At 61.8% G+C, this 57671-nt stretch carries 27 protein-coding genes and 2 pseudogenes (1 of these 29 running past the window's edge); 18 read left to right on the forward strand and 11 right to left on the reverse strand.

Annotation, left to right across the window (positions count from 1 at the left end; all coding sequences use genetic code 11):
* Nucleotides 1-272: pseudogene (locus GIW28_RS09130) on the reverse strand (hypothetical protein); the annotation flags it as partial.
* Nucleotides 273-603: 331 nt separating this feature from the next.
* Between GIW28_RS09130 and GIW28_RS09135 the strand changes: the two are divergent.
* The 10 genes from GIW28_RS09135 (at nucleotide 604) to GIW28_RS09180 (ending at nucleotide 34438) form a co-directional block, all read left to right on the forward strand.
* Nucleotides 604-1410: an ABC transporter ATP-binding protein gene (locus GIW28_RS09135; RefSeq protein ID WP_236446801.1), complete on the forward strand. Its 807-nt coding sequence runs from the start codon at nucleotides 604-606 to the stop codon at nucleotides 1408-1410.
* Nucleotides 1407-2390 carry a FecCD family ABC transporter permease gene (locus GIW28_RS09140; protein ID WP_236446803.1) on the forward strand — a complete coding sequence of 328 codons (984 nt, stop codon included), beginning with the start codon at nucleotides 1407-1409 and terminating at the stop codon, nucleotides 2388-2390. Before GIW28_RS09135 ends, GIW28_RS09140 begins: the two co-directional genes overlap by 4 nt.
* Nucleotides 2387-3427 carry a FecCD family ABC transporter permease gene (locus GIW28_RS09145; protein WP_236446805.1) on the forward strand — a complete coding sequence of 347 codons (1041 nt, stop codon included), beginning with the start codon at nucleotides 2387-2389 and terminating at the stop codon, nucleotides 3425-3427. Before GIW28_RS09140 ends, GIW28_RS09145 begins: the two co-directional genes overlap by 4 nt.
* Before the next feature lie 28 nt (nucleotides 3428-3455).
* The gene (locus GIW28_RS09150; RefSeq protein ID WP_236446808.1) at nucleotides 3456-4394 is read left to right on the forward strand and encodes an ABC transporter substrate-binding protein; all 939 of its coding nucleotides are present in this window, start codon (nucleotides 3456-3458) and stop codon (nucleotides 4392-4394) included.
* Nucleotides 4395-4588: 194 nt separating this feature from the next.
* Nucleotides 4589-5581, forward strand: coding sequence for a TauD/TfdA family dioxygenase (locus GIW28_RS09155; RefSeq protein ID WP_236446810.1), 993 nt, complete (start codon nucleotides 4589-4591; stop codon nucleotides 5579-5581).
* 67 nt (nucleotides 5582-5648) lie between these two features.
* Nucleotides 5649-10454, forward strand: a complete 4806-nt coding sequence (locus GIW28_RS09160) for a non-ribosomal peptide synthetase (RefSeq protein ID WP_236446812.1) — start codon at nucleotides 5649-5651, stop codon at nucleotides 10452-10454.
* A gap of 50 nt (nucleotides 10455-10504) precedes the next feature.
* Complete coding sequence (locus GIW28_RS09165; protein ID WP_236458957.1) at nucleotides 10505-19984, forward strand: non-ribosomal peptide synthetase; 9480 nt, start codon at nucleotides 10505-10507, stop codon at nucleotides 19982-19984.
* A 2-nt stretch (nucleotides 19985-19986) separates the two neighbouring features.
* Entirely contained in the window at nucleotides 19987-29016 is a 9030-nt protein-coding gene (locus GIW28_RS09170; RefSeq protein WP_236446818.1) for a non-ribosomal peptide synthetase, read from the forward strand.
* Nucleotides 29013-32795, forward strand: a complete 3783-nt coding sequence (locus GIW28_RS09175; RefSeq protein WP_236458956.1) for a non-ribosomal peptide synthetase — start codon at nucleotides 29013-29015, stop codon at nucleotides 32793-32795. Before GIW28_RS09170 ends, GIW28_RS09175 begins: the two co-directional genes overlap by 4 nt.
* Entirely contained in the window at nucleotides 32795-34438 is a 1644-nt protein-coding gene (locus tag GIW28_RS09180) for a cyclic peptide export ABC transporter (RefSeq protein ID WP_236445983.1), read from the forward strand. Before GIW28_RS09175 ends, GIW28_RS09180 begins: the two co-directional genes overlap by 1 nt.
* A 14-nt stretch (nucleotides 34439-34452) precedes the next feature.
* Here GIW28_RS09180 and fhuF read toward each other — a convergent pair whose 3' ends face one another.
* Nucleotides 34453-35178: a siderophore-iron reductase FhuF gene (gene fhuF / locus GIW28_RS09185; protein ID WP_236445984.1), complete on the reverse strand. Its 726-nt coding sequence runs from the start codon at nucleotides 35176-35178 to the stop codon at nucleotides 34453-34455.
* 287 nt (nucleotides 35179-35465) lie between these two features.
* On the opposite strand from fhuF, the gene GIW28_RS09190 reads away from it, so the two are divergent.
* From GIW28_RS09190 to GIW28_RS09200, 3 genes and pseudogenes are all read left to right on the forward strand, one after another.
* Nucleotides 35466-35681, forward strand: a complete 216-nt coding sequence (locus GIW28_RS09190) for an MbtH family protein (RefSeq protein ID WP_231807570.1) — start codon at nucleotides 35466-35468, stop codon at nucleotides 35679-35681.
* Nucleotides 35682-35831: 150 nt separating this feature from the next.
* Nucleotides 35832-37250, forward strand: a complete 1419-nt coding sequence (locus tag GIW28_RS09195) for a diaminobutyrate--2-oxoglutarate transaminase (protein ID WP_442963224.1) — start codon at nucleotides 35832-35834, stop codon at nucleotides 37248-37250.
* Between the two features lie 181 nt (nucleotides 37251-37431).
* Nucleotides 37432-37533: pseudogene (locus GIW28_RS09200) on the forward strand (transposase domain-containing protein); the annotation flags it as partial.
* Nucleotides 37534-39626: 2093 nt separating this feature from the next.
* On the opposite strand, the gene GIW28_RS09215 reads toward GIW28_RS09200, so the two are convergent.
* From GIW28_RS09215 to GIW28_RS30650, 5 genes are all read right to left on the reverse strand, one after another.
* Nucleotides 39627-41714, reverse strand: a complete 2088-nt coding sequence (locus GIW28_RS09215) for a TniQ family protein (protein WP_236445991.1) — start codon at nucleotides 41712-41714, stop codon at nucleotides 39627-39629.
* Nucleotides 41711-42664: a TniB family NTP-binding protein gene (locus GIW28_RS09220; protein ID WP_065910961.1), complete on the reverse strand. Its 954-nt coding sequence runs from the start codon at nucleotides 42662-42664 to the stop codon at nucleotides 41711-41713. Before GIW28_RS09220 ends, GIW28_RS09215 begins: the two co-directional genes overlap by 4 nt.
* Complete coding sequence (locus tag GIW28_RS09225) at nucleotides 42654-44525, reverse strand: hypothetical protein (protein WP_236445993.1); 1872 nt, start codon at nucleotides 44523-44525, stop codon at nucleotides 42654-42656. Before GIW28_RS09225 ends, GIW28_RS09220 begins: the two co-directional genes overlap by 11 nt.
* Nucleotides 44515-45150 carry a hypothetical protein gene (locus GIW28_RS09230; protein ID WP_065873489.1) on the reverse strand — a complete coding sequence of 212 codons (636 nt, stop codon included), beginning with the start codon at nucleotides 45148-45150 and terminating at the stop codon, nucleotides 44515-44517. Before GIW28_RS09230 ends, GIW28_RS09225 begins: the two co-directional genes overlap by 11 nt.
* 206 nt (nucleotides 45151-45356) lie before the next feature.
* Nucleotides 45357-46199: a BPSL0761 family protein gene (locus GIW28_RS30650; protein ID WP_329606428.1), complete on the reverse strand. Its 843-nt coding sequence runs from the start codon at nucleotides 46197-46199 to the stop codon at nucleotides 45357-45359.
* 583 nt (nucleotides 46200-46782) lie between these two features.
* Between GIW28_RS30650 and GIW28_RS09240 the strand changes: the two genes are divergently transcribed.
* On the forward strand, nucleotides 46783-47661 hold the full coding sequence (locus GIW28_RS09240; RefSeq protein ID WP_065910963.1) for a hypothetical protein: 879 nt from the start codon (nucleotides 46783-46785) through the stop codon (nucleotides 47659-47661).
* Nucleotides 47662-48008: 347 nt separating this feature from the next.
* On the opposite strand, the gene GIW28_RS09245 is transcribed toward GIW28_RS09240, so the two are convergent.
* On the reverse strand, nucleotides 48009-48983 hold the full coding sequence (locus tag GIW28_RS09245; RefSeq protein ID WP_236445995.1) for a DNA-binding protein: 975 nt from the start codon (nucleotides 48981-48983) through the stop codon (nucleotides 48009-48011).
* A gap of 174 nt (nucleotides 48984-49157) precedes the next feature.
* Between GIW28_RS09245 and GIW28_RS09250 the strand changes: the two genes are divergently transcribed.
* Both GIW28_RS09250 and GIW28_RS09255 read left to right on the forward strand, forming a co-directional pair.
* Nucleotides 49158-50069, forward strand: a complete 912-nt coding sequence (locus GIW28_RS09250) for a site-specific integrase (protein WP_236445997.1) — start codon at nucleotides 49158-49160, stop codon at nucleotides 50067-50069.
* A gap of 1304 nt (nucleotides 50070-51373) precedes the next feature.
* On the forward strand, nucleotides 51374-51922 hold the full coding sequence (locus tag GIW28_RS09255) for a hypothetical protein (RefSeq protein WP_236445999.1): 549 nt from the start codon (nucleotides 51374-51376) through the stop codon (nucleotides 51920-51922).
* 406 nt (nucleotides 51923-52328) lie between these two features.
* Here GIW28_RS09255 and GIW28_RS09260 read toward each other — a convergent pair whose 3' ends face one another.
* Complete coding sequence (locus GIW28_RS09260) at nucleotides 52329-52580, reverse strand: hypothetical protein (protein ID WP_139114557.1); 252 nt, start codon at nucleotides 52578-52580, stop codon at nucleotides 52329-52331.
* Nucleotides 52581-53934: 1354 nt separating this feature from the next.
* Between GIW28_RS09260 and GIW28_RS09265 the strand changes: the two genes are divergently transcribed.
* Both GIW28_RS09265 and GIW28_RS09270 read left to right on the forward strand, forming a co-directional pair.
* A complete protein-coding gene (locus tag GIW28_RS09265; protein ID WP_236446001.1) occupies nucleotides 53935-55974 on the forward strand; it encodes an NADPH-dependent 2,4-dienoyl-CoA reductase in 2040 nt (679 codons plus the stop codon).
* A 56-nt stretch (nucleotides 55975-56030) separates the two neighbouring features.
* Nucleotides 56031-56921 carry a 1-aminocyclopropane-1-carboxylate deaminase/D-cysteine desulfhydrase gene (locus tag GIW28_RS09270; protein WP_176991383.1) on the forward strand — a complete coding sequence of 297 codons (891 nt, stop codon included), beginning with the start codon at nucleotides 56031-56033 and terminating at the stop codon, nucleotides 56919-56921.
* Here GIW28_RS09270 and GIW28_RS09275 read toward each other — a convergent pair.
* Together GIW28_RS09275 and phnX are read right to left on the reverse strand one after the other, a co-directional pair.
* Nucleotides 56918-57463, reverse strand: a complete 546-nt coding sequence (locus GIW28_RS09275; RefSeq protein WP_017136480.1) for a cytochrome b — start codon at nucleotides 57461-57463, stop codon at nucleotides 56918-56920. The genes GIW28_RS09270 and GIW28_RS09275 overlap by 4 nt on opposite strands.
* Before the next feature lie 114 nt (nucleotides 57464-57577).
* Nucleotides 57578-57671, reverse strand: the 3' portion of a protein-coding gene (gene phnX, locus GIW28_RS09280) for a phosphonoacetaldehyde hydrolase (protein WP_138453609.1). It continues 734 nt past the right edge of the window; only the last 94 of its 828 coding nucleotides appear in the window; the start codon falls outside the window, past its right edge; its stop codon occupies nucleotides 57578-57580.

Raw genomic sequence — 57671 nt, forward strand, 5'->3', positions numbered from 1 at the left:
TGCGGCGTCTCGGTGATCGGCGTGTCGGTCTTGGTAGCGCTCATGTTGCGTTTGGCTACATAGCCGACCACATGCTCGGTGGGCTGTTCAACGCTTTGCCCGGTAACGTTGATGGCATCAATCTCCAGGGGCGCAGCCGTGGGGGACTGGTTAGTCTCAGCGGCATGCAGGCTGCCCGAGCCCAGGCTGGCCATGGCCAGTGCTAGTGCGGTAAGGCTGAAGGCTGGGCGTCGGGCGAAACGTTCGGGGCTTAGGTGCGTAACCTGGCGCATGGCGAAGGAACATCCTCTGGTCTTCTGGTATGTGTGCGCAATGCGGAGGACTTTCTGTGATCCTTCACGCCAGTGCGCCGTGGCAGTCAGCAATAGCGGGCGAACTCTACATCTAAATGAGAAATATTTGTACTAGCTCACGCGTTATTGTCATCACCAAGATATTACTGCAAGCTAATGCGCATAAATGTTCAAGGCCTGGACGCTGCCTGATAGGCAATGTCCGCCCTGGGCTGGATGAAATTCGCGGTGAACCCGCATGCCCGGCAATCTGCGCTGGCTCTGAGCCAAGAGGGCGCTGGCGCGGTGGTTCGAATTCGAGTGTGTATGCATGTTGAAAGCGATGGGGCTTCAGCTTCAATTCGACGGATTGAAGGTGCTGGATGACATCAGTCTGACCATTCCCGAGGGCTGCTTTACCGCATTGATCGGGGCAAATGGTTGTGGCAAGACCACGTTGCTGAACGTGCTGGCGCGCATGCTACGCCCGGCCAGCGGCGACGTACTGCTGCAGGGTAAGCCCCATGTTCAGCTCTCGCGACGTGATCTGGCCAGGCAAATCGCGCTGTTGCCGCAACGCACCGCTTCGCCTGCCGGGATAACCGTGCGCGAACTGGTCATTCAGGGGCGCTATCCCTGGCAAAGCTGGTGGCAGCAGTGGAGTGACGCCGATCAGCAGGCGATCGACCGCGCCGTGGCACTGGCCGACGTCGGCATGCTGCTGGACCGCACCCTCACCAGCCTGTCTGGGGGGCAGTTACAGCGTTGCTGGATTGCCATGACTCTGGCGCAGGAGACCCCGGTCATCCTGCTCGACGAGCCCACCACCTTTCTCGACATCGCTCATCAAATCGCCTTGCTCGAATTGCTCGCCGAGCTGCGTGACCAGGGCCGCACTGTCGTCGCGGTTCTGCATGACCTCAACCAGGCTGCGCGCTATGCCGATCAACTGGTGATGTTGCGTCAGGGCAAGGTGCACGCCCAGGGCACGCCTGCCGAGGTCTTCACTCCGGCCAACCTCAAGGCTGTGTTCGATCTGGATGCGCATATTCTCATCGATCCACATTCCGGTGATCCTCTGTGCGTGCCGGCTTCGCCTGCTCGCCTGCGCGCGCTCGACAGCCAGGTAGCCCGATGACGGCTGGGTGGCGTTGGCCGATCTGGTTATCGATCGTGATCGGCATCGGCCTGGCGTCGACGCTGCACCTGGCAGTGGGGGCCAAGTCGATCCCCTGGAGCGATGTCTGGCAGGCGTTGCTGGCGTATGACCCGAGTAATTCTGATCACAGCGTCATCCGCGGTTCGCGCCTGCCGCGCCTGTGGGTGGCGATGACTGTGGGCGCCTGCCTGGGGCTGGCCGGCACGGTGATGCAGGCGGTGGGCGACAATCCGTTGGCCGACCCGGGCATCCTCGGCATCAACAGTGGTGCGGCCTTGTTCGTGGTCATTGGCTTGCTGGTGCTACCCGGCAATGACATGACCATGATTCCGCTGTTTGCCTTCAGCGGCGCTCTGGTGGCCGCCATCGGCGTCATGCTGCTGGCCGGGCGCACGCCCAATCCGGTGCGCCTGACGCTTTCCGGAGCGATGATGGCCGCGCTGTTCGGCGCCATCACCGCGATTCTGCTGCTGCTCGATCAGCAGGGGCTGGACAGCCTGCGTCGCTGGCTGACCGGCTCGCTGGGTATAAGCGGGGCAAACCTGCCAAGCTGGCTATGGCCCTACCTGATCGTCGGCATGTTGCTGTGCCTGATCAATGTGCGGGCGTTGAATGCCTATCGGCTAGGCGCGCAGGTGGCCTCCAGCATGGGCGTCAACCTGTTGCGTATGCGGCTGTTGAGTTTGGTGGCCGTGGTGCTACTGTCCGGTTGCGCGGTGGCGTTGGCTGGCCCCATAGGCTTTGTCGGGCTGGTAGTACCGCATGCGGCGCGGCTGCTGGTCGGCCACGACCTGCGACAGCTGCTGCTGGCCGCGCCGCTGCTGGGCGGCTTGCTGCTGGTGCTGGCCGATGTGGTGGCGCGCACCTTGGTGAGCCCGTACGAACTCAATACCGGCATCGTCACCGCGCTGATCGGCGGCCCGGTATTCGTCGCGCTGGTACTGAGGAAGCTCAAGTGAGTCGCTGGCTGACCACGCCAAGGCGTTGCCCCGGGTTGCCCTGGATCGGTCGACCCATCGATGTGTTGGCGGCGTCAGTGTTGCTCTTGTTGCTGACGGGCCTGACGCTGTACGCGGCGAGCGTAGGCAGCTACACGACGGGCATGGCTCAGCTCTGGCAGAACCTGTTCGCCGATGAGACGGCGCTGTCGGCCAACGTGCTATGGGAGTTGCGCCTGCCGCGCATCCTGCTGGCGATACTCGGGGGCGCGGCGATGGCTCTGGCGGGCGTGTTGATGCAGTCACTGACGCGCAACCCACTAGCTGCGCCGGGATTGGTCGGGGTGGAGGCGGGCGCGAGCGTCACCATGTTGCTGATCCTGGTGCTGTGGCCGGAGGCCTTGCCGCTGCCGCTCTATCCTCTGGCAGCGTTGCTCGGGGGGCTGGCGGTGGCGCTGTTTATCGTCGCGCTATCCTGGCGCGGTGGCATTGCCCCGCTGCGCCTGATTCTAGTTGGCGTGGGGCTGACGGCCATGCTCGGTGCCGTCGCCGATCTGTTGATCACCTACGGCAATATCGATCGGGTCGAATCGGCGCTGATGTGGCTTGGCGGCAGCCTGCATCGCAGTGGTTGGCCGCAGGTGCAGAGCCTGCTGATCTGGCTGCTGGTGGCGGGCATGCCCCTGTTGTTCTGTCATCGCCAGCTCAATCTCCTGCAGTTGGGCGAGAGCGTGGCGCTCAGTCGCGGCCTGAATGCACCGGTGATAATGCTCCTGCTGTTGCTGTGCAGCGTCACGTTGACTGCGGCAACGGTGGCCAATATCGGCGTGATGACCTTCGTTGGCCTGGTCGCGCCGCACCTGGCGCGGCAGTTGTGCGGTGACCGGCATGGCGCGTTGTTGCCGCTGTCGGCCCTCTTCGGGGCCGTACTGGTTCTGCTGGGTGACACTCTGGGGCGCGCCTTGCTGCCGCCGTTGCAACTGCCGGCCGGTCTGGTGGTGGCGATTATCGGTGCGCCTTATCTGTTGATTTTGCTGGCGCGGCAACGTAACCGTTGACGCGTCGTCACTGAAGGACATGACGAAGATGATGGTGAAGTTCAAAGCCCTTTCCCTGCTGGCCTGTGTACTGCTGGGCCTGAGTTCGATGCAGGCTGTCGCCGCGGACACCCGTGTGTTCGAGAACCGTTTCGGCCGTGTCGAAGTGCCAGTCGCACCGCGTTGCGTGGTATCCCTGCATGACCTCAGCCTGACCACCCAACTGCTCGAGCTGGGCATAACCCCTTGCGGGTCCACGGGGCGCAAGAAGCTGTTCTCGGACGTGTTGTTCCGTGGCGCTCAGCAGCGCTTCGATGTTTCCGGCATTCGCTATGTCGGTTCGCACCAGTCGCCCGATCTCGAGGCCATCGCGGCGCTCAAGCCTGACCTGATCATCGGGCTGTCCTATCACCAAGACCTGAAAGAGCGCCTCAGCCGCATCGCCCCGGTGGTGCTGCTGCCGGCGCGCGAGGCCGACATCAAGACTTACGCCAAGGAGCTGGCCGAACTGGTAGGCAAGCAGCAGCGCTACCAGAAGCTGCTGAACGAATACGAATGGATCGTCGGCGAATTCGCCAAGCGGGTGAAGGAGCCGGGGCGTATCACGGTAACCACTCTGGAGGTCTATCCGGACGGTTTCCAGCTGATCGGCCGTTCCGGCATGGATGACGTAATCGCCGACTTCGGCCTGGGACGCGTGTCGGCCTTCAAGGAGGCGCGTCAGAACGTGCCTTACAGCCTGGAGCGCATTGGCGACTTCGACAGTGATTTCATCATCGATACCTATGAGGAAATGCTCGGTTCTGAGGCTGGCACCGAGGCCTTCCGCCGTTCGCCGCAGTGGCAGAACCTCTTCGCGGTGAAGAACCACCAGTTCCTATATTTCAACCGCAGTCGTTTTGCCGACACCATGCAAGGCATGATCGGCTCGGCCTACCTGCTGCTGTCGCATATCGGCGAACGCGATTACAACCTGCAGGAAAAGTGAGCCAGCCCGCCTGAGTAAGCGGCTACAGCCGCCCAGATGATGGCTAAGTAATGCCTCGAGCTCTGCTGCTTCGCGGCTTGTGTGCAGCAGTAAGTGCCCGGAGCGCCAAGCTCAAGTAATATTAATTCCTGTTTGATAATGAGTCGGTTTTGCGATAATTTTGTGCTCTTCGTCAGTAGCACCAAGGAACGCAGATGCTTACCGATTTGCTCAACCGTGCAAACCATTCACTCGATGAGGTTCAGGCGGGTGTCGAGGGACCGCTGCCCTTCGTGTTGCGCGCCCCTGTGCCAGGCGACTCCTGGCGTGATCACGCAGAGCTCATCCGGCGTGCCGCCGACAGCGAGCTGCAGACCACCGGTGGCATCCTCTTTCGCGATTTCGCCTTTCGTGACGCCAACGACTTCGAGGATTTCGCCCGCAGTTTCGGTCACGATCTACTGACCTACGACTACGCCTCCACGCCACGCACCAAGCTCAACAGCCGCGTCTATACCTCGACCGAATACCCCGCTCACCAGGTCATTCCGCTGCACAACGAGCAGTCCTACTCGTTGAACTGGCCAATGAAAATCTGGTTTCACTGCATCCAGGCCGCGCCGGTCGGCGGTGAGACGCCCATCGCCGACAGTCGCCTGGTCTATCAGCGCATCGATCCCGCCATCCGCCAGCGTTTCACCGACAAGCGCCTGATGTACGTGCGCAACTACGGCAATGGTTTGGATCTCTCCTGGCAGCAGGCATTCAGCACCGAGGACCGCAGCGAGGTCGAGCGCTTCTGTCGGCTCAGCCACATCGACTTCGAGTGGAAGGACGACGGCGAGCTGCGTACGCGCCAGGTCTGCCAGGCCGTCGCGCAGCACCCGGTCACCGGGGAGTGGGTCTGGTTCAACCAGGCGCATCTGTTTCACATCTCCAATCTCCCGGCAGCGCTACGCGAAACGCTGGTGTCGATTGTCGGCGAGGAGGGCGTGCCGCGTAACGTCTTCTACGGTGATGGCTCGCCCATCGAACTGGAGGCGCTGGAGCATGTGCGCGATGTCCTGCAGCGCACCCAGATCAGCTTCTCCTGGCAGGCAGGCGATGCGCTGATGCTCGACAACATGCTGGTCGCCCATGGTCGCTCCACCTTCCAGGGGGCACGCAAGGTGGTGGTGGCCATGGCCGAGCCCGCCTCGGCCGTCTGACGCTGAATAATCCTCAAAGCCACTACCAGGGTGGCTGACCTTGAATCCGCACGATGAAGGACGACACATGCTCGATCGCTTGATGCATGACTGCTGGCTGCGCGGTATCCGCATGTCCGCGAGCGAAGGCCGCCTGATGATTTCCACTGGCTTGCCTGAGGCCCTGAGTACCGAGCTGGAGCGTGAGCTGCAAGCGCGCAGTGCTGAAATTCTGCCTTGGTTGGCGCGCCACCCCGACTACTTCCAGGCGCGCCCACTCAACGATAACGAGCAGGCCCTGTGGTTCCTGCAGCGTATGGAACCCGGCAGTTGCGCCTACAACATCGCCTTGGCCGGGCGTATCAGGCCGCAGTACCTCTGGGCGGATCTGCCGCATCGTTTGGAGCGGGCCTGGCAGGCGGTGCAGCAGCGTTATCCGCACCTGTGCAGTGCCTATGTCGAGCGTGATGGTGAGTTGCTGCAGTGGGACAGCCGCCCGCATCCCACCTCACTGCAATGCGAAATCTGGCAGGGCGCGGAGGCGGCCAGTGTGCAGCAACGTGTCATCGAGCTGGCCGACAAACCCTTCGACCTGGCTGCCGGTGAGATCAGCCGGCTGGTGCTGTTGAGCAACCAGTTGGGCGACCGTGTCGAGCACACGGTGCTGCTCGGCATCCACCATATCGCCTCCGACCTGACCACCTTCGACGTGCTGTTCAGTGAGCTGTTCGCCCTGGTCGATGGCGACGTGCTTGCCGATATCGATCCCGAGGCCTATCGCAACTGGTCCAGCGCGTTGTACCTGCGCAGCGAGGCGATCGAGGCCGAGGAACTCACCTGGTGGCAGGCGCAACTGGCCAATGCGCCGACGCTGGAGCTGCCCACCGACTTCGCCCATGGCAGCACCCAGGGCTTCGAGGGCGGAGAGCTGTCGTTCCATTTTGGCGCGGAAAACAGCGAGCGGCTGCTTTCGGTCGCTAAAAGCCTGGGAGTGACGCCCTACGTCTATTGGTTCTCACTGTTCCAGCAATTTCTCGGGGTGCTGTCCGGGCAGGAAGATTTCGTTCTCGGTACGCCCAGTGGCTGGCGCCTGAAGCGCGAGCAGGCCGAACTGCCGGGCTATCTGGTCAACCCGTTGCCGGTGCGCTGCCGTTTGCGTCGTGACCTGTCCAGCGCTGAGTGGGCCAAGCAAGTGGCTGCCACTGTCCGACAGACCTTGCGCCATCGTCACTATCCCTTCGCGCGCCTGGCCAAGCATCTGGATCTGCCGCGGCAGAAGGGCCGGGCACCGGTGTTCCAGCACATGTTCACGCTGAACAAGGAGCGTGACGTGCCGTTTGAGCGCTACATCGAGCGCATGATTGGCGAGCAGCGTGGTGCGGCCCACGAATTGAACCTGGTGATCATCGATGACCTGCCCGAGTTCGTCGGGCGCTGGCGTTACAGCAAGGCGCTGTATCGGCGCGAGAGCGTCGAGCGTTTTCAGGCGCAGTTCCTTGCCCTGGTCATGGCGGCCATGGAGCAGCCGGACGTGCCGTTTGCCGAATTGGACTGGCTGCCTCTGGAGCAGCGTTCGCAATTGTCTGGCGAGCGCCTGCCGGTACCGGAAGAGAGCGCCTGGAAGGCGTTTGCCAAGCACTGCATGGAGAAGCCCCAGGCCATTGCCCTGGAGGATCAGCAGGGGCAGCTGAGCTATGCCGAACTGGCCAGGGCCGTGGTCGCCCGTGGCGAGCGCCTGCACGGTTCGCTGAGTGCGAGCGGTGATAGGGTTGCCCTTTGCCTGCCGCGCAGCCGCGAACTGGTGATGCACATGCTCGCCGCGTGGCAGTGCGGCGCGACCTATCTGGCCCTCGACCCGCAGTGGCCCGAGTCGCGTCTGCAGGACATCTGCCTGGATGCAACGCCCAGGGTCTATGTGGGTGAGGGCGAACGGCCAAACTGGTTACCGACGCAGGTGCAGTGGCTGGCCGTGCCGGTCGAGGCGCTGTTCAGCGATGCGCCGCTGCGCACCAGCGTGCCGGCGGACTTGCCGGCCTACGTGGTCTACACCTCCGGCTCCAGCGGGCGGCCCAAGGGCGTGGAGGTGACCCAGGGCAACCTTGTTCACTATGTCAGCGCCTGCCTGGCACGCCTGCGCTTGAGCGCCGACGCCAGCCTGACGAGCCTCGCCAGTTGCGCCACGGATCTGGGCCACACCGCCTTGTTCGGCGCGCTGCTCAGCGGCCGGCGCTTGCGCCTGCTGGACGAAGCGCTGGCCTTCGATGCCGAGGAGCTGGCGGCGCTGCTCGGGCAGCAGCCCGTGGACATGCTGAAGATCGTGCCCTCACACCTCAACGCCCTGCTGGTGGCCAGCGAGCCGCAGCGCCTGTTGCCGCGCCAGTGCCTGGTACTCGGTGGCGAAGCCCTGGGCGCCGATCTGCTGGCGCGAGTGCGCGCCCTAAGCCCGCAGCTGCGCATCGTCAACCACTACGGGCCCAGCGAAACCACGGTGGGCGTGCTGACCCACGACGTCGAAGGTGAGGGTGATGCACCGCTCGGACGCCCCTTGGGCAACGTGCGAGTCAGCGTGCGCGGGCCGGATGGCGCAGTGCTGCCGGCTGGCGTCAGCGGCGAGTTGTATATCGAGGGCGCGACCGTGGCGCGTGGCTACCTGAGTGCCAGCGAGGCCGATCGGGCGCGCTTCGGTGCACAGGGTTACCGCACGGGTGACCGGGCACGCCTCGATCATCTGGGGCGGGTGCTGTTCCTCGGGCGCCTGGACGAGCAGGTGAAGATTCGCGGCTACCGCGTCGAGCCTTCGGAAGTGGCGGCGCAACTGCGTTCGCTGCCACAGGTTGATGACGTGCGCGTGCTCAACGCACCGACTCCATTGACCGGCAACCGCCTGGTGGCCTTCCTGGTCGCCGGGCCGAACGCACTGGCGGACATTCAGGCCGCGTTGCAGGCACGCCTGCCGGACTACATGCAACCGGCGCAGTGGCATTGCCTGGAGGCGATGCCACTGCTGGCCAATGGCAAGGTCGATCGTCAGGCGTTGTTGAACCTGGCCGAGCAAGCACCGGGCAATCTCAAGGCGCGTACCGAACAGCCGTTGAGTGCATTGGAAAGGTCCTTGCTGGCGATCTGGTGTGAACTGCTGGGTAACCCGAACATCGGCCCGGACGACAACTTCTTCGCCCATGGCGGCGATTCGATTCTCGGCCTGCAGATCATTGCCCGCGCACGCCAGGAACAGATTACCCTCACCCCCAAGCAGCTGTTCGCCGAGCCCAGTGTGCGTGCGCTGGCGCGGGTGGCGCAGACGCCACAGCGCGCCAAGGTCGAGCGGCTGCTGGTGATTGCCCGGGGGATTCTGGAAAAGCCCGAGCTGCAAGCCGACGACAACTTCTTCGCAGTCGGTGGCGACTCGATCCTCAGCCTGCAGATCATCGCCCGTGCCAAGCAGCAGGGCCTGCAGCTCAAGCCCAAGCAGATCTTCGAGTTCCCTTCGGTCAGCGGCTGGGCCGAGCAGGCCGTGGACCTCGCCAGTGTGGCCGAGCACGCCAAGGTCGATAGCGCCGAGCCGAGCGCCGCTTTCGCGCTGACGCCGATCCAGGCCTGGTTCTTCGACCAGCGGCAGACTTCGCCACAGTACTGGAACCAGTCCCTGTTGCTGGCCGTTCACCAGCCGCTGGAACCGGCGCGCTTGGCCCAGGCACTGGCGAGTTTGTTGCCGCGTCACAGCAGCCTGCGGTTGATCTTCGAGCAGAGCGTGCAGGGCTGGCAGCAACGCTATCAGCCGCTGTCGGCGGCGATGGCCGACACGCTGCTACAGGTGGTCGAACAGCCGCTGGACGACGCGCTGCTGCAGCAGTGGCAGCAGGGCTGGCAACTGGATCGAGCTCCGTTGATCCGCTGGGTATATTTCACCGGCAGCGGGCACCTGCTGTGCACGGCGCATCACCTGCTGGTCGATGCGGTGTCCTGGCAGGTGCTGCTCGAGGAGCTGGGAAGCCTGTACCACGACCCGCATGTTTCGTTGCCGGCGGTTTCCACCCGCTTCCATCTCTGGAGCGAGGCCTTGCAGCGTCATCGCCAGGCCCCCGAGGTGCTGGCCCAGCTCGACTACTGGCAGGCGCAGTTGGCCGAGGAGGGCGAGGTCGCCCGTGATGTCAGCCTGTATGGCGAAAGCCGCACGCTGGAAACGAAACTGTCCCTTGAGAAAACCGAATGGTTGCTGGGCGACTGCCATGGGGCCTACAGCACCCAGGTGCAGGATCTGCTGGTCGCGGCACTGGCTGGCGTGATCGGCCAATGGCTGGGGCGCGAGCAGGTCACCCTGGAGATGGAGAGCCACGGTCGCAGTGGCTGGGAGCAGGGCCCGGATCTGTCGCGCTCGGTGGGTTGGCACACCAGCCGCTACCCGTTGGCCGTTCGTGCCGCCGAACAGCCGGAGGAGGCGATCATCGCCGCCAAGGAGGCATTGCGCCGCGTACCGGAACAGGGCATCGGCTACGGCCTGCTGCGCCTCGATCCACAGCACGGGCTTGGTGCTGCTTCGCTGCTTACCTTCAACTACCTGGGCCGGGTCGACCAGTGGCTGGGTGGTTCGCGCCTGTGGCGCCTGGCGCAGCCGCTGTGCCCGGCGATGCGCGCCGCCGATACTCGCCGCACCCATCTGCTCGACGTGACCGCCCTGGTCGATCAGGGCCAGTTGCACATGGAATGGCGTTACGCCCCGCACGTGCATGACCAGGCCCTGATTGGCACACTGGCGCAGCAGTTCCAGCAGGGTATCGAAGCTCTGCTCGAACACTGTCTGGCCCCCGAGGCTGGTCGCGCAACCGCTGCCGACTTCGCCGACTCGGGGCTTTCCGACGACGAATTTCTCGGTCTGCTCGAGCAACTGCAATGAGCACCCCTGGCGCCCCTACATCCCCAGCCCATGGCAAGGAGACCCTCGGCATGAACGACAAGGTCAAAGCACTTTCCCGCAATATCGAGGCCATCTATCCCCTGGCTCCTATGCAGCAGGGGTTGCTGTTTCACAGCCTGATGCACCTGGGCAAGGGCATGTACCTGCTGCAGTACCGCCATGTGATGGTGCTGCCGCAACTCGATCTGCAGGCGTTCCGCCAGGCCTGGGCACAGGTGGTGGAGCGCCACGAGCTGCTGCGCACCTCCTTCGTCTGGAAGCAACAAAAGCGGCCGATGCAGGTGGTGCACAAGCAGGTCGAACTGCCGATCAGCTATGAGGACTGGTCGGATATCGACGAGGCCGAGCAGCAGGGGCGTCTGGAGCATATGCTGGCCGAGGAGCGTCGCGAGGGGCTGGATTTCACCCAGGCACCGCTGATGCGTGTGCGCCTGTTCAAGCTGGCCCCGGACACCTACCAGTTCGTGCGCAGCTATCACCACATCCTCATGGATGCCTGGTGCTTCTCCATCATCATGATGGACTTTCTCGACGGTTACCGCGCCGCGCGTGAGGGGCGGCGTCTGGAGCTGCCCAAGCCACGCCCGTACCGCGACTTCATCCGCTGGCTGGAGCAGCAAAAGCCTGAGGATCATCAGACTTTCTGGCAGCAGCGCCTGGCCGGTTTCGACACCCCCACCGAGTTCGGTTTCGGCCATCCTGGCCGCGTGATCGATGCGCCGGAGCCGGTGGAGGATTGCGTCGAGCACCTCAGCGCCGAGCAGACGCAGGGCCTGCAGCAGGCCGCCAGCGGTCTGGGCATCACCCTCAACACTCTGGTGCAGGGTGCCTGGGCCTTGGTGCTGGCGCGCTACAGCGGTAATCGTGACCTGCTGTTCGGCGTCACCGTGGCCGGGCGCCCGGTGCACATGCAGGGCATGGAGAGCATCGTCGGGCTGTTCATCAACAGCCTGCCGCTGCGCTGGAGCTGGCAACCGCAGCAGTCCCTCGGTGCCTGGCTCAAGGCCTTGCAGGCCGAGAACCTGAGCCTGCGCGAACATGAAAACGTGTCGTTGGCGCAGATTCAGAGCTGGAGCGAGGTTCAGCGCCAGGATCTGTTCCAGAGCCTGTTCGTCTTTGAGAACGCGCCGATCTCCGCCAGCCTGCGCCAGGGCCAGTTGGACTACCTGATCAGCGACATGGCCAACCGCACCCACACCAACTATCCGGTTACCGTAGTAATCGTGCCCGGCGAGCGCCTGCACCTGCAGTTGACCTACCAGACCGACTGGTTCCTGCGCGAGGAAGTCGAGCAGATGCTGCGCCACTTCCGCACGCTGCTGCTGAACATGGGCGACAGCCTGGCCAGCGAGGCGGATATCCCGTTGCAACGCATCGCCATGCTCGATGCGGCGGAGATCGCCCAACAGCACGCCTGGGCCAGTGGTGACCTGGCGGCGGACCCGGCGCAACTGCAGCCGCTGTACGTCGAGCGCCTGCAACAGCAGGTGCGTCGCACCCCCGAGCGAATCGCCGTGGTGCATGGCGAGCACAGCCTGAGCTTCGATCAGTTGAACCGGGCAGCCAACCGGCTGGCCCGTCATCTGCGCGCCAATGGCGTTCAGGACGGCGACCTGCTGGCGTTGCTCGATGAGCGTGGCCTCGACCTGGTGGTAATGATCCTCGCCACACTCAAGGCTGGCGCCGGCTGGCTGCCCCTGGACCCGCGCAATCCGCCGCAACGCCTGGCCCAAGTGCTCACCCAGAGCCGTTCGCCGCTGCTGCTGCATGGCGTGGAGCAGGGTGAGCTCGCACGGCAGGCGCTGCAGCAGATGGCGCAGCCGCCGGCGGCGATCCGCTACGAGCCAGCGGCTCTGAGCGGCTACAGCGATGCCGACCTGGACATCCCCGTGCATGGCCTTTCGCTTGCCTACTGCATCTTCACCTCGGGCTCCACCGGCACGCCCAAGGGGGCGATGGTGGCTCACGCCGGCATGCTCAACAACATGATTGGCAAGTTGCCGGGCCTGGGCCTGAATGAAGATGATGTGATCGCCCAGAGCGCGCCGCAGTGCTTCGACATCTCCGTCTGGCAGACCCTCGCCGGCCTGGTGCTGGGGGCGCGCACGGTGATTCTCGGCGACTGCGTGATTCAGAACCCCGAGGCGCTGGCCGAGGCCATCGCTCGCCATGGCGTGAGTATTCTCGAAGCGGTGCCGTCGCTGATGCAGAGCCTGCTCGAAGCGGGCTTGGAGCGCACCGCACTGCGCTGGGTATTGGCCACTGGCGAGGCGCTGCCACCGGCGCTGGCGCGGCGCTGGTTCGAGCGCTACCCCGGCATCCCGCTGATGAACGCCTACGGCCCGGCCGAATGCTCCGACGACGTGGCCTTCCATCCGCTCACCGAGCGCCTGGCTGAGTCTCGCAGCAGTGTGCCGATTGGTCGCGCCACCCTGAACAACCGTCTGTACCTGCTCGATACTGATTTGCAATCGGTGCCGCGCGGTGCGGTGGGAGAAATCTTCGTCGCCGGCGTGGGGGTTGGCCGTGGCTATATGGCCGACCCGGCACGCACGGCGGCGGTGTTTTTGCCCGACCCCATCGCCAACGACGGCAGCCGCCTGTATCGCACCGGCGATCTGGCGCGTTTCCTGGCCAATGGCGAGCTGGAGTACGTCGGTCGTACCGACCACCAGGTGAAGATTCGCGGCCACCGTATCGAGCTGGACGAGATCGAAGCCTGCCTGACCCGTTACCCCGGCGTGCGTGAAGCAGTGCTGCTGGCCCGTGACGACCAGCAGCGCGCCAAGGTGCTGGTCGCCTACCTGGTGGCCGAGCCACAGCCCTCCATCGAGGCGCTGCGCGAGTTCGTTACCTCCAACCTACCGCCCTACATGCTGCCCAGCGCTTTCATGCTGCTCGAACGCATGCCGCTCAACGCCAACGGCAAGATCGACCGCAAAGCCCTGCCGGCGCCCGACTTCGCCGCGCAGAGCGAGGCGCGCTACGTGGCGCCAAGCAGTGAGCTGCAAGCGCAGTTGGCCGAAGCCTGGCAGGGCGTGCTGGGGCTCGCGCGGGTCGGCATTCAGGATCACTTCTTCGAGCTGGGCGGGCATTCGCTGCTGGCCACGCAACTGATCGGCCAGATCGGCAAGCTTAGCGGCAAGGAACTGCCCCTGCGCGTGGTCTTCGAGCGCCCGACCATCGCCGCCATGGCCGAGTGGCTGGAACAACAGCAGCCCGGCGAGAAAACCACGCCGATGCGCCTGCCGCGTCCGCAGACACTACCGCTGTCATTTGCCCAGCAGCGCCTGTGGTTCCTCCAGCAACTGCAGCCGCAAAGCCCGGCCTACAACCTGGCCGGCGCGGTTCGCCTGAGCGGCGACCTGCATGTTGCTGACCTGCAGGCAGCTCTGCAGGCCCTGGTCGATCAGCACGAAGTCCTGCGTACCCGTTTTGTCAGCGACGGCGGTGAGCCGTCGCAGCTCATTCTCGCCATGGCCGAGCTGGCCTTGCCGCTGATCGAGGTGGTCAGCGAGGCGCAGTTGCACGACCTGCTACGCCAGGACGCGATGACTCCGTTTGCCCTGGACAGCGCGCCGCTGCTGCGTGCCTGCCTGTATCGCCTCGGGCCGCAGGCGCACGTACTGGCGCTCAATTGCCACCATATCGTCGCCGATGGCTGGTCGCTGCAACTGATCATCGACGGTCTTTGCAGCCATTACCGCGAGCTGCGCCAGGGGCGTAAACCGGCGTTGGCCGAGGCGCCGATGCAGTACGCCGACTATGCCCTGTGGCAACGCCAGTGGATGGACAGCGCCGCCTGCCAGGACGAGCTGGCCTACTGGCGCGAGCAGCTGTCTGGCGAATTGCCGGTGCTCGAGCTGGCCGCGGACTTCCCTCGGCCGGCCCATGCCAGCCAGGCCGGCGGGCGCGTCGAGCAACGCCTCCCGGATGCGCTGGCGGCGCGCCTGCGGGCATTCAGCGCGAGCCAGGGCTGGAGCAACTTCATCCCCATGCTCTGCGCCTTCCAGCTGCTGCTGCGCAGCCGCAGTGGCGAGCACGACATCCTCGTCGGGGTGCCGGCCGCCAACCGCCATCACGCGGCGTTGCAGCCGCTGGTGGGCTGCTTCGTCAATACTCTGGTCTATCGCCAGAAGCTTTCCGGCACGGCCAGCCTGCTGAAACTGATGCGCGAGTTGCAGGCGCTGTCCGTGGCGGTGCAGTCGCATCAGGACCTGCCCTTCGACTACCTGATCGAACAGCTCGGCGTGGCCCGCCAGGTCAGCTACAACCCGTTGTTCCAAGCGATGTTCAACTACTTCCCAGGCCATGCCCTGGAGCGTTTCGACCTGACCGAGCTGATCGCCGAGCCGCTCGACAACCGCCCGGACAGCGCCCTGTGCGACTTGCATCTGGACGTGCGCGACAGCGAACACGGCATCGCCCTGAGCCTGCAGTACAGCAGCGAGCTGTTCCGTGAGCAGACCGCGCAGGCGATGCTCGAGCAGTATCTGGCGCTGCTCGATGCCGTGCTCGAACAACCGCAGCAGGTACTGGGCGAACTCGCCTGGCCGCCCGAGCAGCGCGCGCTTGCGCGCTTGCACGGTGAGCCTGTGGAGGGCCGGGAAGACATCCTGCAGGCCTTTGCACGGCAGGTCGCCGGGCAGCCTGAAGCCATCGCCGTGCAGGCCGGCGAACGGCGCCTGAGCTATGCCGAACTGAACCAGGCGGCCGACCGCCTGGCCGCTGCCTTGCAGGCCCGTGGCGTCGGCGCCGAGGATCGTGTGGCCCTGCGCCTGCCGCGCGATGCGCGGCTGCCCATGGCCATGCTGGCCATTCTCAAGGCTGGCGCCGCCTACGTGCCGCTGGCCGAGGACACCCCTGCCGAACGCGGCCGTTACATCCTTGCTCATGCGCAGCCGCGGTTGTGCCTGACCAATGCCGAGGCCCTGGCGGAACTGGCAGAGTGGGGCAGCGCCGTCGAACTGCTGGATATCGATGCGCTGACCACCACCGAGCCCTACCGCGCGCCGAGCGTGCATCCTGCCCAGCTCGCCTACGTGCTCTATACCTCGGGTTCCACCGGCCAGCCCAAGGGCGTGGCCATCGCCCGTGGCAACCTGATGAACCTCATGCTCGGCGTACAGCAGGTGCTGCCATTGACGGCGCAGGACAGGGTGCTGGCGCTGACCACAGCGACCTTCGATATCGCCATCGTCGAGCTGCTGCTACCGCTGAGTCGCGGGGCCAACATCCTGCTCGCCGACCGTGAGCAGGCACGCGACCCGCAAGCCCTCGACCGCCTGATCGAGGCCGGCCAGCCGACGGTGATGCAGGCCACCCCTGCCACCTGGCGCATGTTGGTGGCGCACACCCAGCGCAGTTGGCAGGGCGTGCGCGCGATTTCCGGTGGCGAGGCCCTGCCGTGCGCGCTGGCCGAGGCCATGGAGCAGCGTGGTGCCCAGGTGATCAACGGTTATGGGCCGACCGAGGCCACCGTCTACAGCACCTTCGAGCCGCGTCAGGGCGAGAAGGGCGGGGTGGAGGTGCCGATCGGCCGGCCGGTGGTCAATACCGCCGCCTATGTGTTGGACGCCGACTTGCAACCCGTGGCTCCGGGCGTTTCCGGCGAGCTGTACCTGGCGGGTGCCAACCTGGGGCGTGGCTATTTCGCCGCACCTGCCCTGAGTGCGGTGAGCTTCCTGCCCGATCCTTTCGTGCCGGGGGCGCGCATGTACCGCACCGGCGACCGCGTGCGGCGCAACGCCAAAGGCAGCCTGGACTACCAGGGGCGCCTGGATTTCCAGGTCAAGCTGCGTGGCTTCCGTATCGAGCTGGGCGAGATCGAGGCCCTGCTGGCGCGGCTCACCGGGGTGCGGGAAGCGGCTGTGGTGCTGCTCGGCAGCGGCGACAGCGCGCGTCTGGTGGCTTACTACTCGGTCACGCAGGCGGCGGGTGCTGACTTGGGCGACGCCGCTCTACGCGTGCAACTGGCGCAGCACCTGCCGGATTACATGCTACCGAGCCAGTTCGTGCGTCTCGACAGCTTGCCGCTGAGCCCCAGTGGCAAAGTCGAACGCAAGGCGCTGCCGGCTCCACTCCAACATGAAGGTCAGCGCGACGGCGAGCTGAGCAAACCCTGGGAGGCGCAACTGGCCGAACTGTGGTGCGAGCTGCTCGGTTGCAACGCGGTTGGCGCAGGCGACAATTTCTTCGCCCTCGGCGGCCATTCGCTGCTGGCGGCAAGGGTGGTGGCGCGCATCGCCGAGCGCTACGAGCGGCAACTGCCGCTGCGCAGCGTGTTTGAGTGCCCGACCCTGGGTGAACTGGCGGCCATCCTGGCCACTGCCGAGGGCGCAGGCGAGAGCATCCTGCGGCCATTCGGCGAGGCGACGGCGCCGCTGCACTTCACCCAGCAGCGGCTGTGGTTCCTCGACCGCTTGCAGGGCGACACCCAGGCCTACCACCTGTCACTGGCTATGCACCTGCACGGTACTCTGCAAGCCGAAGTCCTGGAACGCGCGCTGGCACAACTGGTGGAGCGCCAGCACAGCCTGCGCAGCGTGTTCAGCGAGACGCAAGCAGGCGCGCGGCAGCAGGTCGTGCAGTTGCACGGCACGCTGCTGCGCGTCGAGCCCTTGCAGCAGGATGTGCATTCGCCGGCCTTCGCCCGCACCTTGAGCGAGGAAGCGCAGCGCGCCTTCGACCTGAGCGCAACGCCGCTGTGGCGGGTGCGGCTGTATCAGGGCGAAGGTCAGAGCGTGCTGCAGGCCACCTTGCACCACATCATCGCCGACGCCCGCTCGCTGGAGATCTTCTTTGATGAGCTGCAACGCCTTTACCAGGCCGAGCTGAGCGCAACCCACGCGGCGTTGGCGCCGCTGCAGCTGCAGTTCAGCGATGTCGCCGCCAGTTGGCAGACCCCTGCCGGGCAGGCATGCATTGAAGCGCAGCTGGACTACTGGCGGCAGGCCCTGGCCGGCGAACCGCCGGTGCTGGACCTGCCCACCGACCTGCCACGTCCTGCCGAGCAGGGCTACCACGGGCGGCGCCTGCGTTTCGAGTTGCCCGTCGAGTTAGTCGAGCGCCTGCGTGGCACCGCGCAGCGCCATGGCCTGACCGCCTTCGCGCCTCTGCTGGCAGCATGGAAAGTGCTGCTGGCCAGGCATTCGGGGCAGCGCGAGCTGTGGATCGGCCTGCCGGTGGCGCAGCGTCAGCAGGCGCACACCGACAACCTCATCGGCTATTTCGCCAGCACCCAGGTGCTGCGTAGCCAGATCGACCCACTGCAATCTGTGGCGTCGTTCTGGCAGGCGTTGCAAGCCACCCACCTGAACGCGCAGCAGCACGGCGACGTGCCCTTCGAGCGGCTGGTGGAGGCTTTGCAGGTACGCCGCGATCTCAGCCATACGCCGCTGTTCCAGGCGCTGTTCAACCTGATCCAGCGCGATGACGTGGCGGCGGTCGGCCAGGGTTTTGCCGGCCTGCCGGCGCAGCGCCTGGATGTCGAGAGCGACAGCGCCCTGGTGGACATCGGCCTGCATATCGAGCAGCACGGCAGCGCCTGGCACTGCGTGCTGGAGTACAACACCGAGCTGTTCGTCGCCAGCACCATGCAACGCTACGCCGACGAGTACCGTCACCTGCTCGACGGCATGCTGGCGCGGCCCGAGGCGCGGCTGTGGGATATCGACCTGGCGAATGCCGATCATGCCCTGACACGCCGCACGTGGAACCTGCCGGCGCATGCGCTGAGCGAGACGCAGGATCTGATCGCGCGCTTCGAGCGCCAGGCCCTGCGTACCCCGGATGCACTGGCCGTGGTTTGCCAGGAGCAACGCTACAGCTATGCCCAGCTCAATGCCCTGAGCAACCGCCTGGCCCACTGGCTGCGCGCCCAGGGTGTCGGCTGCGACGATCTGGTCGCGCTGTGCCTGACCCGTGGCCCCTGGCTGCTGCCCAGCATCCTGGCGATCCACAAGGCGGGCGCGGCCTACTTGCCGCTGGATCCGCAGCAACCGGGCGAACGGCTGCGCTTCATCATCGAACATGCGCGGCCGCAACTGGTGCTCAGCGAGCAGGCCTGCGCCGACGTGCTCGGCAGTGTCGACAGCCTGGCCGTCGACCACCTGCCGCTGGACGAACAGCCAGCGCACGACCTGGCATTACCGGTGGCGCTGCTGCAGCGGGCCTACGTGATCTACACCTCGGGCTCCACCGGCACGCCGAAGGGCGTACAGGTCACCCGTGGCAACCTGAGCAACCTGCTTGCCGGCCTCGACCGCCAGTTGCCGCTGACGGCCGAGGACATCTGGCTGGCCAGCACCACCTACGCCTTCGATATGTGCAAGCCGGAGCTGTTCCTGCCGCTGCTCAAGGGCGCGAGCATCCTCCTGGCGCGTCGCGAGCAGGTGGTCGATGGTCACCGCCTGTTCGATCTGCTGCGCCGTGCCACGGTGTTCCAGGCCACCCCAGCCGGCTGGCAGATCCTGCTGGAAACCGGGCGTGACGACTGGCCGGTCCTGCGCGGCCTGATCGGCGGCGAAGCGGTGCCGGCCGAACTGGTGAGTGTGCTGCAGGCCAAGGGGGTGAGGCTGATCAACGCCTATGGCCCGACGGAAACCACCGTCTGGTCGACCACCCAGGCGCTGCGGGAAGTACCGGCCGGCGTCGCTGATATTGGCATGCCGCTGCTCAACACCCGTTGCTACGTGCTCGACGAATGCCTGCGGCCAGTGCCGCTGGGCAGCACCGGCGAGCTGTATATCGCCGGCAGCGGGGTGACCCGTGGTTACCAGCGGGCGCCGGCGATCACCGCAGCGGCGTACCTGCCCGATCCGTTCGCCAGCGAGCCTGGCAGCCGCATGTACCGCACCGGCGACTGGGTGCGTCGACGCAGCGATGGGCGCCTGGCCTATGTCGGCCGCGCCGATTTCCAGGTCAAGGTGCGTGGTTTCCGCATCGAGCCGGGTGAGATCGAATCGCTGCTGCGCCGTTACCCCGGGGTGGAAGAGGCGGTGGTCATGCTCGATGCGCGCAGCCACAGCCTGTTCGCCTGGCTGCAGGCCGCGAGCCCGGTCGACGAGGTGGCGCTGCGCCGTCATCTGGAGGGCCTGCTGCCAGCCTACATGGTGCCGGCCGGCTTCATCCAGGTGCAGCATTTCGCCCTTAATGCCAACGGCAAGATCGACCGCAAGGCCCTGCCGGCGCCGCAAGCGCAGGCCGAGCAAGGCGTGGCCCCGCGTACGGCGCTGGAGCGCGAACTGGCCGAGCTGTGGCAGGAGCTACTCGACCTGCCGCAGGTCGGCGTGCTCACCAGCTTCTTCGAACTCGGTGGCCATTCGCTGCTGGCGATGCGCCTGATGACCCGGGTGGAGAGCCGCTTCGGCGTCAAGGTCGAACTGCGCAGCCTGTTCCACAACCCGACCATTGCCGGCCTGGCCGAACAGATCGAAAACCCGCAGCGGCCTTCGACCGACCAGGCACTGGATGAGATGCAGCGTTTGCTGGCAGAGATGGAAGACTGAAGATGAATGTGACCAACCAACAGGCCTTTGTCGAGATCGCCCAGCGCCTGGCCTCACTGCCGGCGGACAAGAAGCAACTGTTCCGTCAGCGCCTGGCCGAGAAGGGCATCGATAGCTGGCGCCTGCCCATCGTCCCGGCCGCTGGCAGGGAGGGTGCAGCGGTGCCGCTGGCCCATGCGCAACTGCGTTTTCTCTCGGCCGAGGCCCTGAGCAGCCGTGCGCTGTACAACCTCTGCTCGGTGCTGCGCTTCGATGGCCGTCTGGATCTGGCGTGCCTGCAGCAGGCCATGCAGCAACTGGTGGAGCGGCACACGATCCTGCGCACTCGCTACGTGGCCGATGCCGGAGGCCATTTGCAGGCGCACTGCGAGCCCTGGACGGCGGGCCTGCCGGTGGTCGAGCCGTTACCCCGCGAGGCGCTTGCCGACCCGCAGCAATGGTGCGCCGACGAGTACGCCCGACAACTGGCCGAGCCCTTCGACCTGAGCCGCGAGGTGCCATGGCGCTGGCGCGTGTTCAGCGATGCCGAGCAGGGCAGCACCTGGCTGTTCTTCACCATCCACCACGTCGCCTACGACGCATGGTCGGCCCAGCAACTGACCCGCGAGCTGGCCGAGGGCTACCGTGCCCTGAGCCTGGGCGTGCCAGCCCAGTTGCCGCCGCTCGACATCCAGTACGCCGACTATGCCGCCTGGGAGCACGAGTGGCTGGCCAGCGACGCCTGCCGCCAGCAGCTCGATTACTGGCGCAGCCAGTTGGCTGATGCGCCCGGGCCGCTGGCCTTGCCCTGCGATCATCCGCGTCCGCCCGCCAACCAGCGCCGCCATAGCGGCGCGGTACGAGTGCGCGAATTGCCGGCTGACTTGTCGGCTCAGGTGGATGGGGCCATCCGCGAGCAGGGCGTGACCCTGTATATCTTTGGCCTGACCGCCTTTGCCTGCCTGCTGGCGCGCTACAGCGGCGAGCGTGACCTGTGCCTGGGTACGTCGGTGGCGCAACGCGATCGCCCCGAGCTGGCGCCGCTGATCGGGCCGCTGCTCAACACCCTGGTGATTCGCCAGCGCCTGGAGGACGACCCGGACTTTCGCAGTGCCCTGCTGCGCACCCGCGACAGCGTGGCGGCAGCGTTCGACCAGCAGACCCTGCCGTATGAAAAGATCCTCGAAGCCCTCGACCGGCCGCGTTCCAGCCCGTTGTTCCAGGCCATGTTCGTGCAGGTCGAATTACCAGAAAGCCGCACCCTGAGCCTTCCGGGGGTAAGCGTCGAGGTGCTCGACCCGCCGCAGCGCCATGCCCGTTTCGATCTCACCCTGCGTCTGCTGCGTTGCGCCGACCAGCACCTGCGCTGCGAGCTGGAATACAGCGACGAGTTGTTCGAGGCGGCCACCATCGAGCAACTACTCGACGATCTGCAGGCCATCTTGCAGGAGGCATCAGCCAATCCCGGGCAGCGCTTGTCGGCACTGCGCCTCGCCTCGCCGGGCAGCGAATTGCATGGCCCCGCGCTGGGCGCCAGCCCTGAGCCGCTGGATCGACAGGTGCAGCAGTGGGCCGCGCGCACGCCGCAAGCGCCCGCGCTGTGCGATACACGGCAGTCGCTGGCCTACGGCGATCTGGCCAATGCCGTGCAGACACTGGCGCTGCGCCTGGCCGAGCAGAGCGTCGGCCCCGGCCAGGTCGTAGCCCTGTGTATGCCGCGCAGCGCCGAGCAGGTGTTGGCGATGTTGGCCTGCTGGCAACGGGGTGCGACCTGCCTGTTCCTCGACCCGGCGCAGCCCGTGCAGCGCTTGCAGCAACTGCTTGAAAGCAGCGCGGCGAGCCTGCTGCTGACCCTGGCCGAGGCGCCAGCGCTGAACGGCGCGGTCGCGCGTCTGCAACTGAGCGCCGCCGATCTCGCCGCCCCCGCACCGTGCCAACCCGTGCCCAGTCTTAGCCAGCCCGAACAGGCCGCGTACCTGATCTACACCTCGGGCTCGACCGGCCAGCCCAAGGGCGTGCTGGTCAGCCATGCCAACCTGGCGCATTACGCCGCTGCCGTCAGCCAGCGCCTGCAGGCCAGCGCCAGCAGCCGTTGGGCGACCCTGGCCACGGTCGCCGCCGACCTCGGCCTGACCTGCGTCTTCGCCGCCTTGCACTCAGGTGATCCGCTGATCCTGCCGGAGGCCGCGCTGGCCTTCGATCCACCAGGCTGGGCCGATTTCCTGGCTCAACATCCCGTGGACTGCCTGAAGATCGCCCCTTCGCATTTGCGTGGCATGCTGGCGCTGGACGATGCCCGGCGGGTACTGCCACGGCAGTTGCTGATCCTGGGCGGTGAAGGCTTCGATGCGGCGCTGTTCGCCTGCATCCGCGAACTGGCGCCGCAGCTGCGCGTGTTCAACCACTACGGCCCGTCGGAAACCACCGTCGGCGTGGTCTGTGGCGAGGTGACGGAGGCCGGGCAGGCCGCTTACCTGCCGCTGGGCCAGCCATTGGCCGGTGCCGAGCTGCGGATCGTCGATGCGGCGGGCCAGCCCGTGCCGCGCGGCGTGGCGGGCGAGTTGCTGATCGGCGGCCCCCAGGTCGCGCTGGGCTACCTGGGCCAGCCGCAAGTCACTGCCGCTGCCTTCATCGATGACGCAGGGCGGCGTTTCTACCGCAGCGGTGATCGGGTACGCCTGGATCACCATGGGCGTCTGGCGTTCCTCGGGCGCCAGGACGATCAGGTGAAGATTCGCGGTTTTCGCGTCGAGCCTGGTGAGGTCAGTGCCTGGCTGAGCCGGCAACCGCTGGTACGCGAAGCCGCCGTGCTGGCCCGCGAGATTCAGGGGCGCATGCAACTGGTGGCCTATGTCGCGCCGCGCCTGACCCCGGACGAACTGAGCGCCATCCAGGCGCAGGCCCGGGCGCAACTGCCCGAACCGCTGCAGCCGGCGTACTGGTCGAGCCTGGATGCCTTGCCGCTGACCGCCAATGGCAAGCTGGATCGCCGCGCCTTGCCTGAGCCTGAAACTAACGTGGCGGTGAACGCGGGCGGGCAGGCGCCCCAGGGCGTCAGCGAGCAATTGCTGGCCCGGCTGTGGTGCCAGGTGCTCGGCTGCGCCGCGGTCACTCGCCAGGACGATTTCTTCGCCCTCGGCGGCGATTCGATTCTCAGCTTGCAACTGATCGGCCTCGCCGCGCGCGAAGGGCTCCGGCTGCAGCCGCGTGACGTGCTGGAACAGCCGACCCTGGCGGCCATGGCAGCAAGTGCCGACTGCCGCGCGCAGCCGCGTCTGGCCAGTATTCTGGCGGCCTTCCGCGAACTGCTGGGCCAGCCGCAACTGGGGCTGGACGATGACTTCTTCGCCGCGGGTGGCGATTCGATTCTCAGCCTGCAACTGATCGCCCGTCTGCGCCAGGCCGACCTGCGCCTGATGCCGCGCCAGTTGCTGGAAAACCCCACGCCGCGGCAACTGGCGGCCGCTCTGAAGCCGGCGCCTGCCACCCGCAGCGAGCCGGCAGAGGCGTCGCCAGCGTTGGCCAGTGCCTTGGCGCGGCTATCCCATGCCCAGGAGCGGCTGTGGTTCATGCAGCAGCTCGAACCCGACACCACTGCCTACAACGTCACGCAACTGCTGGTCTTGCAGGGTGAATTGCACGTGCCACGCTTGCGCAGCGCCTGTCTGAGCCTGATCGAACGTCACGAAGCCCTGCGTTGCCGTTTCTTCGAGGACAACGGGCAGGTGCGCCAGCGCCTGGTGGAGGCGCCCGAGGCCAGCTTCGCCCTGCACGATCTGCGCGCATCGCCGGCAGGTGCACGTGAGGCAGCGATTGCCCTGGCTGCGCAGCGGGTTTTCGACCTGGCCCAGGGGTCGCTGGTGGCCATCGACCTGTTCCAGTTCGCTGAAGATGACTATCGCCTGCTGTTCAACGTTCACCATATCGCCGTGGACGGCTGGTCCATGGGGCTGCTGGTGCAGGATCTGGCCGCCCTCTACGAGGGTCGTCAGTCCGCGCCCAGAACGGGCCTTTTGCAAGTGATCGAAGCGCAGCGCCAGGCGCTGGAAGGGGATGCCGGCCAGGTACTGCTCGATTACTGGCAGCAGCGCCTGCAGGGCTTGAGTGACGAGCCGCTGGCCCTCAGCGAAAGCCCGCGCCCGGCAGTGCAGGCGTATGCCGGCGCGCGTGAGCAGTTCCCGTTGCCAGGCGAGCTGATCGCGGTAATCGCGGCCCGTGCCGGGCAGCTTGGGCTGACCCCCTTCGTGCTGTATTTCGCCGCGCAGCAGCTGCTGCTCTGGAAACACGCCGGGCGCCGCGATTTCGCCATCGGCTTGCCGGTGTCCGGGCGTGAGGCGGCGGACAGCCAGGCGCTGGTCGGTCTGTTCGTCAACACCCTGGCCTACCGCGTGCAGCTTGATGGGCTGGAAAGCCTGGAGCATTTTCTGCAGCGCCTAGGCCAGCGCCTGGCGGATGACCGGGTCCATGAGCAATTGCCGTTCGAGCGCCTGCTCGACGTGCTCCAGGTCGAGCGCAGCCTCGACCGCACGCCATTGTTCCAGGCCATGTTCAACTACCAGGTGGATCACCTCGGCGAGCGCAATCTGCAACTGCCGGGCGTCACGGTAGCGCCCCTGGCATTGCCGCAGGGGGCAATCAGCGCCAAGTTCGACCTGACCTTCAACGTGTTCAGCCAGGGCCGTGGCGATGAGGCCAGCAGCCAACTGATAGTCGAGTATGCCACCGCGCTGTTCGACCCGGCCCGCATTCAGTGCCTGGTGGACGATTACCTGGGTGTGCTGTCCAGCTTGGCGCATCTCGATCTGCAGCAGCCGCTGCTGGCGCTGCCACTGCCGTCGGTACAACGCCTGCACAGCGCGGGCGAAGCTGCCGAGCTGGACATCGAGGCGGATTTCGTGACCCGCTTCGAGGTTCAGGCCGCCTTGGATCCCGAGCGCACCGCGGTGTTCTGCCGCGACCGACAACTGAGCTACGGGCAGTTGCAGGCACAGGCCAACCAGCTTGCACACTGGTTGTTGGCGCAAGGTGTGACGGCGGAGTCCACGATCGCCTTCTGCCTGCCGCGCGACGAGCGCCTGCTGGTCTGCCTGCTGGGCATCCAGAAGGCCGGGGCGCAGTACCTGCCGCTCGATCCGAGCCATCCGCCTGCGCGGCAGGCGGCCATCGTGCAGCGGGCACGCCCGCATCTGCTGTTGTGCGACCTTCAGAATGAGCATTTCCCGGCCACGTTGCGCTGCCAGCTCTGGCAGGACCTGGCGTTACAGGCGCAGCCGGCCGATGCACCGGCGCTGCCGAGGCACCTGCAGCAACTGGCCTACACGCTCTACACCTCCGGCTCCACCGGGCAGCCCAAGGGCGTGCAGATCAGCCGGGGCAACTTTGCCAACTTCCTGCTGGCGATGGAGCGCGCCTTGCCGCTGGACGGCGTGCAGCGCTACCTGGCGCTGACCACCGTGACCTTCGATATCAGCGGCCTGGAACTGTGCCTGCCGTTGGTGCGCGGTGGCAGCGTGGTGCTCGCCGATGACGAGCAACGCGAGGACCCGCTGCTGCTGGCGCAACTGATCCGTGAGCGGGCGGTGGAGCTGATCCAGGCTACCCCGGCGACCTGGGCTATGCTGCTGCAGGGGGATCGCCAGGTGCTGGCCGGGCGGGTCGCCCTGGCCGGCGGCGAGGCCCTGGCGGCGGAAATGGCCAGCGAGCTGAAGCCGCTCGTCGGCTGCCTGATCAACGTCTACGGGCCGACCGAAACCAGCGTCTGGTCGACCCAGACGTTGGTGGAGACGCTGCATCAGCCGGTGGTGCCGATTGGCCGGCCGCTGCTCAACACGCGCTGCCATGTGCTCGACGAGTTCCTCTGTGAGGTTCCGCCAGGCCGTGCCGGCGAGCTGTATATCGCAGGCCTTGGACTGGCCCGTGGTTATGCAGGGCAGCCGGCGCTGAGCGCCGAGCGTTTCATCGCCGACCCGTTCGGCGGCGCTGGCGGGCGCCTGTACCGCACCGGCGATGTGGCCCGCTGGCAGGCGGATGGGCAGTTGTATTACCTGGGCCGCAGCGACGATCAGATCAAGCTGCGCGGCTTCCGTATCGAGCTGGGCGAGATCGAGGCGGCGCTGCTCGCTCACCCGGGGGTCGCCCAGGCGGTGGTGGCGGTGCAGGGTGAGCACCTGGCCGCGTTCTGGGTTGCCAGTCTGTCTGGCGAGCCGAGCACAGACGAGCTGCGTGAACATCTGCAGGCACGTCTGCCGGTGTATATGCTGCCAACTCATCTGCAAGCGCTGCCGGGATTGCCGCTCAACAGCAATGGCAAGGTGGATCGCCAGCAATTGCCGCAGTTGCGCAACCAGCAGCAGGCGGCAGCAGGCAGCGCGCAGCGGCCGATGAGCGCCAGCGAGACCCTGCTTAGCGAGATCTGGGGCCAGGTGCTGCCGCTCGAGCAGGTGCCGCTCGATGGGCATTTCTTCCAACTCGGCGGACACTCGCTGATGGCCGCGCAGGTGCGTTCGCGGCTGCGCGAGCAGGGCTTCGAGGTGCCGCTGCGCTGGCTGTTCGAGACGCCTTCGCTGACGGAGTTGGCGGCGCGCCTGGAAACCCAGGCCACCGCCATCGACCCGGCTGGATTGAACATCGCGCGGGTCGATCAGCACATCGACCAGCCGCTGTCACCTGCGCAGCAACGGGTCTGGCTGATGCAGCAACTGCAGCCGAGCGACAGCAGCTTCAACATGAGCAGTAACGTGCGCCTTCGGGGTGCCCTTGATACCCAGGCGTTGCAGCGGGCCTTGCAGCGTGTGGTAAGGCGCCATGCGATCCTGCGCACCACCTACCATCAGCAGCAGGGCGAGGCGCGCCAGCGCATCCAGGCGGATTTTGCGTTGACGCTGCAACTGGCGACCGTGAGCCAGGCGCAGTGGGCGCAGGCTGAACATGAGATGGCCACGCGCCCGTTCGACCTGAGCGTTGAGGCACCGCTGCGCGCGGCGCTGTATCGCCTGGGCGAGCAGGAACATGTGCTGCAACTGGTGCTGCACCATATCGCCTCCGACGGCTGGTCCGGCTCGGTGCTGATCGGTGAGCTGGTCGAAGGCTACGAGGCCTACAGCCAGGGCCGGCTGCCCGTCGAGCGCGAACTGGCGATCCAGTACGTCGACTATGCCGCCTGGCAGGTTTCAGCGGTGTTGCGCGCCCGTCAGCGCCAGGGCCAGCAGTTCTGGCAACGTACCCTGTCCGGCATACCGAGCCAGGTGCCGTTGCCGTTCGACTTCCCACGCGGCGAGCGCGATAACAGTGGTGGTGCGGCCTTGGACTTCCAGTTGCCAGCGGCGACGCTGGCACGCCTGGAGGCCTTGCAGCGTGAGAGCGGCTTATCGCTGTTCATGTTGCTGCTGACTGTCTATGCCGCCGTGCTGCAGCGCGAGACCCAGGGCCGCGACCTGGTAATCGGCACCGACGTGGCCAACCGCGAACACCCGGCGACCGAGGTGCTGATCGGCTTCTTCGTCAACCTGCTGGCGTTGCGCATTCGCCTGCAACCGGAGCTCAGCTTCCGTGAGCAGGCGGCATTGGTGCGCGATGTCTGCCTGGATGCCTTCGCCTGGCAGGACACACCGTTCGACCAGGTGGTGGAATGTCTCGACCTGCCGCGTGGGGCCAACCAGCATCCGCTGCTGCAGACCCTTTTCGTACTGGACAACACGCCGCGTCAGCCGCGCCGCCTCGGCAATATCGAGGTCACGCCGGTGAGCCGTGAACAACAACACTCCAAGTTCGACATGGCGCTGTTCGCCACTGCCGACGGCGATGCCCTCAGCCTGCGCTGGGTGTATCGCACCAGCCTGTTCCGCCCAGCCACCATCGAGCGTTTGCGCGACAGCTTCCTGGCGCTGCTCGAGGCTGCGCTGGGTGCGCCGGACAGCCCCATCGATGCCTTATCTCTGCCTTCCAAGGGAGCCGCTGCCATGTCCACCACCACGGACAACCCGCTGCAACGCAAAATGAGCAAACTCGGCAAGCTACGCCAGAATGGCCCGGCTGCCGCGGCCACACCGATCGAAACCCGGCCGCTGCGTGCCGGATCCAGCTTCCCCCTGCTGGTGCAACTGCGCGAGCGCGAGCTGGCCCCGGCCGTGTGGGCCGAGGCCCATCGCGAGCAGGTGGAAAGCTGGCTGCGCGAGCACGGCGGGATTATTTTCCGTGGTTTCGATCTGCCGACCCCGGCGGACTTCGAGCAGTTCTGCCAGGCGTTGTGCCCGGAGCTATACGGCCAGTATGGCGATCTGCCGAAGAAGGAGGGCGGCAACAAGATCTACAAGTCCACGCCCTATCCGAAGGACCGCATGATCATGTTCCACAACGAGAGCGCTCACCAACATCGCTGGCCGCGCCGGCAGTGGTTCTATTGCGAGACGCCGGCCACCCGCGGCGGGGCCACGCCCATCGTCGACAGCCGTGAGGTGTACCGCGAGCTGCCGGCCTGGCTGCAGGTCAAGCTGCGTTGCAAGCAACTGATGTACGTGCGCAATTTCAGCGCCAGCCTGGATGTCAGCTGGCAGCACTTCTTCCAGACTGAGGAGCGTGCCGAGGCCGAGCGCATCTGCCATGAGGGCGGGATCGAGTTCGAGTGGCGCGGTGCCAACGAATTGCACACGCGCCAGGTGTGTCCGGCGGTGATCCTCCACCCGCTGACCGGCGATGCCAGCTTCTTCAACCAGATCCAGCTCTACCATCCGGCGTTTCTCGATGCCGATATCCGTGAGCAGTTCCTCAAGGGGCGCGATAGCGTCATGCCCCGGCAGGTGTTCTACGGTGATGGCAGCGAACTGGAAGAGGCCGCCATCGAGGCGATCAATGCCGCTTACGAGCGTTGTGCGGTGCGCTTCGACTGGCAGCGCGGCGACGTGGTGATGCTCGACAACATGCTCGCCGCCCATGCCCGCGACCCCTTCGAGGGCGATCGGCGCATCGTCGTCGCCATGGGCGATATCTATCGCCGCGATCAGGTCGAGGCCGCACCGGCGACGGCTGAGGAAAACGCTCTGGAGATGACACCATGATGGATCTTGGCCTGCCTCTTTCCCCGGCCCAGAAGCAATTGGCCGAGGCCAACCCGCAGGCGTACCGCTGGGTGCGCATGACGCTCGCCGGCGTTGCGCCAGAGCGGGTCGAACAGCGTCTGCGTGACGCCCTGGGCCAACATGATGCGCTGCGCCTGCGCTATCAGCGCCCGCTCGGCGCCACAGGCCTGCGCCAGCGCGTGGCCGAGCCGGGCGAGTTGCGCCTGGACTGGCACCAGGCGGGTGCCGGCACCGATGCGTCGGCCTGGCAGCGCGACGCCCAGGCCCAGTGCCTGGCGCAGCAGCCCGACCTGCTGGCCTGGTGGCGCGACGAGCAGCTATGGCTGGCGCTGCCGGCCTGCTCGCTGGATCTGCACAGCCTCGAGCAACTGCGGCGTGAGCTGCTGGGGCAGGGCGCGGCACTGGAGGCCGAGCCGATGCAGTACAGCGACTACGCCGAGTGGATCGCCGGCCTGCAACTGGACGAGGACGCCGAGCAGGGCGCGCAGTTCTGGCGCAACCTGGCCCTACAGGAGGTGCCGGGGCTGCGCCTGATCGAGCGCTATGGCATGGCCAGCGGTGCCCGTGGCTGCGTGCAGCAGGCGCTGGAACCTGCACTGTGCAGTGCCGTGCAGGCACTGGCCGGGAGCGAGGCTTTGGCCATCGAACCACTCGCCCTGGCAGCCTGGGGCGCCTTGCTCGGCCGCCTGAACGGTCAGCGGCATGCGCAGTTGGGCCTGCAGCACGACCCGCGTGACGACTATGAGGAGCTGCAGGGCGCCTACGGGCTGTTCGAGCAAACGCTGCCCATGCAGGTGCATTTGTCCGAGCACGCCAGTTGGGTCAGTCTGGCCCGGCAGCTGGCCCGGCAACTGGAAAACGCCGTGCTCTGGCAGGAGTACCTCGGCCAGGCCGAGCTGCTGCCGGAGTGGCGTGCCAGCTATCAGGCCGGGCTGCGCGTGCAGCATCTGGCCGAGGTACAGGCGCTGCAGGCCTTGTCCTTCGACACACCGGTGGAACTGCAACTGCACTGGCTGCTGGATGAATCCGGCCAGGGCCAGTTGGCGCTGGTGTACGACACCGGGTTGTATCGTCGCGAGCAGATGCAGCTCTTGCTGCGCCGTTACGTGCACTGGATCGGCCAACTGCTGCAGGCGCCGCAAGCGCCGCTGGACGGCCTGGATACCTTGCTGGCGGAGGAGGGGCAGCCCACAGTGACTGGCGGGGAACTGCCAGCGGACCTCGATATCGTCGAGCGATTCCGTGCCCATGCGCGCCACCAGCCGCACAGTCCGGCGCTGCGCGATGGCCGGCGGCTGTTGTCCTATGCCGAGGTGGATGAGCTGAGCGAACGGGTGGCCGGCAGTTTGCAGCAGGCCGGCGTTGGCCCTGACCAAGTGGTGGCGCTGCTGCTGCCGCGTGGCGCGCAGATGCTGGTCGCCATGCTGGCCTGCTTCAAGGCCGGCGCGGCCTATCTGCCGCTGGACCCGGCGCTGCCACCGTTGCGTCTGGCCAGCATTCTCGAGGATGCCAAACCTGCTGTTCTGCTGCATCTGGATGAGTCGAGCCTGGTCTGCGAGGTGCCCAGCCTGGCCTGGTCGAAGGCCAGCAGCGCTGCACCACTCGCTGCGCCTGTGGGCAGCGCGCCGCAGCACCTGGCCTATGTGCTTTACACCTCGGGCACCAGCGGCAAGCCCAAGGGGGTGCAGATCGAGCAGGGGCAGCTACGCCACTACGCGAGCCAGATCACTCACGCGCTGGATTTGCCGGCTGGTGGTCAGTACGGGCTGGTGTCGTCGCTGCTCGCCGACCTGGGTAATACCGTGCTGTACCCGGCCTGGCTGCAGGGGGGCTGCGTGCACCTGCTGAGCCAGGCCAGCGTCACCGATGCGCAGGCCTTCGCCGAGCAGCTGCGCGATCATCCGCTGGATGTGCTGAAGATTGTTCCATCGCACCTCGAGGCCTTGATCGGCGAGCATCCGCTAGAGGGTGTGCTGCCGCGTCAGGTGCTGGTTCTTGGCGGCGAAGCGGTGGGTGAGAGCCTGCTGGCGCGGCTGGCAGCGGCAGGGTCTGGTTGCCGCCTTTACAACCACTACGGGCCGAGCGAAACCACGGTCGGCGTGCTCTGGCGGGCCATCGACAGCGAACAGGGGGCGAGCGGCACGGCCCTTGACCAGGTGCTCGGCAACAACCGCATCTATCTGCTCGACGAACAACAGCGCCCCGTGCCTTGCGGGCAGGCGGGCGAGTTGTGCGTGGCCGGGGCCAGTGTCGGCCGTGGCTACCTGGGGGATGTCGGCAGTTCGGCATTCGGCCAAGACTCGCGGTCCGGCGCACGCCTGTATCGCACTGGTGATCTGGCGTTGCGCCAGGCCGATGGCGCGTTGCGTATTCTCGGGCGCAATGATCAGCAGGTGAAGATTCGCGGTTTTCGTCTGGAACTGGCGGAGGTCGAACAGGCGTTGCGCAGCCTGCCGGGTGTGGAGCAGGCGGCGGTGTTGCTTGATGGTGAGCGCTTGTTGGCCTTCGTCGTGGAGGAGCCAGGGCAGAGCCGGGCCGCGGACCTGCTGCGCGACGATTTGGCCCAACAGTTGCCGGACTACATGCTGCCCGCCGGCATCTTCGCCCTGAAAGCCCTGCCGCTGAACAGCAATGGCAAACTCGATCGGCAGGCACTGCTGGAGCGTGCCCGGCAGCGCCTGCAAGGTGCGCGGGTGGCCCCGGTCGGCGAACTGGAAAGTGCCGTGCTGGAAATCTGGTGCCGCGTGCTGGGTGTCGAGGATCTCGGCGTGACCGACAACTTCTTCGCCACGGGCGGGCATTCCCTGGCGGCGATCAAGGTGGTGGCACTGATTCGCGAACAATTGGGGCTCAACCCGCCAACTAATCTGCTGTTCGAGCGGCAGACCGTGCGCGAACTGGTGCAGAGCCTCGATCAGGGCGCGAATAGTGAGGGCTGGCAGGTACTGAACGACGTGGCCGGTGAGGCGCCGGCCTTGCTCCTGGTACATGGCGCGGAGGGTCACCTGAAAGACTACCGACCGTTGGTGGCGCAACTTGGCGAACAGCAGGCCGTTTATGGTCTGGCGGCATTTGGCGAGGGTTGGGAAAGCAAGGATCTGGGCAGGCTGCTGCAGCGCTATGTGCAGAGCATTCCTGAGTCGCTCAAGCAGCGGCCGCTGGTGGTACTGGGCTGGTGCCTGGCTTCGCGCCTGGCGCTGCTGTTGATTGCGCACCTACAGTCAGCCGGTTTCACCATCAAGGCCTTGGCGGCGGTGGATCATGATCCGCAGCGCAGCCTTGCTGGCGACGGCGACGAGGGTGGCCAGTTGCTCGCCGACTTGGTGTTCCTGTGTCGCAGCCGTTCACGGCCGCTTGGCGATACGTTGCGCGAGCGTCTGGCCCGGCAACTGGTCGATTGCGATTATGCCGAGGGAGTGACCCGCATGCTGGCCGACGCCGAGGTGCGTGAGCATCTGCAATCCCACGGCGCTGATGCCGAGTTGCAGGCTGTGATGGTGCGCTACCGGGCGATCAAGACGCGCCTTTACGAACAGGCCTTACCGGTGGTCGCCGTGCCCATCTGGTTGTGGCGCAGCAATGCCCACGGTGATCTGCGGACCTCCTGGCAGGCGCACACACGCAAGGCGCTGCATGATTGGAGCCTGGATGTCGGCCATCATGCGATCGTTGCCGAGCCGCGTCTGAGTGCGGATCTGATGTCCTTGCTAGCGCCAAGCATTGCGCCGCAACACCCAGCCGAGAAGGTGTCGAACTGATGATGTTATTGAAGGAACTGCTGCATGATGCGCGCTGGCGCATTTTCCTGGCGGTGCTGTGCAGTGCCTTGAGTGCGGCCAGCAGCATCGGCCTGATCGGCTTTATCAACCGTAGCCTGGAGCAGGGATTGGATGACCTGAGCCAGGCGCTGGCGCTGTTCGCCGGCCTGCTGTTGCTGCTGTTCGTCAGCGGCACCCTGGCCCAGTGGCTGCTGGTGCAGATTGGCCATCGCCTGGTCTATCAGTTGCGCCTGCGCCTGGTGGGCAAGGTGTTGGGCACCGCCCTGGAGCGCATCGAGCGACTGGGCAGCCCGCGCATCTACAACGCGCTGACCAAGGATGTGACCACCGTGGCCACGGCCTTCAAGCAATTGCCGATCTCGCTGTACAACGGCTTGCTGCTGCTGGCTGGCCTGGCTTACATGGCTTGGCTGAGCCTGCCCTTCTTCGCCCTGACCCTGGCGGTGATCGCCTTCGGCGTGCTGCTCGACGTGCTGCTCGGGCGCAAGGTCAAGCGCCTGATGCAGCAGGTGCGGCAGCAGGACGACCGGTTGACCGAGCAGTTCGAGGCGACCATTAGCGGTCGCTGCGAACTGGCCTTGAGCCGGGAGCGTCGGCAGATGCTGTACAACCAGCGCCTGGAGCCGATCGCGCAGGCCTCGCTGCAGGCCTCGGTACGCGCCGATACCCTGTGGGCGATCAACCTGAACTGGACGTCGCTGCTGGTGTTCGTGTTGATCGGTACGCTGTTCTTCCTCGGTCAGGGCCTCGGGCTGCTGAGCCAGCAGGTGGTGATGGGTTACGTGTTGGCGATCATGTTCCTGCGTACGCCGATCTCGATGATCCTCGATGCCGTCCCGGCGGTGATCCGCGGCCATGTGGCCTTGCAGGCCATCGATGACCTGGCCCTGGGCGAGACGGTGCACTTCACCTTGCCGCCCAAGGCCGCCGAGCCTTTCCGTGAGTTGCGCCTGAGCAACGTGCAATACCACTACCCCGGGCAGAGCGACGAATTCGCCTTCCAGCTGGGGCCCATCGATCTGCACGTTCGCCGTGGCGAACTGATCTTTATCGTCGGCGGCAATGGCAGCGGCAAGTCGACCCTGGCCAAACTGCTGACCGGGCTCTACCAGCCAGGCGAGGGGACGGTCGCGCTCAATGGCGTGACGCTGGACGTCTCGAACAGCGAGTGGCACCGCGAGCATTTCGCGGCGATCTTCGCCGACTTCTATCTGTTCGCCGATGTGCTTGGTGAGAACGGCCAGCTCGATGGGCTGGAGGAGCGGGTCGATCACTATCTGCAACGCTTGGGGCTGGCGCACAAGGTGCAGTTCGTCGATGGACGCCTGTCTACCACAGCCCTTTCACAGGGGCAGCGCAAGCGCCTGGCCCTGCTGTTGCTGATGATGGAGGGTCGCGAGGTGCTGCTGCTCGACGAATGGGCGGCGGACCAGGACCCGGTGTTCCGCCACGTGTTCTACCACGAACTGCTGCCCGAGTTGCAGGCGGCCGGAAAAACGGTCATCGCCATCACTCACGATGACCGCTACTTCGACGTGGCCGATCGCATCTACCGGCTTGATTACGGCCAGTTGGTGGACTATGACCACACCAGCGAGAAGCCTTTCCAGTTAGTCAGGTAGCCGCTTGGAGCGGCTTATTCGGGTATTTTGTCGCGGTCGAGTGGGCAAGTGCTGCAATAGCCGATGCCGGGCAGGCGGTAGCGAATGCAGCAGATACGGCGTAACCGCAGCGGTTCGTTAGCGCCGACGTCCTTGTAGTACACCGGGGCGAACAGCGGATTGCGCCGGCCATCGGGGCGCAGGCGGCTCTCCAGCACGATTCTGGCCGGGGCTGCGCAATCGAACGTTGCCAATCGATGCAGTTCGATTTGGGTAGTGGCGAATTCGAAGAGGTTGCCGGCGTTGCTCCAGAACAGTCGTGGCGAGGCTTTCGAGACGCTGGCCATTACCTCGATCACCGGTTGCAGATGCCGCTCGATCAAGGCGTCGAAGCGCGCGAAGGGCGCGCAGGGTGGCAGAACGCTGCCTTCATGGGGCAGGTGCAGGCCAAGCGGCTTTCCCGCTGCCGAGAGGGTCACACCGACATCACTCAGGGCGATAGGCAACTCGCGCTGCAAGAGCAAGCTGGCCGCCACGGCGGGTGCTATGAAGCAGAAGTACCATTTCGACCAGATAGAGGTCAGCGCTATGAAATCGTCGCTGCCGTGGCGGGCTGCCAGTTCACGAATGAACTCGGCGAAATAGTCCGGCTGAAACAGTTGCGAGCCGGCAATTGCCTGCTGTTGATCACTGGCCAGTTGAAGGTTTTCCCCATAGTCCGCCAGCGGGCCGCTGAACAGCGGGGCGAGGCTGGCGATCATCTTCGGGGCCCAGTGTCACCGTCAGGCGGCATTGCGCAATACTTGGTCAGGGAGGCTGTGGGTCGAGGCATAGTCAGTCGCTTGCTGTTGAGACTCGTTATCACTGGTGGCGATCAGTATAGACAAACCGGGGGCCTGCAGGCGAACCCTGTCTGTTACAGCAGGGCGTGTAAACGCATCACGCCAATACCTAATGATAATTATTATTAACTGTATTATCCTACGGCCGCTCGCATGCGAAGCTTACCCTACGAGCACTCGCACCTTCAGTGGAAACGGAGTGGAACATGAGTCTGGACAGTCCTGATACGCGATTTTTGGTTGTAGTCAACTTCGAGGAGCAGTATTCCCTCTGGCCGGATTACAAGGAAATACCGCAAGGCTGGCGCGCGGCCGGCAAGCAGGGCAGCAAGGAGGAGTGCCTGGCCTATATCGAGTCGGCCTGGACTGACATGCGACCTTTGAGCTTGCGTCAAGCCATGCAGCCCCAGGATCGCGGCTGATGAGCTGGTCATGGCCTTGCAGGTGACGTTGTCCGGTAGCCGACAGCAGTAACCTGGAACCGCCTAAGTTGGCTGGTCGTTCGCTGCATGACGCACGTTCCGGCAGCGTCGTCAGATAACGCGCTGTCCGCGCGACACGAGGATGCACTGATGAATGCAATCACCCCGATCACCAACACCACGCTCGAACTCCAGCACCGGCACAGCGGGCTAAGCCAGCGCTACTGCCTGGACAGCACGCCGGCATTGCAGCGGCAAATGAAGCGCGAGTCGAATGCGCGAAGCTACCCACGGCGCATACCGCTGGAGCTCAAGCGGGCGCAGGGGGTGTATGTTGAGGACTCGCGGGGGCAGGTGTACATCGATTGCCTGGCCGGTGCCGGTACCCTGGCGCTGGGGCACAATCACCCGGTGATCATGGAAGCGATCCAGAAGACCCTGGCCTCGGGCATACCGCTGCATGCCCTCGATCTGACTACGCCGATCAAGGATGCCTTCGTAGAGACAGTCTTCGATCTGCTGCCTGGCGACTTCGCCAGGGATGCGCGCATCCAGTTCTGTGGCCCCACGGGGGCGGACGCAGTGGAGGCGGCGCTCAAGCTGTCGCGCACGGCAACCGGGCGGCAGAGCATCCTGGCATTCCATGGCGCCTATCACGGAATGACCCTCGGCACGCTGTCTGTGAGCGGCAACCTGGGGCCGAAGAATGCCCTGGGTGGGCTGCTGGCGGGTGTGCAATTCCTGCCGTATCCACATGACTACCGTTGCCCGTTCGGCCTGCGCGGCGAGCCGGCGATCGACGCCAGCCTGCATTACATCCGCCACCTGCTCGCCGACCCGGAAAGCGGCGTGACCCAGCCGGCGGCCATGATCCTGGAAACGGTGCAGGGCGAGGGCGGGGTGATTTCCGCCCCTGATCGCTGGCTGCAGGGGCTGCGGGCGATCACACGTGAGCACGATGTTCCCCTGATCCTCGACGAGATCCAATGCGGTATCGGGCGCACCGGCGATCTGTTTGCCTTTGAGCGCAGCGCCATCACCCCTGATGTGGTGACGCTGTCGAAGGCAATCGGCGGTGGTCTGCCGCTGTCGGTAGTGGTCTACCGGGGCGAGCTGGATCAATGGCAGCCCGGGGCCCATGCCGGCACTTTCCGAGGTAATCAACTGGCCATGGCTGCTGGCGATGCCACCTTGCGCTTCATCCAGCGCGAAGGCATCTGCAGCCATGTGCGCAACGTTGGAGCACGCTTGCAGACGCTGCTGCACGGGCTGAAGGCCGAGTTCGATTGGATCGGCGACGTGCGCGGCCGTGGTCTGATGCTGGGCATGGAGATCATTGATCCTGCCAGCCAGGATGCCCTGGGCCAGCCCGCTACCGATGGCGAGCGGGCGCGCAAGTTACAACGTGCTTGTCTGGAGCGTGGCCTGATCGTCGAGCTGGGCGGCCGGCACGGCGCAACCGTTCGCTTCCTGCCGCCGCTGATCATCAGCGAAGCGGAGGTCGATCTGGTTGGGCAGATTCTCTATCAGGCGGCGCAGAACGTGGAGGTCGCCGCCGCCGCGAACTGATGCAGGTATATCGAAGTCATCCATGAGCTTCCAGAGCATGAACTGACTTGCGTCTGCGGCTGCCGTAAACACGCCATTGGCGAAGAAATTAGCGAGCAGCTTGAAATCGTGCCGATGCAGAAACGTTGACGGGATTTTATTTCCGTCTGCACAAGCGCTTCAAGAAGCCTCGCCTGATGGTTACCTAAATGGTCATGATCCGTAGGCATATCTGAAGGATGTTCTTACGCGGCTGCCGACCCAGCGGGCAAGTGAGTTTAATCAGTTAATGCCGCGGAGGTAGGATATCGATTCGGTGAATCAGCCAAGTTAGGAGGGGGTCCAATGACTGAATCGTTACGGACGACTGTAAAGTGCCAAGACCCAGGCGACGGAAGCGGGGACGTCATCATTGATCTCCCCCCAGAGGTCCTTTCAGCAATGAACGTGGGGCCCGGTGATTTGCTTAGCATCGAGTTGGCTAACGCAGCGATCGTGCTCAAATGTATTGGCGATGCAAACACCATATCCTAGAGCGTATTCGACCCAATGCAGTCAGTCGAGCCTCCGGTAGATGTCGACCATGGGCTACTCGCTCATGGCAAGGAAATATCCGAATATATCCTGATCACTATAATTTATAGTGCGTCCGATATATTGGTATAAATCAGTTGATGTCAGATCTGTCGTATACGTTTAATCTGCCTATCTGTACACAATGTCTTGAGGTGGGCATGGCAAGGGATATGATACCGGCCATTCGATCGCCACTTTCGCTAGACTATTGGTCGTCGGTCTCCGCGTGGGCTTCTGCAAGAAGGGCCTGGGCGTGACCTTCGAGGAAGTCGAAAACCTCCTCTTGGATATACCCGTTGTATTACTTGCGCCAGCCCTTTGATACGACCCCATTTCAGCTTATTCAGGAGGCTGCCGCGCACGTCGTAGTTGTCATTAACCACCTCAAGCAACGTGTCGTATCGTTGCAAATACTCGGTTTCTTCCCTCAGTACGATTACCAATGCCCGCTTGGCCATTTCCACCGTGAAGGCCACAGACTCAGTCGCATCAGGCTTCTTTACCCCGATAGCCTTCAACTCCATCGCACTGATCAAATGGGCGTACCCCACTAGATTTCCCATTTTTTCCGCTGTTGTTGGATAGATTTTCTTAACCGCGCCAAGATTTTCTTAAAATGTGCGCCGAACGCTCAGAAAATATTAACGGAAATGGCCGCGCAACCACTATTTTTGGGCTTTCAGCTTATCGGCGGTAAGCGTCCCGCAATCACACCTTGCCGCATTGCGCTTTCTGGACGACCTGGGCTTTGAACGGATTGGGATAAGAGCTACGTTGGCGCATAGAAATCCTAGCGATAAGGGTGATCGCGTTCGCTTAAAAATACGCGGACACCACCGCCCCTTAATGCTGGAGTTCGGTAGGTGACTTGGCCGGAAAGTTACATGTATATAGCGAGACCCATGACTTTTCGGCGCAGATAGACCTCCCAATTTCCGCCAATCCTCAAAGTCGGAAATCGGGCGTAAGGAGGAGGGCAGTCATTAGTCCTCAGCTGACCAGCTTCGAGCGACTGACGTGACTGTCATCTAGCAGCAGCCGTAGGTAGAACGAGCACTCCTTCATACACTCAAAGTCTTGAGGGGTACTGAGCGTAGAGTACGAGAAATCTCGATGAAATGCGGGTTTGATCATGTCGAAGTCCATCGCAACAAGTCTCGCAGAGGGTCCAACGGTGGTATTACGGTAAAGCCGGAAACCTCTGCACATGTCGGTGTACGATATCGTCTAAAATATTTCGGTCGAAAACGGAGCTAGCACCCAATGAGTGATGCATTGCCAACTACTCTGATATGCCGGGATCCAGGTGATAGCAGCGGGGACATCATCATAGATCTCCCACCGGATATACTAGCGGCAATGGGCGTCGGTTTGGGTGATTTCTTAAGCATCGAGTTGGTCGACGGATCGATAGTGCTAAAGCCAATTTGTCGAATCAAAACTGAAGGTCGGATTGACTCAGATTGAGCAGGCCGATAGCTCGCCCAACGGCTCTAACTGCGTCACTAGATCGTGTCTGAATCTCAGAAAGCTTCAGTAGCACTGAGATGGAAGAAAATATCCAAACGCGGAAACAATTCCGCAATTTAGATTGTTACTTCTCTGAAATTTCGATCTTCACTTCCTGATACCACAGGCCGTCTAGGAATCACCAGACCATCGAACAAGCTGTTTGGCGGCGGGTTAAACTGCGATACGGCCGTATCTTCACAATCGTGACATTCTCGATTCTAATGCATTTGCTCTCATTTCTGATGGTTACCTAGGCTTACTGATAATGATCAAGAACCGTAGGGCACGTTCTTAGCCCTTTCCAGTACGTTATGAGCGGAGGGAGAAGCAGCAGGTGCGAACGATTACATCGAGCTGCTCAGGGGTACTCAGAGAGGTCTTAAAGTCAGGACGTCTCGCGGTCACATAAGGAGGAGTGGGTCTCCGAACCTCCCTGAATTTCTTGTTACAATGTTCCGTAACAAACTGCTTGGCCTCATTGGCTTTGAAAAGGATCAGTCCCTTGACAGCATCTGCGTGCTCTGGTGTCAGCGGAATAAGTAATTTTTTTTCGAGGAACGAATTTAAAGCTCCTACCCCCATTCCCGTCATCGAGCAGAGATCGCTCCAAGTAATATAAAAGTTTAAGTGCTTTTCGATAATTTTTGCAGAATCGACGTGCATGAAATAGGCATTAAGCTTAATGAACGGAATCGCACCGGTATCCAGATATCTCATGTGAATAGTTCGCGTACTATATCCAGTTATTTTTGATAACTCAGATACGGACAGATGCTGTTTGCGCCATTCGGTTGCGAGCTGTACTCCCTCAGCAGTGCAGCGTTCGCTTCTCGCCCCCCTGTTGCCAATACAGGGAGCCGTCAATAAAATCCCAGCTTCCCGAAGTTCCCTGACATCCTTAGTATCGAGATTGAGATTTTTTTCCACTGTTTTAAATGACAACAAGCCATCCGCAGGTAGCAGCGGCTGCAAAAAAGCGAGGTCTTTTTTATCCAGTCGCAATCTCATTTCTTCTGAAAGGTGCTTGCGCTGGTAAATCAGTAGCCTGCTTCCAAATCGAGTGATGTTGATTGACATGGGGGCAAGTCCCGTAAGTAACTTTTTCAGGCTCCCACCTTCGAGACCACTCCTGCGTACTATTTCAGATCTCAGCGCGTATTTTTGGCCGAACTTCTGCAGAGACTCTAGTGAAGTCCTCCATCCATTGGGATGAGATACTGAATGACCTTTCAGTAGTCCTGAAGTGATGAGCGCGCGAACAATGCTTGTGGTGGTGTCCAAGAAAACTGCAGCCGACTTTAAACCGAGCAGATCAAAGCTTTCACCTGGTTCGCCAGGGAGGTCCTCATTATCCCACTGAAGATCCCTCTGGCTATGAAGAAGTTTGCACAATTCATGGCATTGGTAGCGTTGCTGAGACGCCGGTTCATTTTCGGCAAGGGCCACAGCATTCAGCGACAAATCCCGCCCCTTCGTTTGAACAATGTTGTGGGTGTTTAGGATAAAGCTCAGCTCCTTTCCAGTGTAACTTAACTGCCCACATAGGCACTGAGATGGATGGCTCATAGGCTGAGTTTGGGAACTCCGGAACAAATACTCCATGGCATACTCGCCGAGTATCAAATTGTCACTCAGGATGAGCGGCGCCAGAATGGCTCGTCTGTGCAAGCTGGGAAAATGTTCTTGAATTCTATCCATTTCTCGGAAGAATAGGGTTTTGTTTCCGGTGGCTATTCGTGCGCAGTGATCTATGATCAAAGGACGATTATCAACGGTATGCAAGAATCGCATGGCAGCGATCGCTGCTAATAGCAGAGTAAAGAAATGCTCATTTTTTGCTTCTACGGCGTTGCTGATGAGCCTCGACGTTTGAGTGTTGAATTCGGTTGTCGGTGTTTCTCTCAGATCGAACTTGCATGGGCAGATATAGTCGCTGAGTTCGGGCCAGTTTAATGGTTTTTTGCAATTAGGACATTGAGTTATGTAGCGTTCACCATGAGCTGGACAGGTTTCATTGAAGGTAAATATGTGCATATGGTTCAGGTAGCCATCCCTTGCACAGCCAGGACAGAGCGCAAGATGCTGTCTCAGTAGGGGCGATGGGAAGGCTATACCTGCTACTTCCACATAAGGATACTTATCGTGGCGTACGGATCTGTAGAAGCATGATCTGATTGCTTCCGCCTCCTCACTAGAGAGGCCGTCATAACTTGTTAGGAGCTCACATGGGCCAAAGCCTTGCCACAGTGCGCGCGCCTTTTTAACGGCGCGCCCATCCGTGCTCGCTTCCACAAGCAGGTGCGCCGTTGAAATACCATTACCCGCTGCACAACGGAAAATCAGCGATATAGCGCTTTCTTGAGGTTTGGGCAAAGGATAATAGTTCAGCTGATTCATTGCATCTTACCTTTGGACTTTTGTGCGATAATTTTTTTAAGCTCGCCAATGCCTAGTGTAAAAGAGTTCTTAGTTGTAAGCCGTGATTTGACCTCGACCGCGCCGCATCCAACGATCAAGTCGTCCATGGAGAAAATGCTATTGTCCCGGCGCAAAGCTGTTATGACGGATTCTTTGAGGATGTTGAAGAGTCCGCGAAAGTTTCCGCCAGTGGCTGTATAGAATGCGAGGACCAACTTTTCGTCAGTCATCTCCGGCACCTCTTCAAACCCTAGCTCTCGTCTTAGGAGTCGCTCATAGGCCCTGATAATTTTTGTAAATGTTTTTTGGCTTTCTAGTGTTGCTAGGGTAAAAGGGTAGAGGTGTGCTCTATAGGGGCAGCGATCGGCTAAAGCGCTATGGCAGTTGAAGGCATATTCATACCGTTGTTCGCCAACGAATAAAATAGGTCGACCAAAAGCGTCCATAAGCGTTTTGGCGAACTCGGCCGCATATTTTATGGCTCTGTCCGTTTCAGTCCGATAGAGGTGCTGCCATTCATCCATTATCACCAACTGAGTCTGGCAACTCTTGAGATTATGCAAGAGGCAATGCTCAAGAGCTTCGTGAGACCGATACTCCCTGTGGTCGCTAAATTCCCTGAGCGCGCTAGTCATGAGCGATTTGACCGTAGAGTCGTTAGGCACCCTGCAGTAAAAAACCGGTATGATTCTCTGCTTGTCGCCGTCCAGGTCGACAAAATGCTTCCGGGGATATTCTGATATAAGCTGGTCGCAAATCCGGCTTTTACCAGTTCCTGGATCCCCCAGCAGGATTGACCCGCAGCTATCCCCAATTGCTTCGCCTAGATCAATGGCACGATGGATAGTCTCGAGTGCTGCACTGTACCCGGGATGTAGGATAGTGAGGCTAGCCAACATTTTCAGCTTAGTCCTGGTTTCAGGGGTCATCACCGGTATCCCCTCGTTGGGTGTATACGCTCTCAAAGTCCTCTTCATCCTTCAGTCCAGCGGCGTCACGAGGCTGGCGGATGTCTGTGGTATTTGATCGTTCATCCGAATCAGTAAAGACAGACGATGATGCGGTGGTTTTGTGTTTCTTATTGGTGGCTTTTTTGCAGTCCTCTATGTAGTCGGCCAGTTCATACAAGGCAATCAATGCATCGTCGGTATTAAAAGCTTTCTTCTCCGCCAGCAGTTTTGCCACGACCAACTCGTGATCACCCAAAGTAAGGTCATTTTGATACTCGGGCCTGTCGGCGATCGCCTCGCGCCAGTCCTCGGGTGTGTCTGGATGGGCGACCCAGACTTTCCCCAAGTCGCAGGGGTTGTAGCGCACGATCGCTTTCTGATTTTTTTTGAGCCGCTGCCTGATTTCGGGCAAACCTACGCCGTGCCAAGAAAGATGATGGCTGACGACACGGCCACCCGTGAGCCGGTACTCCCATCGGCTCAGGCAGTGTTGCTTGAGCTCTTCTTCGTCATAGCGCTCGGCAGGCAGGGCGCTGGTGCTTAGCTGTTCTTTTTTCAGCGCAGGGCTCGCGCATAGGTCGTCCTGCCAAGTGTTGTGATACGCCTTCAACCACATTTCGAAGGATGTACGAAGCTGTTCAAGGTCCAAGCAGGCGTATTCTTCAGAGGCATAATCCCCGCGTTCGGTCGGCGAGGATTTTGTGGTGCCCGGCAAGTTGTTTGAAAAGCCGACGCTAACGGTACCGTTAAACCGCTCGATCAATTTAGCGTCTGGTTCTCCCACCGGAACGAAGTCCGGATCGATGCCCAGTTTGTCGAAGGTGGTAATCCCCCACACGTTCAAAATTTCCGAACCGTGATCAGACACGATGCCGGCCATTTTGCCGTTAGCAAGAATTGCCCGGATGGTGGCGCGCATCATCTTTTCTGCACTGGGTGTTCCGAGCGAGATATCCCAACCCGAAACTTCCCTGGTGGCCGGAACCAGATGCGCCGACAGGACAGCGCGGCCCACCGTTCCGGTCTTTTTATCCTTGACCATGACATTGAGATCATGGCTGTCAAAAACGGTGCAAGCGTAAGGGTCATCATCAATGAACAGCTTCCCGCTAGCCTTGTTCAACCGCCTGGCAGCCTTCTTGCCCTCTCTTCGTGATGTGACGTAGTAACGATCCATCGCGAGCGCCCTGCGACGAAAAGTGGCGTATGAGGGAGGCTTCTGGGGGTTGCCTCCGGAGCGAAGGCGTTCCTTGTTGTCGTGGAGGATGTGACCCAGAAGCAGCTTGTAGGCGTGTGTCAGCGATGGCCGCTCAGGTTTGAGGTACACCGTGTCGATGTAATGGTCGATTAACTCCTCGGCCCCAGCCGCTAGCCTCTTGCGCCGTCGTCTGGGTTTTTGTCGAGCGAGAGCAATTGGTTCTAGGTCACCGACGAGATAGCGCCTTTTCCACCGCCATACGCTGGACACCCCCGGTGGATGTTGATCGCCGATCCGGGCTGCGACTTGCGCAATCAGCTCTTTTGCGGCTTCCTGAGGAAGGCTGCCACCCAGTTCAGTCAGGCAGGCATCCACATAGGCTCGATGGCGCGTAGCTCGTTGCTGCTCATGTTCAGGCAGTGAGGTCCATCGAGCGCAGGGACCGATATCAATGGCGGCCTGTCGATGCAGCACCAGTCTGCCCTTCAGCTCCATATCTGCAAAATGTATCCGTGTGATGAATCGGCGGTACTTATGAATGAGCGAGCACATCGCGATATCGTCATCATTGATGCTGATGATCTCGTAGACTTGTCCATCCAGCCTGTACTGCGCCCCGGGCTTGGGGTTGCTAAAGGGCATGCCGCTCTCCAACGATGCACGAGTCCAGCGTCAGACGCTCACCTAGGTCGTATTCCACCAACCGCTCGAACATCGCTCGATAAATTGCACGTTCACGTACTTCGGCAGGGTGGCTTAGGAGAGCCCGCAGGGACACGGGATAGTCCAATACAGACAGGAGCCGCTGGCAGCCGCCGAATTCGTCCGCGGATACATTGAAGGAGTGGAAGTATAGGAACTTCAGATTTCTCAGCTTCGTCCCCGCTCGGATACTGTCTATATCTGCGAATATCAGCTCACTCCCTAGCGCCTCGATCGAAGATTTAGCAGCCTGCAGTTTCGATCTGACCCGTGTGGAAAGCTCGTTGAAATCGACCTTCACTTCGGTATAGGTAGTCTGATCCACGGTTTCAATGCAAAAGTCTGGCTGATACTTGCGCTCGCGACCGTTCACCGTGACCAGCAGCGGCTCAGGCTTGCAGTAGCTGACAACGTTTGGATCGTATTCAAGAAAGACGCAGTAATCGGCCTCTAAAACGCTGTGGCAGATGACCTGCGAGTGAGTTTTTCGTGAAGGAAAAAATAGCAGGTGTTTGCCATAGCCATTTTTTGCTGCGACTTTCCTGACTTCGATTGGCTTGCCCATGACCATTCTCCTGATCCTAGATCAGTCATCTTTAATACGTTGCCGTCCAACAATCGGCCTGTTCACCGCCACATGTAGTTCTCTCAGAGGGGCGTAACCGCCACACTCCTTGTGTTGCTTACCGCATTTCAAGCCTGAGTAATTCTCTCCCATACCCATGAACTGCCTTGGCGCCTGAATGATCGCTGCCAGGTAGTTTGGCCGCTTCAATCCGGCACGCTGTCCGATCGCTTTGCTTTTGCGGCTTTCAATACGTCCTGCGGGGCAATTTGAATGCGGTCTTTAGGGCGCTGACCACCGAGTGCGCTACAGGGCGTGTCGAACCAGAAGGCCAATCGCCAGTTATCCTCGATAGGGATCAGCGCCGTGATCACCGGAGCAAGTCCCGTGAGAGGTCGATAGGAGTTCTTGGCATCGAGAACGTATTTAGGGAAATAATCAGTGCCCAAATGACGCAGATAGAAAATCAGTCCGGAGGATTTCCACTTCTCCACCTGAAGATGGACAGTTTCCGATGGCAGCTCAGCCAAAGTGCCCAGCTCGCGGTCGGATATCCAGTCACCATTATTCAGCAGATTGATCTGTGCTTGCGCCAACGCTACACGCTCCCATAACGCCAGGGAGGACTCCGGCGTCTTGTAAATTGATCCTTGGGACATCAGGCACCTGGCCTCGTCAATGGCCAGTTCCAAGATGTCGAGAGTCGCCTGGCCGAGCCCGTCCGTGATCCTTACTGAAATTTTCTGCATGACTCTGCCCGGGGCTTTGAAGGTAATGACTGCTGTCACGTCATTGATCACAGATTGCACTGCTTTTAGTGGCGGGGCTTCCAGAGATGAGCTGAAAATCGGTCCAGCAATTTCCAGAATCGATCCGCCTTCCTCTTCAAGCCTGCCCGCCAGGAGAACGACGAAACGGCTCGGGTAATGACGCAGCAGGAATTTTGCGTTTTGCCGGACTCGGTAGGGAAGTGCCTGGTCCTGCGCTAACTCGGCCAAGAATTCCCCCGTCTGGACTACAGTTCTGGTGCGCTCATGTGGCATCGTCATGTCCACGACCTCCGTCGGTAGGGATGCTTAAGCGCAGCCCCAGTCGTTATCGGTGTTAGTGCGAGCATGCTCACGTCTGACGCTATGCTTTGTTGAGCCCGCTTGACGTGTGCTCCGGTTGTGGCGCCATTTCGTGACGCCGATGAATGGTGGTTACTCCTCAGCATGGCTCTAGCGGCCCGTGCATATTTCACGTCCGACGCATTGGCCACGAGACGTGCCAAGTCGTCCCACGGTCCACGCGACGCTGAAGTTGCCGGCACTAGCCACTTTCATCGGCGTGAATATTGGGGAACTTTTAACCCGTGCTGGACATTATCGTCGCTGATGGTTACGCCGAACTCCAGACCATCGAGAATGCAAAATCTATCAATTCAGATGATATTTTTTTAAAGAAAATCAATTAGTTAATAAATATATAAATCTTCGCATGTGTTATCTGCCCCATTGAAAATTTTCTGCTATCGGCCTCGCTTGCAGAGCGGTGTAGACGGACTACATTTTTTGTAGTGCTGCTACATGCTGGACGGATCGCAAGCGGATGTAGTCGCCTAACCATCCTGTTTCTAAGAGGAGGCTGCTCATGAGGGATAGCCGTCTGGATACCTCCGAGATCAGACGCGCGCGTGCGATCGCGTTCTCGATTTCGGTCGCCGAGGCGTATGGCTGCGCTAGCGATTCTCGGGAAGTGGCTGGCTGTGAGGCTACATTGGACAGGACCGTTCTCCCTGGTGAGGCAACCCCTCCTGAACTACTCAGGTTGTGGAGACGCCGGTTCATCGGGGCCGTCGCCTCTGAGCCTTCTCGAACTCTGCTGTATGAGCGATTTTCGGGACTGCGAGCAGTTTTCGATTCATCGCTGTGGTCGCTGTTGAAGCCTTCGTGCGGGCAGAGATCCATTGAAGAGATCGTCAGCGGCACGCGCATGGACGGCGAGGGGCTGGAGATATTTCGCTCGAACTCGCTCGCTCTGCTCTGCAGTTGTCCAGACTGGCATAACCTAGCTCCACTCTTGGCGATTCTACGGTCTCAGTCTCCACAATGGCTATTTGAAAGAAGCTGGTTACGCAAGAACTTCGCGGCTTGTTGCGAATTGATGTGCCTACGGCCTTCAGACAGAAAGCTGGCAGTGCCGCTCTGGAGCGCAGTCAAGATCCTGGTGGATCAAGGGCTGTTGGGAGATATCAAATATTGGCTGGACAGTGAACAGTCCTTTGACTACCTGCTGCAGGGGCAAATCCGTTTAGGTGAATGTCTTATCCGCCAAGGATGGGTATCTGGTTGGACCGACGACTGTATCGTGTGGCTGTGGTACTTGGGCGAGCGCTCTTGTTCTTGCACCGTAGATGCCTTGCGTTCGGCGGCGGAGGGCACTTCCGTCGAAAAACCTGCCGATTTGTATATGCGGGTCAGGCGCGCATCGGCGAAATTGGCGAGCACGGTCATCAGTATTCCGGCGTGAAGCTACGCAAGCAATAGCAGGGGTAGATCCAAAAGCTCATGGAGTCTTCCGCTGAGATTTTCCCGGTGTCTTCATTGATTGGCTAGGTTCGTGGAAGGGTGAATTAATGATGTTACTTCGCAGAGGTGCTCCACTTCTGTCGATTAAGCGGGCGGGGAAGGAGGAGAATAACGATAGCGCGAATAACTGCACACGCTTGCGCCGACTGGCGATCAAACATTGCATCAGAATATGCGCGGAAGGGGAGAGCTCGAAGATCCGTGGCACTGAGCCTCTCTGAGATTACTCTGTACGCTACCTGTAATAGCCCCTTGCTGAGCAGCTTCTGATGGCCCTTCTCAAAACCTTCATGGGCCCGGGTGGTCAATCTGGGCCAGGTGCATGAAAGCCTGCAGACGGTTTATTTGCTTGGCCTGAGCACGAATCAGCCGCTGATCTTGACGATGCGCCAACAGGTAATACTTTGCCTTCTCGTGCTGGGCTGCGAGATCACTCGCCATGGTTTCGCCGTCCTGGCGAGACTTGGCCAGAGCGGCATCTTGGCTGACCCGTTGCTGCTGGGTGAGGGCCACTTGACGTTCGAGCTGACGCAACTGTTGTTGGAGGTGTCCGTGCGCACTATTCGTGCGCTCAAGATCCCGATATAACTGGGTCAGTTCTTCTTGGCGCACCGTCAGTTGCTCGCGCAGACCACGCATCTCTATCTGAGCTTGGCCCATCTGTTCAGCATGACGTTGCAGCTCTTCCTGACGCTGGATCTGATGCTGCTCGCGGTAGTGACTCATGGCCTCCCGGGCCTGCTGGTGCTTCATTTCCAGTGATCGGATTTGCCCTAGCCGCTCCTCGAGCAGTTGTACCTGTTGCCGGCAGGCTTCCTCCAGACGCTGCCGTTCACCTTCAATGCGCTGTAATTGGCTATTGAGTTCCACCTCGCGCTGACTCAATACGCGGTATTCGTCGCCTTGGGCGGTATGAGCGATTTGCAATTGCTCAAAGCGCGCACTGTCCACTGCGCGCTGTTGCTGATAGGCCGCCTGTTGGCGCTCGAGGCGGGCGCGATCCGCGGCCACACTATCCTGTGCCTCGCGGGCCAGCCGTGCAGCTACACTCTGAATGAATGCTTGTAGTTCCTCGGATAGGCTTACCCGTGGCGGCTGCGGCTCGGCGTCCGCCAGCTCACGCAGGTAGCGATTTATGGTGGTCTTAGAGCCGGTGTGACCCAGTTCGGTCCGCACCGCCTCAATGCTCGGTACCAAGCCGCGCGCCAGCAAGGCATCGCGCGCGCACTGAACCTGCGCTTTGTTGATTCCAGAACGGGCCATGGCTTGCTCCGATTTTTTCGTACCGTTCAAGCAGTATGGATGTACACGTGTACAACCGTGACGCCCACACCTAGAAATCGGACAGACTGGGGTTCGAGAATCCTGAATTCTCAAACGTGATAAGCGGTTTTCGCCTTTCATGCCCACGCGGCGGTATGCAATGAGAAGTGCGAGATGAGTTCTGCAACTGACCGTTATCTCAAGGCGGCGCGCCGAGCGAGCACCGAGCGTCGCTACCAGCGAGCGCTCGAACATTATGAACAGGAGTGGGGCGGACTGCTGCCGGCGTCCGGTGATAGCGTGGTGCGTTATCTAGCAGGGCACGCCGAGCAGCTGTCGGTCGGCACGCTGCGCACCCACCTGGCCGCCCTGGCCCAGTGGCACCAACAACACGGCTTTGTCGATCCTACTAAGCTGCCGCAGGTGCGCGACGTCCTGCGCGGGATCCAGGCCGAGCACCCGCAGCCGGTCAAGCAGGCCCGCGCGCTGCAACTCAATGCGCTGGAGGCTTGTATCGAGGCTTTACAGGCGCAGCGGAACAGCGAAGACGCAAGTGTTCGCCTGCGCGCCTATCGCGATCAGGCCCTGGTCCTGATGGGCTTCTGGCGCGCTTTACGCGCGGACGACCTGTGTCGCTTGCAGGTGGAGCATGTTCGGCTGGACGCCGGGCAGGGGCTGGAGCTGTTCCTGGGCAGCGGCAAGACCGATCGCAGTCATCGTGGCCGGACCTTCACCTTGCCGGCGTTGAAACGCTTGTGTCCGGTTCAGGCTTATGAGGATTGGCTGGCGCAGAGCGGTTTCGAACAGGGGCCGGTGTTCCGGGCGATCGATCGCTGGGGCCATATCCGGGCGACGGGGCTGAACCCGAACAGCATCTCACGTCTTTTACGCCTGGCGTTCGCCCGCAACGGTCTCGACGGCGAACGCTACAGCAGCCATTCGCTGCGCCGCGGGTTCGCCACGTGGGCCAGCCGCAATGCTTGGGGGACCAAGGCACTGATGGATTATGTGGGCTGGCGCGACGTTCAGTCAGCCACCCGCTACATCGATGGACACGCGCCGTTTGGTGAGTGGCGGCGTGAGTGAGACCGCCACCGGGGCGGTAGCCGATGCGAATTTTTCTCACCGGTACTGGCGCCGCGCACCCTGATCGCCTTGATCAATCACGGCCTGTCGGCCGCGATGTATTAAGCTCGCGCCATCCGGTAAGTGCAAAGAGATGCCGGCGGTATTACTGACGAGCTCGCTTCAACGCATCGGCAGGTGCCATGGCGAGGACGTCTGGCATTCCTGCGGCCATTAACTTCAATTCCATCTCCGACCCCAGTAATCCCAACCAAGGGGACGATCTTGAATAGTGGTCTCACAATTCAGGGTCGGCCGCCAGCTTGTGCGATCTGCATTCCGCCAGTACAACAGGAATTGCCCCGACATAGCCGTACAGCAGGGCGAGCGCTTTGAACGGTAAGGTTGAGCGCTACATGCTGGCGCACGTTTACGTGCAGGATTGCTAGGATTTGCATGAGGTGGAGGACGTATAGCCAGTGGGAACAATGAGCACCTTCGGTCAAGTAGAAAAACCAGCTCGGCTCTGGTTCATGCTCGGCAAAGTGCTCAAGCGCCAGGGCAAAATCTCCTCGGGTAAGTGTGGCGAATTCGGTCGCGATGGGCGTGGCTGTGCGAAACATCGTCCTGATGGGCGACCAGATGCAATTGTCGCAGCCGGTGCAGGCGTGCATCCGGGCCGCTCGGACGTTTCCAACCTCGATGAATTTAGAGAATTAAAATTTTGCGGAAGGGTACCGTGTTTCGCGGCCTATAGCCTCTCGTGGAGGAAACGCAAAACTGTCGCAACCGGAACCGACGCGGCCTTAACGTATATTCAAGCGTGCCCGCGGTTGGTGAGCGGTTGATCCCAATATCTCGCGCCGCGCTGGGAGCTCTGACTGGTTAGGGCTGTGGTTGCGGAGAAATGACGGGACTTAGAGAGGCAGCGGTCATTTCTGATCGTCATGACGTTTTGACGATCCCTCAGCAGCCCTTCGACTGCCAGCGAGTATCCCAATAGGTTCGTCAACCTCCGCTTGTGCCGCAGCGTTGATAAAACGCCCAACATTGGGTTTAGAAGCCAGGGTGGCCCTGGCAGCTTTGATGAACTGATCTTGCATCAGCCACTTATCTGTTCTGACTTTACGGCGCCCCTTCATTTTCTACCTCGCTGGTCGAATTGATGCTGCGGCATCTCGGCCCTGACGGCTACATGAACTAGTGGTCGAAATCTGGAGTAGCATTTCTGTACCGTCGTGGCCGCTGGTCGAGCACTTCGACGCCGGCAGGGTGAGTCAACAATTTCTGAATATACTGAAAATTACCCAAGGACGAGTGGGTGCATGTTCAACGAGCTCTTTGAGTGGCGCCTCGCAGATTATTCACAAAAGGTGCTCGATATCATCATCGACTGCTTCCTCCCGGCAGAATCAATCCCTCGATCGCTTCTGGACAAGGGTGTAGCTCAAGGCACCATCCGCTCCGGGATCTTCGAGAGCGGGGACTGGATTTCACGAGGGCAGTGGCTTCAGCTGGCATCCGCCAGCAGTCACGAGGTGGTCGTTGATCCCGATCAGATGCTCGCTGATGGGCGGATTTTTTCACTACGGCCTGGCAAAGTCGATTTCTTCCCTATTTATGGGTTGGATGGCACGAACGGCTACCGGCCAATCGAAAGCCTTCATAAGACGCTCTCAATCCTGAGCGCCAGGATGAACGCATGGTCAATAGCTGCATGGTTTCAGTCCGAAAATTCGACGCTTGGCGGGATAGCACCAAAGGCCCTGCTCGCGCTCGCGCCAGACAGAGTGCTCGCCGCTGCTGAACGCAAACCTCGAAAGCGCACTAAGAGCAAACCAAGGCGTGGCTCCTCCCCACCCGACAGCCGTTGACCGGTCGTGCCTCAGGCGTCAAGTCGAGCACGGCTCACAAATCTCATAAAACGAGAAGATGAGGGCCTGCCCGATGAAAATCACGAGCCGCATGGGGGGCGGCGTAGTCACCGACGTACGTTGCGACCGACGTGTGCGATTGCTCCATGCGCCTAGACAGCGGCAACGTCGAGTACGGGGTTCTATTGGCCTACTGAGGTTACGGCGCGTCATACGAGGGTGCGCAGTACGAAGTGCATCTGTGCGAGGGCTGCTTCTTCGGCGCCCTCGTATACCTTAGACAGGCACGACGCATCCAAAACATGTTCCGCGATACCGCTCAGTCCGCAGAAGCCGTGTAGCATTGACAAAGAGTTAGGGCCATATCAAGTATAAAGCGCCATCACAATCCGCCCGATTGCATCTCTCACTTGGGCTTTCTGTTTTCGGGTAGTCTCGACATTTCGTCCATATCGTCCAGACGGCAGAGTTCAATATAGTGCTGAAACTTAGCCACATTCGCGAAGTCCTTCTGAGCGGCAAGATTGGTCGCGCGATTATTGATTAGCTCCTGCTCAATAACTGCCGCTGCTGCATCTATGTAAATAAGCTGATTCGCCCGACAGAGCTTAACGAGGAATTGTGCCAAACGCAGTGCGCCCGGGTCGAGGTTCATCACGTGCCTTACCTCGCCTAGGTGGCGTCCGGAGCACCCTGCCCACATGACGCTCACGGCATGCCCCTCTCTGCAAAGGGCTTGTCGCAAAACTGACATTTCTTCAGCAATTCAACATTGTGCTTAGCCCACACTTTAACCTCAGGAAGAAAGCGACGCCAATACGTGTATCCCAGATTTTGGCGAACCTCGTCGGCGCAGGCAGGGAAGTAAGCGCTCTGCTCCGACGCTCTGTCGAGCTTCTCGTATATGAATAAGTAATCACGAGCTGAAAATGAATGGTTGAATCTTGACTTAAAAGCAGCTTTCAAGGGATGGTTAGTATGTTGACGAAGTAGTCTGTTGAAAGCCAAAGCATCCGTGCCAGCCGAGATGATCAAAAATTAATTTTACCTGCCTAGAGCTCCAATTACAGCGTGATAAACTTTCTGCAACTTTGTTGTCGAGAACAAGATTTTGGATGAACGGGTTTCGTTTAGCATGCGAACGTAAAGATTCGTCGTTCTGAATTCGCGTTATCAGGCGCTCGCCAAGACAGGCAGGAAGGTCGTGGGAAGTTAGAATCAGAGGCGTGACAGGAGCCGAGGTGGGTGACCCTCGTTGACTCCTGCGACGGCCATAATTTTCTTGAGACAGCTTTAATTTTCTAAAATCATTGAAGAGTCCATTCCCATTGAAACCCCTGGACAGCACCAGTGTGTCATCGTGTCTGCAACGAGAAAGCGGCTTGCGATTTTTGAAGGGTGATTGGCGATCTCCCATTTGCATTCTTACGACGTTCAAATCGACATTACTAACATTATGTTTTGCGGGAAAGCACCATTGTGAGTTCTCTATGAGCGATCGAAGTGAAGGTACGAAATAAAGTCTGTCGGAAATAAATAAAAGCTGTCGCTGGCGCCTTCGAACCCCCCGATTGAGTAACCGGTGACACTTTTTTTCCGGGCCACCGTGCTCGGGACGCACTTCAGGGTTTTGACGAGCAAATGATCTACTGCACATCCGGCCGTATAGACAACTGGGCATAGCAGCTATTGTGGAAGATATCTTAGGCACTATTGCACCCTTTTTGCGGTGTTGCCCCTGGTTTCATCTTCTAAACCGGAGTTCGCAAGGCACGTGGTTTTCATTTTTAAGTGCAAATAATCTCATCACAAGTGAAAACCCATGCAGGGTTCGCCGACTAGGGTAGGGCTGATGCACCGGCTTGCCAAGGGGCACTGTGCATTTGGATCAATAACTTGTCAGTTACGGTCATTGAGCGGTCGTCCATCGCCTCTTAGTCTGTGGGACATAAACCGATGGCAAGCCGTTCGAGCCTGCCACGTCCCGTGATGATCCGTTGTGGAGCTGTACCATGACCGCTGCTGCCTACCCGCACCTGCTGGCCCCGTTGGACCTGGGTTTTACCACCTTGCGCAACCGCACCCTGATGGGCTCGATGCACACCGGCCTGGAAGAAAAGCCCGGCGGCTTCGAACGTATGGCCGCCTATTTTGCCGAGCGCGCCCGTGGCGGCGTTGGCCTGATGGTCACCGGCGGCATCGGCCCGAACGATGAAGGCGGCGTATATGCCGGTGCCGCCAAACTGACCACCGACGAAGAAGCGCAAAAGCACAAGATTGTGACCCAGGCCGTGCACGCAGCGGGCGGCAAGATCTGCATGCAGATCCTCCACGCCGGTCGTTATGCCTACAGCCCCAAGCAGGTGGCGCCGAGCGCGATCCAGGCGCCGATCAACCCGTTCAAGCCCAAGAAGCTGGACGAGGAGGGCATCGAGAAGCAGATCCAGGATTTCGTCACCTGCTCGCTGCTGGCCCAGGTGGCCGAGTACGACGGCGTGGAAATCATGGGGTCCGAAGGCTACTTCATTAACCAGTTCCTCGCCGCCCACACCAACCATCGCACCGACCGTTGGGGTGGCAGCTACGAAAACCGCATGCGCCTGGCCGTGGACATCGTGCGCCGGGTACGCGAAGCAGTAGGTCCGAACTTCATCATTATCTTCCGCCTGTCGATGCTCGACCTGGTGGAAGGCGGCAGCACCTGGGAAGAGATCGTGCAACTGGCCAAGGCCATCGAAGGCGCCGGTGCGAGCATTATCAACACCGGTATCGGCTGGCACGAAGCGCGTATCCCCACCATCGCCACCAAGGTGCCGCGTGGTGCGTTCAGCAAGGTCACCGCCAAGCTGCGTGGCGCGGTGCAGATTCCGTTGATCACCACCAACCGCATCAACACCCCGGAAATAGCCGAGCAGATTCTGGCTGAAGGCGATGCGGACATGGTCTCGATGGCGCGCCCGTTCCTGGCCGACCCGGAGTTCGTCAACAAGGCCGCTGCCGGCCGCGCGGATGAAATCAACACCTGCATCGGCTGCAACCAGGCCTGCCTGGATCACACCTTTGGCGGCAAGCTGACCACCTGCCTGGTCAACCCGCGTGCCTGCTACGAGACCGAGCTGAACTACCTGCCGGTCAAGCAGATCAAGAAAATTGCGGTGGTCGGTGCCGGGCCTGCGGGGCTGGCGGCGGCCACCGTGGCGGCTGAGCGCGGCCACCAGGTGACCCTGTTCGATTCGGCCAGCGAGATCGGCGGCCAGTTCAATATCGCCAAGCGCGTGCCGGGCAAAGAAGAGTTCTTCGAAACCCTGCGCTACTTCAAGCGCAAATTGCAGACCACCCACGTCGAGCTGTGCCTCAACACCCGCGTGGATGTGGCGCAACTGGCGGCGGGCGATTACGACGAGATCATCCTGGCCACCGGCATTGCGCCGCGCACGCCGGCGATTCCGGGCGTCGACAACGCCAAGGTGCTGAGCTACCTGGATGTGATTCTGGAGCGCAAGCCGGTGGGCAAGCGCGTGGCGGTGATCGGCGCCGGCGGCATCGGCTTCGACGTCTGCGAGTTCCTCGTGCACGAGGGCGTGTCCACCAGCCTGGACCGCGAGGCGTTCTGGAAAGAGTGGGGCATCGACACCCAACTGCAAGCCCGTGGCGGTGTGGCCGGCATCAAGCCGCAACCCCACGCACCGGCACGTGAAGTGTTCCTGCTGCAACGCAAGACCTCCAAGGTCGGCGATGGCCTGGGCAAGACCACCGGCTGGATCCACCGCACTGGCTTGAAGAACAAGCAGGTGCAGATGCTCAACAGCGTTGAGTACCTGAAGATTGATGACGATGGCCTGCATATCCGCATCGGCGCCGAGGGTGAGCCGCAGGTGCTGGCGGTGGACAATATCGTCATCTGCGCCGGGCAAGACCCACTGCGCGAACTGCAGGATGGGCTGGTCGCGGCCGGCCAGAATGTGCACCTGATCGGCGGCGCCGATGTGGCGGCCGAACTGGATGCCAAGCGCGCCATCAACCAGGGTTCGCGTCTGGCTGCCGCGCTGTAAAACGATCCAAGGGGCGGTGTTAGACTACCGCCCCTTTTTCATTCAGATATCCCCCGATGGGTCCCTTCGACTGGTTTCCCCAGGCACCGCTTGAACCTTTGCAGCTCGACTGGCTGAACGGGGTCGAGTTGGCGGTGCTGCGCCTGGACTGCATCGATCCACTGATCAGCGGCAACAAGTGGTTCAAGCTCACCCAGCACCTGGCCAATGCGCAACAGGCCGGTGCCAATGGGATCATCAGCCTGGGCGGCGCTCATTCCAACCATCTGCACGCGTTGGCGGCGGCCGGCAAACATTTTGATTTCCCCACCGTCGGCCTGTTGCGCGGCCACCCTCAAGACACGCCCACCATCCTTGATCTGAAAGCCTTCGGCATGCACCTGCATTGGCTGGGGTACGGCGGTTATCGTGCGCGTCACGACGCCGGTTTCTGGCGGCCATGGCGCGAACAGTATCCCCATCTTTATCCCGTGCCCGAGGGCGGCGGTGGAAGGGCCGGCGCAATGGGTTGCGGGGTGTTGGTTGAGCAGGTGCGCGCTCAACTGAACAGGCTCGGCTGGGCTGATTACGACGCGTGGTGGTTGGCGGCGGGCACCGGCACCACACTGGCCGGGTTGGCGCTGGCAGAGGCGGGCGTGCATCCGGTGTTCGGCGCCTTGGCGGTGCCGGATGATCACGGGGTTGCCCAGAACGTGCAGGCCATCGTGCAGCACGGCTATGAATTGCTGGACGCGAGCCGAGGCGGCTTCGCCAAGGTCGACCCGTTATTGCTCGATTTTATCCAGGCGACGGAACAGGCAGGCGGCTTACCGTTGGAGCCGCTCTATACTGGCAAGGCCTTGCTGGCGTTGAAGCAACAGATCGAGGCCGGACGCTTCGCCCCCGGCACTCGCTTGATCTTCGTGCACACCGGCGGCCTACAAGGCCGCCGGAGCATGGAGAGCTAGCGCTTGGGCATCATGCGTAACACGGTGTTATCGCGCATGAAGTAATGGTGATACAGGCCGGCCACGGCATGCAGGCCGATCAGCCAATAACCGACGGTGCCGCCCAGCTCGTGCCATTCTTTGATCTGTTTGGACAGGTCTTTGTTTTCGCCAATCAAGGGCGGCAACTCGATCCCGTAAAACATCACGGAATGGCCCTGGGCACTGACGATCAGCCAGCCGAAAATCGGCATGCCGATCATGAACAGGTACAGCGCCAGATGCATCAGTGTTGCCAGTGCCGATTGCCATTGCGGCGGTGCCGGCACGATCTTTGGTGCAACGCCCAAGGTGCGGGCAAACAGGCGCAGCCATACCAGCACAAACACTGTCAGGCCGAACATGTAGTGCATTTCTACAATCAGGGCCCGCCCGCCACTGCCTTTGGGAAAGATCCCGCGAAACTCAATGCAGGCGTAAACCACCGCCAGCAGCACCACCATCAACCAGTGCAGCGCAATCGACATGGTGCTGTAGCGGGTATCGGAGTTTTTCCACGGCATCGCTTGGTTCCTCACTCATCAGGGCATACTTCCGTTCTTTCGCGACGGAATCCTATAACTGTATGCCGGTTTTGAGCGGTGCGCCTGACGTAAATGCTGTTGTTTTGATCTCAATCAGTCGCTTTGCGGCATTTCACCGCGGGCCAGGCGCTGGTTGATATCGGTGATCACCGCAGGCAGGTCGTTGATGGTGTCGATCAGGTAGTGC

The organism is Pseudomonas sp. PA-5-4B (genome assembly GCF_021606215.1).
GTDB lineage: Bacteria > Pseudomonadota > Gammaproteobacteria > Pseudomonadales > Pseudomonadaceae > Aquipseudomonas > Aquipseudomonas edaphica.

Coding starts and splice junctions, on each gene's coding strand:
- GIW28_RS09135 (WP_236446801.1), top strand. CDS start 604: ATGTTGAAAGCGATGGGGCTTCAGCTTCAATTCGACGGATTGAAGGTG.
- GIW28_RS09140 (WP_236446803.1), top strand. CDS start 1,407: ATGACGGCTGGGTGGCGTTGGCCGATCTGGTTATCGATCGTGATCGGC.
- GIW28_RS09150 (WP_236446808.1), top strand. CDS start 3,456: ATGATGGTGAAGTTCAAAGCCCTTTCCCTGCTGGCCTGTGTACTGCTG.
- GIW28_RS09155 (WP_236446810.1), top strand. CDS start 4,589: ATGCTTACCGATTTGCTCAACCGTGCAAACCATTCACTCGATGAGGTT.
- GIW28_RS09160 (WP_236446812.1), top strand. CDS start 5,649: ATGCTCGATCGCTTGATGCATGACTGCTGGCTGCGCGGTATCCGCATG.
- GIW28_RS09165 (WP_236458957.1), top strand. CDS start 10,505: ATGAACGACAAGGTCAAAGCACTTTCCCGCAATATCGAGGCCATCTAT.
- GIW28_RS09170 (WP_236446818.1), top strand. CDS start 19,987: ATGAATGTGACCAACCAACAGGCCTTTGTCGAGATCGCCCAGCGCCTG.
- GIW28_RS09175 (WP_236458956.1), top strand. CDS start 29,013: ATGATGGATCTTGGCCTGCCTCTTTCCCCGGCCCAGAAGCAATTGGCC.
- GIW28_RS09180 (WP_236445983.1), top strand. CDS start 32,795: ATGATGTTATTGAAGGAACTGCTGCATGATGCGCGCTGGCGCATTTTC.
- fhuF (WP_236445984.1), bottom strand. CDS start 35,178: ATGATCGCCAGCCTCGCCCCGCTGTTCAGCGGCCCGCTGGCGGACTAT.
- GIW28_RS09190 (WP_231807570.1), top strand. CDS start 35,466: ATGAGTCTGGACAGTCCTGATACGCGATTTTTGGTTGTAGTCAACTTC.
- GIW28_RS09195 (WP_442963224.1), top strand. CDS start 35,832: ATGAATGCAATCACCCCGATCACCAACACCACGCTCGAACTCCAGCAC.
- GIW28_RS09215 (WP_236445991.1), bottom strand. CDS start 41,714: ATGAATCAGCTGAACTATTATCCTTTGCCCAAACCTCAAGAAAGCGCT.
- GIW28_RS09220 (WP_065910961.1), bottom strand. CDS start 42,664: ATGACCCCTGAAACCAGGACTAAGCTGAAAATGTTGGCTAGCCTCACT.
- GIW28_RS09225 (WP_236445993.1), bottom strand. CDS start 44,525: ATGCCCTTTAGCAACCCCAAGCCCGGGGCGCAGTACAGGCTGGATGGA.
- GIW28_RS09230 (WP_065873489.1), bottom strand. CDS start 45,150: ATGGGCAAGCCAATCGAAGTCAGGAAAGTCGCAGCAAAAAATGGCTAT.
- GIW28_RS30650 (WP_329606428.1), bottom strand. CDS start 46,199: ATGACGATGCCACATGAGCGCACCAGAACTGTAGTCCAGACGGGGGAA.
- GIW28_RS09240 (WP_065910963.1), top strand. CDS start 46,783: ATGAGGGATAGCCGTCTGGATACCTCCGAGATCAGACGCGCGCGTGCG.
- GIW28_RS09245 (WP_236445995.1), bottom strand. CDS start 48,983: ATGGCCCGTTCTGGAATCAACAAAGCGCAGGTTCAGTGCGCGCGCGAT.
- GIW28_RS09250 (WP_236445997.1), top strand. CDS start 49,158: ATGAGTTCTGCAACTGACCGTTATCTCAAGGCGGCGCGCCGAGCGAGC.
- GIW28_RS09255 (WP_236445999.1), top strand. CDS start 51,374: ATGTTCAACGAGCTCTTTGAGTGGCGCCTCGCAGATTATTCACAAAAG.
- GIW28_RS09265 (WP_236446001.1), top strand. CDS start 53,935: ATGACCGCTGCTGCCTACCCGCACCTGCTGGCCCCGTTGGACCTGGGT.
- GIW28_RS09270 (WP_176991383.1), top strand. CDS start 56,031: ATGGGTCCCTTCGACTGGTTTCCCCAGGCACCGCTTGAACCTTTGCAG.
- GIW28_RS09275 (WP_017136480.1), bottom strand. CDS start 57,463: ATGCCGTGGAAAAACTCCGATACCCGCTACAGCACCATGTCGATTGCG.